This window comes from Pseudoalteromonas sp. SR41-8, from assembly GCF_014163915.1.
Classification (GTDB): Bacteria; Pseudomonadota; Gammaproteobacteria; order Enterobacterales; family Alteromonadaceae; genus Pseudoalteromonas; species Pseudoalteromonas rhizosphaerae.
In genome coordinates, this window is record NZ_JACJEE010000029.1 from 1 (window position 1) to 57671 (window position 57671).

The following is a 57671-nucleotide window of genomic DNA, read 5'->3' on the forward strand; positions in this document are numbered from 1 at the left end:
AGCCAAAAATAACTTACAGCTTAAATTTTTCAATTAGTTTTAATTCAAATTTTTTATAGCTATACTTTTATCAAACGCGTCAGCTAAAGCAAATTTAAATAATTTATCTAGGCTATTTTCTCCTACTCGCCCATGGGCAGATTATAGAATTTGATATCACGACAACAAAATGACTACGCCTTGGGGTATAGTAAAACCATCTGATTTACAGTTAGTACACCGATATAAATGTTCTGCTAAGAAATCAGAGCAAATGTACCAAAACCTCAAAAGACAGACATCTACACAAGATAAGTATTTATTTGAATTACAGAACCAATTACTAGATATTGTTGGTGATATTTCAGAAAAGACAGGAAGTTAATTTTGCTAGAATCCAAAAAATTAGTACCAAAAAAAAATCATCATTTTGTTTGGCGGCGTTATCTAGAAAATTGGCAGGTTGATAATAAATTAGCTTACTTTGCTACTAAAAAACATATTGCAGCAACTGAAACCGCACTTGGAGTACCTAAGCAAGATTTTTTTTATAAATTGGAACATATTGAAAATTATGAAGATCTATATATTAAGATCATTCTTAAGTTTATATCTGATTCTAATTACGAGATAAACCTTCATTACTACAATTAGTTTAAAGCTGCTTTAAAACAATCCGATAGTGTTAATAACTGGAAAATTAACCTTTTAGAGAATTATCATTCTAAAATAGAGGGTGAAATGCTTAAAGTTTTGCCTCAACTAAGTAATGGTGATTTTAATATCCTTGAAAACTCAGATTACTTTAAAGATTTTATGAATTTTCTTGGTCATCAGGCAACTAGGACTAAAGATTTAAAAGATAGTAGTTTTTCTAAGTTAAATTTGTGGCCTAGATTTTCTTTAAATGAGAATTTTAGAGATGAAAAAGATATTGACATTCTATTGAGTGTATTTAGAAAACACTGGTGGTTTTTTAGTTTTGTCTTTGGGCAAAATTACGCTCTTAATCTCTTAACAAATTGTAATATCGATATTCATATCCCATTAATTAACTCTTCAGACATTTCATTTATTACTTCTGATTCACCAGTAGTAAGTCTTAAAAGTATTACTGGTAATGGTAAAGATCTCTATTTTCCAATCTCACCAAAGTTTGGGTATGTAATCTTACGTGATATAAACACTAAATTTTTTAATGAGTTATGTACAACAGAAGATGTAAAATTATTTAACTCATTAATTGTTCAAAATTCACATCAAACTTATTTTGCAGATTCAGAATCTTCTATAAATGAATACAGAAAGTTATTTATGAAAACTCACTAGTGCCATTATATCTTATTGCTAACATTGTAAATAATTGATAAAAAGGACTTTCGCCCTTTCCTTTAATATTACGTACGATAATTTATGGATTATTAACTACGACTCATAAAACTACATTACTTGATAGATTAGATCATTCAATTATTTTCAGCTCAACATTTTCACTATTGAGTTTTTTATCAAAATCATCGGCTAATTTTTCAGTTTCACTAAACACGGTGTTCCAATATTTAATGCGTGTATCCACATCGAGTTCTGTAAAGTCGTTTCTGTCGGGGATTTTTCCGTAAGGTAAGCTGGCGATGAATTTTTTAGAGGGAGTGATCATTACTACGTTATCGTAATTTTCAGCGGCGACTTTACGTTTTAAACTTTTATCAAACCACCCTGCTTTTGGATCTGAATTGAAATGTGGATATAGAATAAGTCCAGGATTGTTAATTTTAAAATCAAAGTGGTAATCAACAATACCACCATCGCGATACATGCCTGCAGGCGCGCCGGCAATATTTTTTATACCTTGCATTACTAGCGGTATTGATCCCGATGCCAGTAAGGCATCTTTTAAATTTGTTTGTGTGAGTGCGATATTTTGAGTTTTAAAATTGTAGCTGTCAGTAATACTTAAATTACTATTCGGTGCGCCAAAAATAAAACGCTCATATTGCCCGCCTAATAATTTACGATTAACGCGATTAAACAGATAACTTTTTGATAAACCCAAAAGCTGTATTAATTTATGTTCACTGGCAATTAACCCGTTAGATTTTGCAACGATAAAATGCGCTTTAAATACCGGGTTATTGATTATTTCTGTAACGCCATGATTACCAAACACATCTTCGAGTAGTGCGCGGGCTTTAGTGGTAATTTCATTAGGAGTGGGTTTATTACTAGAATATCGGGTTTGCGAATACGATTTTGCTAAGCGTTCAATGGCCGCAACGGGATCGTTTTGTGAAAAACATGCAGATCTGAATGCTCCAGCCGATGATCCAATTAAATTGAGTTGCGATGATCGGTTTTTAAAAAACTCACCAAAAATATACTTATCTAAACCAAATAAAGTAAACCATTTAGGGCCACCGGATGCACCTAAAAAGGCATTAAAAAGGTCGGGCTTAAAACCTTGTTCTGTAATTATTTTTGCCGCAGTTTTACCTGCATATATATCAATCATAAAAATACTTAATCATTTTCAACAACCAGCAAGGTGAATACTTATGCAAAAAACCTCGCGACAATAGTCATGTTTAGTGCCAAATACCCTGCTCGGTTTTACCTTGAATGAGCACATTTTTTGCATTAAATTCAGGCTCAATACCTTCAGCTCGTTGCCTATTATAATCGTCTGTGACATTTAAAATAGTCGGGGTGAGCAGTATTATGGCAATTACATTGACAACTGTCATCAAGCCAAGAGCAATATCGGCTAAATCCCATACTTCTTTTAATGTGGCAGACGCCCCCCACATCATCATTGATAGATATAAAAATGTGTAAATGCCGCGCCCTACTTTATTATCGAGCTTAAATAAATGTAGGTTACTTTCGGCGTAAGCGTAATTAGCCACTACCGAGGTAAAGGCAAATAAAGTAATGGCTGCTGCTACAAAGTACACGCCCCCTTGTGCTAAATGTGCGGTCATTGCCGCTTGTGTTAAGCGAATGCCTGCCATCTCACCACTGATATCAATATCAGCCAATAAGATAATCACAGCGGTACAACTACACAACACTATAGTATCAAAAAACACCCCAAGCATTTGAATATACCCTTGCGTTACTGGGTGATTTGGAATGGGTGACGCACTTGCTGATGCATGCGGTACACTGCCTGCGCCAGCCTCGTTTGAATACAAGCCACGTTGAATACCGTTTTTGATTGCCGCACCCATTGCGCCTGCACCGGCTTCTTGCAGCCCAAAAGCAGATAAGAATATATCCTTCAACATAGCAGGTACTTGGGTGAAGTTAATCAAGGTAATAATCACAGCTGCCAGTACAAATACAATGCCCATCACCGGCACTACTCGCTCAGCAAAGCGGGCAATAGCTTTAAAGCCACCGAGTATAATAGAGCCTGCAAGCAGAGTTATGACTATGCCTGAATATAAGGTTGGAATTTCAAAAGCGAAATTAAGCGCATCAGTAATGGTGTTGGTTTGCATCGCGCTAAAAGTAAAGCCATAACCTAAGAACAAACACAACGCAAACGCGATAGCGAGACTACGACTGCCTATTCCTTGTTGAATATAATAAGCGGGGCCACCTCTGAATTCGCCTTGGCTATCGCGTACTTTATACACTTGGCCAAGTACGCTTTCTGCAAAACCGGTCGCCATGCCCAGTATGGCAATCACCCACATCCAAAATATGGCGCCACTGCCACCTAATGATATCGCAACAGCAACACCGGCTAAATTGCCAGTTCCAACCCGCGCACTTAATCCGGTGCACAGTGCTTGAAACGAACTAATGTCGTTTTTATTGCATTTGCTACTGCCTTTGAGAAGGCTGAACATGTGTTTAAATTTTAAAATTTGAATCAGTTTTAAGCGTACTGAAAACCAAATACCTGTAAACAGTAAAATGTAGATCAGTATTTGTCCTTCACCCCAAAGCAGGTTATTTATACTGCCTACGATTAAATCAAACATGTTTGCCCTTGTTATTATTTTTCAACCTGCAATAGAATACATATGCTGAATTTAAGAATATTTAGTTGGCAATACTTTATCTTGCTGATATAAATTAGCAAGTATTGAGTGTATTAAAATATCAATAAGTTATTTACAACACCCTACAATTCCCTTCATGATTGTTTGTCATAGCAATTATTAAATTTAATAGATGAATAGCTTATCGATTCGATACTACACACGAAAAATCCACAGCCACCAGCACCACTATCACCAACTTGTTTTGCCACTTAGTGGCTATATAGAACTTGAAATGAATAATTTCGCGGCGCCTGTTGGTGTTGGTCAATGTGTTGTGATCCCTAAAAATACTCTACATGCGTTTAAATCAGATGAAAATGCACGTTTTATAGTGGCCGATTTATTAGAGCTCCCAAATAACTTAACGACGATGAATGCCCCCTGTTTCAGTATTGACGATAAATTAATGAGCTATCTAAGTTTTACCCAAAAGCAGTTGCAAGGTGTAACTAACATAGATGAAGCAGCGTTATGTTTTAATTTATTTTTGGTGTTACTCAGGCAACAAACTACCAATGCGACTATTGATCCGCGGATAAATAACGTTTTGTTATTAATAAAAAAAGATTTATCGATAGACTATACATTGAATGATATGGCTGCGGTTGCATGTTTAAGTGTTACTCAATTCAAAGCGGTTTTTAAGCAATGTATGCACACCAGCCCGGTTAAACATCACACGCAATTAAGAATGGAACATGCGCGTTCCTTACTTTGTTACTCTGATTTACCTATAGCAGTAATTGGTGAACAGGTTGGTTATAACGACCCATCAGCTTTTAGTCGCGCCTTCACTTGCTACTTCAAACAATCCCCACGAGACTTAAAAAAGCAGCTTTAGCGTCAACAATATCGCCTTTTAAGCACAGTGTTAGATAGTAAAATTGATAAACTACCTTTATCAATTAATTTTTAATTAAATGTTTGCTATGTCTACAATTTTCGGCGTATTAGCTATTTTTTTATGGGGCGCATTAGCATTGTTAGGTAATTTAACTAAAGCATTACCGGCTTTTCAATTACTATTTATGTGCTTCTTTGTGTCGTTCTTATTGCTGTTTATTAAACGGCTTGTTACCAAGCAGCCTTTGTTAACTCTGCCTACACTTGGTAAGGCGCAAACAATTATTGGCATAGTTGGTTTATTTGGTTTTCATTTTTGTTATTTTATGGCACTTAAATATGCACCATTGATCGAAATTAGCCTGATTGTATATTTATGGCCATTGTTATTGGGTGTTTTTGTCGCGCGGTCTGAAAACAAAATAAATGCGATTATAGGCGGGCTGGTTGGTTTTATAGGGATCGTGTTTTTAATTAGTGATGGCAGTGGTTTTACTATCAATAGCCAGTACTTTTTAGGCTACCTATTTGCTGCGAGTTGTGCGCTATTATGGTCGAGTTATTCATTGTTCATGACTCGCTTTGATAATCACGTTGATGATATTGGTTGGCTTTCTCTTTATGTAGCTATTTTGGCCTTATTGGCACATATATATTTTGAACAAACAGTCACACGTTTTTCATTAACGCAGACTGTAGGTATTTTTTTGTTAGGGTTAGGACCTGTCGGTGGCGCATTTTACTTATGGGACATCGCTTTAAAAAGAGGTAATAAAACGTTACTCGCCTCTTTGAGTTTTTTAACACCGCTACTATCTACCGTGTTACTGGTTATGGCTCAACAAATACATTTTTCATGGTCAGTTTTAATTGCATTGGCATTTGTTTTAATTGGCGCAGCGATCAGTAATTATAAATGCAGGCCTCGGGTCGTTAATGCGAGCCATTTATGACTCGCTTATTAATTACAAACTAACAACACATGATACTTATCCAACTCACATACAACTGATAGGAATAAATTCATTAATACCAATTAGTTAGCCACAGCAACAGGGTGGGTATTGTTTGCTGGGTATTGCTCAGTAAAATAGTTATTACCTGCCAATAAACCTAATTTATAATCACGACGTAGATCATTGGTTGAACTACCAAGTAATTTGCTCGAAAGCTTTTGGTTTGCAAAAATTTGTATTATTTCTACATCTTTCGGAGGATTGGCAATAAATGCTAACTCATCCTCATACGCTTGTTCGTGTTGTAATAAGTAATCTAAGGTTTTTGGGCAATATCCTGATGCACAAACAAACGCTTTTAACTTGTTTACCCATGCCGATTGCGCTTGAAAGTCTTGATCAACTGTGCGGATCACCACAATTTTACGTGCACCACGATTGTAGGCTTCGCGCACTGGTAGTGGCGCAGCAAGGCCACCATCTAGGTAAAAGTCTGACTCAGCGTGTACGTCGGTTTTATCTATTTCATTAGCAGCTAATGCATTTAACCATGGCGTGAGTTTTACACCTTGTTTATATAAAAATGGCAGTGCACTTGACGCTTTCAATAGATCTCGCCATTGCTGGCCTTCACCGGTTGGTGATAAAAAATAAGGTTTTCGATCACGGGCATTAGTGGCGGTAATAAGTAACTCTCGTTCACCCAAACTTGCTTTTGCAGTTTTAAAATCAAGTGCTCTGTTAACTTCGGTAGTTTTATCAAAGTACCAGTCTAAGTCGACTATATGTTTACCAACTAAACCACGGCCTAATTGAAAAAATCGTTTGTGACGCGAAAGCCCTCTGATTAAGCGTTTGGCATACCCTTTTTGGCGAGCTAAATAGCTAGTAAGGTTTTGTGAACCTGCTGAAGTACCAATAAATAAATCGAATGGGTCATATTCATGTTCAAGCCATGCATCGAGTACACCTGCGGTGAAGATCCCTCGTTGCCCACCACCTTCCGCGATCAATGCTGTTTTATCGAAAGTATTTGTGATTTTGGGGTCTTGAGGTTTCAAAATATGCCTTCCTTTGTAATTACTTTATTGGTTTATACCTTCATTTTAATGTGTTTAAATCAAACGTTAAAATTGATTATATAAATCGAATTGATTATAAAAACAGAACGCAAGCTTAAATAAGATTAGTGCTGTGTTTTGCACTTTTAAGTAGAGTTCAGAAACTAGTAAACATTGTGTATTAGCTAGTTTCTGTATTGTAACGGGGGTTAAGTGTACCTTAGCTTAATTTTCAGTGGTTATGCTTTTATTGACCGTAAAATCTCCAACGCGTGATGACGGTCGCTACTTTGGTAAAGATCATTGGTAAAAATGAACTCATCGACACCAAGCTCTTTGACTATCATATTTAGCTTATGAGCAATGGTCACTGGACTCCCTACCACAGATAATCCTAAAAAGTTTTCAACCTGAGCCTGCTCTTGCTCATTCCATAATCCAGCCATGCTTTTAACGGGAGCTTTTAGCCATAAAGGATCACCACGTAATAGTGCTAAGATACGCTGTTTTGACGTGGTTGCTAAAAACTGTGCATGTTCATCGCTATCTGCTGCAACTATCGGTAAGCCAAGCATTACATACGGTTTGTCTAACACATCAGAAGGTTGAAATTCACGGCGATATAAAGCGATTGCATCATAAACAAAACGCGGTGCAAAGTGGCCAGCAAACACATAAGGGAGGCCTTTTTTAGCAGCTAGTTGCGCACTGTATAAACTGGAACCAAGTAACCAAATAGGTACATTGGTGTTCTCGCCAGGAATAGCGCGAACAGGGTGACTACCATCGTAAGGGCCTAATAAAGTTTGCAGTTCAGTGACTTCATCGGCAAAGTTTTCAGCGCGTCGTTCATCTCGGCGCAGAGCACGACTGGTTATATGATCGCTACCTGGAGCGCGACCTAAACCTAAATCAATACGCCCAGGGTATAAACTCTCTAACGTGCCGTATTGCTCTGCAACAATCAGTGGCGGGTGATTTGGTAACATAACGCCACCAGCACCTACTCGTATAGTTTTAGTTTGCCCTGCTATGTGGCCAATTAATACAGAGGTTGCCGCGCAGACAATTCCCGGCATATTATGATGTTCAGCCATCCAAAATCGGTTAAAACCGAGTTCATCAGCTTTTTGTGCATAAGCGACACTATTTGCAAGAGTACTTGAGACGGTGGCATCTTCTTTCATTGGGCTAAGCTCAAGTAAAGAAAACGGTATTGCAGATAACCCAGACATGCGTACTCCTCATTGCCTTTAATAAGTGATAAAGATAGTCAAAATAATTTAACCATCATTACATTAATGGGTCTGCTGGGTGGTTAATTCAATCATTGATTTTAACTACTCAATTGATCCTGTCGATTAAGCTAAGTGCAGAGTGATTATTGCATTAAATGCACTTACACTCATTCAATGCAATTACAGTACACTAAATAAACTACACACGTTATTAGCTGTATCAAACATAACAATATGATTTATAAATATTATTTTTATTTTAAATGTTTTGGATCAGGTATGCGTAATTGTTTAACGAGTGGGTGATTTATTTTTTTCATTTCTATTAATACTAATTGAGCAACTTCTCGAGCACCGAGTTCATTGAAATGGGTATTGTCTTCTACGCCCATAGGGTAATTTGGATGCAAGTTAGGTGCTATATGCATAAAACGTAAGCGTGAGTTGATCCCACCAAGCTTTTGAAAATACTGTTGGGTCACTCGTTCCATGTCAATAAAATCGACCTCAGTCTGTTTGGCTACATCTCTTACTATATCAGCGTAAATAGGATGGCTGTCTTTGATCTGACCTTTTTCATCAAAATTACGACGCGTTACCGGAGTCATCAGTAATGGCTGTGCCTGCTTTGCTCTTACTTCAGCAATAAAATTAACTAGGTTTTGCTTATATTGCTCTGGTGTAGTGTAACGGTCCACTTTGTGTTTTGACTGATCGTTATGACCAAATTGAATGATCACAAAATCACCTTTATTAAGTTCATTTATAATCCCTGCCCACAAGCCTTCACTGATAAAGGTGCGTGTACTACGACCATTTTTAGCACGATTTTTAACGTCGATGCTGTCATTAAAAAAGATACTAAAGGGCATTCCCCAACCTGTTTCAGGGTAATCCTTCACTTCTTTAATTGACATGGTTGAATCCCCTGCCATAAAAAGCTGAACTTTAGTAGTTGCTGACATACTTGAAAAACTCATCATGATAAATATTGCTGCAATTAATTTTCCCATTCTACTCGCTCTTTGTCGTTTTTAAAAAATCAGTTTAGCTCGTAATAAAATTATTTTTTGTAGTTTAGTGAAAAATAATTTTATTAAAATGTAGTTCCAGTTATAAACATACCACCAACTGCCACCGGTGGCAAATAACAAGTTAAATCATAGTGCTGAATAAAATTGAACCAGTCCTTAATGTACTTTTACTGCAAAAAAAATGTAAATAAACCATGAAAAATGTAATTTATTAGGTTTGACAATACGCTTTTTTAGATATAGCTTGATTTCTATGCCACCGGTAGCATTTGTATTTAGCTGATATTGCTATCGATTCAAATCATAGTTTTATGACATTTAATCATAGACTTATATTTGACTGGCTAAATAAAGTAATAAAAATAAAAGCTCAAATCAACAGCATAAAAAAGGAACACACAATGAAGACTGCAAATAAGTTCGTTCTCAAGCCACTTAACTGCATTGTTAGTGCCTTACTACTGGGCACAACATCGTATGCAATCGCAGCCGATGAACAGCCACAAACAGATACTAAAGCCCAAAATGACATTGAGTTAATTCAAGTAACTGGATTTAGATCATCATTAAATAAATCGTTAGCAACTAAACGTTTTGAAGTAAATACCACTGAATCTATCGCGGCTGAAGATATTGGTAAATTCCCTGATCTGAATATCGCCGAATCATTACAACGTATTCCTGGGGTAGCTATTTCTCGTGAAGGTGGTGAAGGACGGCAAATTACCTTACGTGGTTTAGGTCCTGCATTTACACGTACTACCTTAAACGGTATGGAAGTACCTGCTAGTACCGATGGCACCGACTCTGGTGGCGGCGTAAATGGTGGCCGTGCATTTGACTTTAATATATTTGCATCCGAACTATTTAATCGTGTTGATATCCAAAAAACGCCCACGGCCGCAACTGAAGAAGGTGGTATAGCCGGGACTGTTGATATGTATTCTGCACGTCCGTTTGACACAACAGGCTTTCATGTTGCAGCGTCTGCGCAAGCCGGTTATAACGACCTCACTGAAGAAGTCGACCCACGGATGGTATTTATGATCAGCAACACATTTGCTGATGATACAATCGGGGCTTTATTCTCTGTCGCAAAATCTGAACGCACCGTGCGCCAAGAAGGCTTTGGTACAGTACGCTGGACCACCCCCGTACTTGATGGTGGCGGTATCTATGCTGACACCTCTAATACTGAAGTTATTGGCACACCCAAAACAGGGGACTGTGAGTTCGAAGGTCAAACAGTCGATGCTGTGAACTGCTTATATACGCCTCGCCTGCCTCGCCCTGATTTTTTCGGTAATGAACAAGACCGTTTAGGCTTTACCGGTTCATTACAATATGCTCCTAACGATGATCTGGTCCTTACACTAGATACATTACATTCAACTCTTGATAATGACCGTACTATGTACAACTTTTTCGAGATGTTTAGAAACACATTCAGCGAAATTACTCCTGAATCGATTACCATTGCTGACAATGGAAAACAGATCCAAGCAGCGACATTTAACGGCGTTAAATCTCGAGTAGAAAGTCGTCAGCAGATTTCAAAAACAAAATTTAAACAATACGTATTCTCAGCTAAATATCACTTATCTGATTACCTTCGATTAGACGCTATGGTGGGCACTGCTGAATCGGATGCTCGCTCTGAACAGTATCGTTATAACATGACCAATAACACACCTCATAGAGTATCGATGGATTTTGGCACCAGCAATAATACCGCTGTGATGAATTACGATTACGATACTCTAGATGCCAACTCCTTTGATTTAGCCGATGGGCGCTTACGTGCAACCGATGTACTACGAGAAAATGACACCGCTAAAATTGATTTATCATACGAGATGGATATGATGAATATCAAAGGCGGTATTGCCTATAACGACAGAACGGTTAGTTACGATGAATCACAAATAAACGGTTTTCCTGATCAAGATTCTGCAGCTGGATTTTCTCAGTTAATGCCCTACGATGATTTTGGCACCGGTTATGACGGTACGTTATCACCCTTTATAGTGGCTGATTTTGATGCAATAAATTCACAGCTTTTAGTTAAAGAGTGGGTGCCACGCAGTGCGCAGAGCTGGAAAGTTGAAGAAGAAACAATGGCTGCCTACATCGAAACAAATTTTGAGTATGAAATTTCAAGTATGCTGCTCAGAACTAATGCAGGTGTTCGCTATGTAAAAACTGAGACCACATCAACAGGTTTTATTCAAACTGATGCGGTATCAATCGACAATAGCTATGACAATATTTTACCAGTGCTAAATTTAGCCCTTGATGCAACCGATGATGTGATTGTAAGGCTGGGTTTATCTAAAACCATGACCCGCCCGAGTTTGAGTTCACTTAATCCTGGTAATCCATCGTTTTCTTATTTAAACGGCACTGTTAGTGCGGGTAACCCATTCTTAGACCCATTTACCTCTACCAATACAGACTTTGGTGTTGAATGGTACTTTGCAGAAGAATCGCTATTAGCAGCAACAGCGTTTTACAAAGACATTGGCTCTTTTATAAAAAGTGATAGTGAAGAAAAACTAGTCGATCCTGCTTATTTACCTTTCATTGATAATGATCCGCAATATGATCCATCAAGTGCACTCGATCCTAGAACTACTCCTTACACACATTTCGTCCCTGTAAATGGTCAAGGAACTGTGATCAAAGGGCTTGAACTTATTTATCAGCAACCTTTTTCATTCCTACCTGGGTTGTTAAAAAATATGGGGTTAGTGTCTAACTATACGTATGTATCTGCAGGTGAAATTACGGGTCTTTCTAAAAATTCTTATAACTTTACCCTGTATTATGAAGAAGAAAACTATGGCGCTCGTGCTTCAGTGAATAAACGCGACAATTACATCACTGATTACACGGGTAACAATGGTAATGCTGAAGAAGCGACATCTGGTCCAACACATTTTGACCTATCAGCCTTTTATAATATTAATGAAAATGTCACCGTAACATTTGAAGCAATTAACCTTACCGACGAGTATGAACGCCTTTATACAACGGGTGATGGCAGTTTAGATTTACCACGTGAATATAATCATACCGGCCGACAGTTCTTTTTAGGAATACGCTACAACTTATAAAACAATGTTTAAACTTTAAATTCCCCTAAAGTAAACAGCTTAATTAACATTTTAATTAAGCTGTTTTTCTATGCGCACAATACAGACAACTCAATGTTAATTGCCTTTCTTAATTGATAATCATAAATTAATCACATACTAACAATAATACCTTATGTTGTAATTATACGACTAAAGTAGCGCATCAGTTATTTATAATTAAAACGAAGTGCAGCCGATGGCTAATAATCAGTTAAACCACAGTGCTTATAAATAATGTTGCACTTAAATGGTATTCGCACGCCATTGAAAATGTAAATTAAAGATGAATGATGTTATGTTTTTCGTTTGACATCACATCAATAACATTATACTTTCCACCTATGCCACCGGTAGCAAAAATAATTAATCAATACTTCGCTACATACTTTCTCGTTGTTTTTCCCATTATGGATTATGAGGTTAGGTGTAATAAGAATCAGAACAAGTACATGACAAACACACTCTTTCAAGTCATGTTAACTTAATAACAATAAGTAGAACGTGGAACCACTATGACAACCAGCACACACAATTTTAAACTTAGTAAGTTAATGACCAATTTAATACTCAGTGGCGCATTGACCAGTGGCTTAGCATATGCAGCGCCTCAAGATGAAGCTGTTGCTGATGATCAACTTGAAGTGATCGAAGTAAAAGGTTTTCGCGGTAGTATCAATGCCGCTTTAATGTCTAAGCGTGAAGCCGTTGGTACACGTGAGACTATCATTGCTGAAGATATTGGTAAATTTCCTGACTTAAATGTTGCTGACTCACTTTCGCGTGTACCTGGTATCTCTATTGAAGAGGATGCAGGTGAAGGTCGTCAAATTACCATTCGTGGTCTAGGTTCTCGTTACGTTAAAACCACAATTAATGGCATGGAGTCCGCATCTGCTGGTGCTGCAACAGACGCTGCGGGTGGTTCTAATACATCTCGTGCATTTGATTTTAACGTATTCGCATCTGAACTGTTTACCCAAATAGATATTAATAAAACCGTTTCTGCTGAACTTGAAGACGGTGGCATCTCAGGCAATGTTAACTTACAAACGGCGCGTCCATTTCAATATGATGGATTTAAAGGCGCTTACAATGTCAATGCTCGTTATAGTGATGTTGATGAGGATGTATCGCCTCGTGCTTCTTTTATGCTAAGTAATAACTGGGATAATAAGTTTGGTGTACTTGCCTCTATTGCATACTCTGATGGCACAGTACAAAGTGAAGGTTCATCAACTGGACGTTGGACTGTAAACAACCCCAGTTTTGTCGAAGATGGTTTACCTGTTGGTCAAGGCGGCTCAAATTATCTTACCGTAGCACCTAAAACATTACTGATGCCTAACGGGAATTACACCAATGAAAATTTAGATGGATTATATTTACCGCGTATTCCTCGCTATTCATTGTATTCAAAACAACAAAAACGTCTTGGTGCAACAATTGCTTTTCAATATGCGCCTACTGATGATCTCTCATTCAACTTAGATGTGTTGCATGCAAGCTTGGATAATGATTCTGAAGAATATCACTACGAAGTATTATTACGAGATCAAAAAAATATCGTTCCTGAAAACATTTATGTAGATAATAATAACACTATAGTCGCTGGTGCATATTCAAACGCCATTATCCGTTCAGAAACACGCAAAGATACATCTGAATCAGCATTTGACCAAGTTAGCTTTACTGGAAATTGGTTTATTAACGATCGTTTTAAAATGAACTTCCTAATTGGCCAGGGTAAATCAGATTTAGACATTCCGAATATGACCACCTTTGCCCTAGATAGTAATCAATCTACCGTGGCCTATAGTTTTGATAGTAATATAGACCCTTTATCATTAATTAATAACCCGGGCGGACAAGCGATTGGTAGCGGTGAGTTAAACACCACTATGCCGTCATTTGCATTTGCTGCAGGTCAGGCACCTGGCGGTAATTATAGTAAAGATGAAATAGCATCGGTGATGACAGATCCAAGTAATTACACCGCTGGTTTAGTGCGTAACCGCTCTCAAACGATTGAAAGTGAAAATAAAACTATTAGAGTTGATTTTACATACGAGATTAACGATGAATACACAGTTAAGTTTGGTGTTGGTCAGCGTAGTTTTGAAACAGAACAACACTATAATTTAAATAACTGGAAAGACATCAATAAAGATACAAATAAAACATCAGGCGCAATAGCAGAAGAGCGTGTTATATCGCTAGATGCAGCCCAAATTGATGGCAGCTTGTTTAATACCACTTTAGATAAACAAGGTGTAAGTTTTGGTAACAACGCTTCAATTCCTGGTTCATCAACGCTTAACAGTAGTACTTGGTTAGCACCTGATTATAATGCCATGTTCAACGCCTTTGCTGGGGCAGACTTTTTTCAAGCCAAAGAAGATTTTAGACGCACTTATTATATTAAAGAAGAAGTTGCTACAGCATTTGTCCAGTTAGATTTCAGAAACTACATATTTGATAAAGAGCTACGTGGTAATGTTGGTGTACGTTATGTTGATAACAAAAACACCAGTCGTATCGTAAATTTAGATCATATTTACAAAGATGGTTTCACTGCGGGACGTGGCGACGGTGCAAACTATGCTGCAGGTTATGGCTGGCGTGAATCAGTAAGTGAAGGTGATGAATGGCTACCGTCTTTTAACCTTGCTTACGATATTACAGAGGACTTAGTCGGTCGCTTTAGTTATTCACACGCAATTACTCGGCCAAAATTATCTGATTTACGCTCTTCAATCAGTATTAATACGCCGAGTATTGATGATCCATCAGCGACAATTAAGATGGGTGCAGGCCCGTCACTCAAGCCTTATAAAGCGAAACAATACGATCTAGGTTTGGAATGGTATTTTGCTGAAGAGTCACTGCTTGCAACATCACTGTTTTATAAAAATATTTCGGGTTTAACAAAAGCAAGTTCTGAGCAGGTTTTATCACAAACCGAACTTGATAGACTTGGTATCGACCTTGGCGACACAGATCCTAGCACTGTAACTTGGCAAGTATCGCAACTTGTCAATACCGATGCTGAAGGCATGTGGGGCGCAGAATTTATTTATCAACAGCCTTTTACCTTCTTACCTGAACCATTTAATGCCTTAGGTTTACAAACTAACTACACCTATATTGATTATACACGTGATATAGAAGACCCATTTTACGGCACGCAACTTAACTTAGTAGAAGAAGAAACATCAAAGAACACATACAATATAACCTTGTACTATCAAGTAGACGATTGGTCGGCTCGTTTTTCTTATAACTACCGAAGTGGCTATAACAAACAATATTTAGACGAATATAAAGATGAATCAACCTTTGTGCGTGGTTATGATGCAAAGGCGAAGCTTAATTTCTCTGCCCGCTACAAGTTAACAGAGAAAATGAGTGTTTCATTTGAAGCCGTTAATTTAACAGATGAAAAACAAGATATGTGGAATGATATTTACACGCCACGCCCTTATGAAAATCTGTCATCAGGTCGCCAGTTTTTAGTGGGTGTAAGGGGCACTTTCTAAACTTAATCAACACATAGCCTCGTTAACTGAGGCTATGTCTGCAATATAATACTCTCCCCAGTGCATAATCGATGATTTTTACTATCGATTATTTTATTAGTCACTAATTTTAAATAACTTTTTCAAAAACAATAAGTCTTTGAAAATTTAAACTTTGTAGTAAAATCACATTGCCACCGGTGGCAATAACTGCTAATGTTAACCTATTATAATAATTCCAATTTCAGCAGCAGGATACAAAATGAATAATCAACGACGGTATTTTCTTAAAGCATTGGCTTCTAGCACGTTGGTAACAGCAACCTTAGTTGGCTGTAAGTCAGCCCCTTTGCTCAATGTTTTTGACGCACCAATTAGCGCTGACGATTGGCAAATGGCTGCACAAATCAAATCAGCGATTGTAGTACCGACCTTCCCTGCTAAACAATTTAATATTAAAGACTTTGGTGCAAAAGAAAATGGCCAACATGATTGCACACAGGCCATTAAAAACGCCATTGAAGCCTGTCACTCACAAGGAGGTGGTCAGGTCTATATTCCAGATGGTACCTACCTCACTGGTGCGATTCATTTATTATCAAACGTTAACTTGCACCTCAGTGATAACGCAATAGTGAGCTTTAGCACTGATCCCACTCATTACTTACCAGAAGTATTTACTCGCTGGGAAGGCTTAGAAATGATGGGCTACTCACCACTTATTTATGCTTATGAGCAAGAAAATATTGCCATCACAGGTAAAGGCACACTGCAAGGAAATGGCGATAACCAAACCTGGTGGCCTTGGAAAGGACCACATAAGGAAGGTCATTGGGATTTAATTAAAGATAGCCAAGGTAAAGTATTGCACCAGCGTGAAGCACGTGATCAGTTGATGGTTGATGCCGAAGTCGGTGTGCCTGTCAGCCAACGTATATACAGTACTGGTGCCTATTTACGCCCTCCTTTTATTCAACCGTATAAATGTAAAAATATTTTAATCGAAGGCGTAACGATTAAAAACTCACCGTTTTGGTTAGTGAACCCGGTTTTATGCCAAAGTGTTACGGTTGATAACGTGAATTTTTCAAGCCATGGCCCTAATTCAGACGGCTGTGATCCAGAAAGTTGTGACCACGTGCACATTAAAAACTGTGTATTTGATACCGGTGATGATTGCATCGCGATCAAATCGGGCCGAAATGCTGATGGTCGCCGTGTTGGGGTAGCATCGCAAAACATTGTTATTGAAAACTGCCATATGAAAGAAGGCCATGGTGGTGTTGTGATCGGCAGTGAGATATCTGGCGGTGTAAATAATGTCTTTGTGCAAAACTGCACCATGGACAGCCCCCACCTAGAGCGTGCTATTCGTATCAAAACTAACTCAGTACGTGGCGGTTTAATCGAACATATTCGCATACGTAATATCGAAGTTGGCACAGTTAAAAATGCTGTTGTGATCAACTTTTTTTATGAAGAAGGCGATGCGGGACAGTTCGACCCAACAGTTCGAGATATTCAAATTGAAAACTTACATTGTAAAAATGTGCTCAGTAAAGCGTTTTATCTTAATGGTTTTGAACGCGCACCAATTAACGATATTCATTTTAAAAACTGCCATTTTGACCAAGTAGGCAGTCAGTCAATCGTAGCTCATGTAAATAATATGAGTTTAGATAATGTCACTTTAAACAAACAGCCACTGACAATGGCGCAATTACAGCAATCATGATAGGAACCGATGTATGAACGCGTTTTCAACATTATTAGGCACCCAAACAATTCTGCCTATAATACAAGCAAATAGTAGTGAAGAAGGTGTCGCTATTGCAACCGCGATGCATAAGGCGGGTATCCAATTAGTGGAAGTTGTGCTGCGCACGCCAGCGTCACTTGACGCATTAATCGCGATTAAAAAAGCACTGCCCGATTTATGTGTAGGTGCAGGCACCATTACCGATCAAGCGTTACTTGCAAAAAGCCTTGCCGCAGGCAGTGATTTTATTGTTACGCCTGCTATATCGCCACGGTTACTCGATGCCCTTAGCCAATCTTCGGTCCCTGTTGTGCCGGGTGTTTCAAACACCGCAGATATTTTACTTGCTAAAGAATATGGCTTTACTGAGCAAAAATTGTTTCCTGCTTCTTTGTGTGGTGGCGAACAGTTTTTAAAAGCAGTCAGCAGCGTATTTGCTGATATTCGCTTTTGCCCAACAGGTGGCATTAATGAACAAAACTTTAAAGACTATTTAGCACTTAATAATGTGATGGCTGTGGGTGGAACTTGGGTTGCACAATCACAATGGGTACAAAGTAAAGACTATGAAAAAATCACGCAAGCCTGCCTTCAGGTACTAAATAACAATTAATTTACATATTGACTGCCACGTGCTGTCAGTGTAATTTACCTTTACATGCCACCGGTGGCAAATAACAAGCAGAACAGTTAAGGAATCTTCTATGTCTGGCAATATTGAACCTTTAGAATTGCACCCAGATCGTTTGTTTTCGAGCGATCCTACCGTTGTTGCAATCGCTAGAAAGTTATACGAATCAATTAAAGACTTACCGATTGTTAGTCCGCACGGTCACACTGATCCTCGTTGGTTTAATGAAAATGAAAACTTTGGCAATGCTACTGAGCTATTTATAAAACCCGATCACTACGTATTTAGAATGCTTTATAGTCAGGGGATCCCAATGACTGATTTAGGCGTGCCAGAGCATGGGCTGCAAGGCGATATGGCACGTTCAAAAGCAGCTGCTCCTGAAAAAGTATGGCAAATCTTTGCTGATAACTATCACCTGTATGCAGGTACGCCAAGTGGCTATTGGTTAGATGCGGTATTTAGTGATGTGTTTGGTTTTACAGAAAAACTTTGCTCTGAAAATGGTCAGCACTATTATCAAAAAATTACAGCTGCGTTAGCAACACCCGAGTTCAAGCCTCATGCACTGATGGACCGCTTTAATATTGAACTAATTGCCACAACAGAGGGTGCACTTGATCAGCTCCCGCACCACCGCGCAATTGCAGGCTCTGCAATGGCAAAACGTGTGATCACCACCTTTAGACCGGATGATGTGGTTGATGCAAGCCGCGAAGATTTTATCGACAACGTAATTAAACTCAGTGAAATCACAGACCAAGATACAACAACTTGGCAAGGTTACTTAGCGGCCATTCAAATTCGCCGAGATTACTTTCGCATTGAAGGTCGTGCAACAGCAACTGATCATGGTCACCCTACTGCACTTACTGCGGATTTATCACTAAGTGAATGTGAAGCATTATTTGCCAAATGCCTTACAGGTCAGGCTTCAGAGCAAGAGCAAGAGTTATTCCGAGGGCAAATGCTCACTGAACTTGCCGGTATGAGTATTAAAGATGGCTTAGTGATGCAAATTCACCCCGGTGCACATCGTAATCATAACCAAGCGGTGTTTGATCAATTTGGCCGTGATAAAGGCTGTGATATCCCAAGCCAAACTGAATACGTTAACGCACTCAAACCACTCTTGAGCAAATACGGAAATCACCCAGATCTTAAAATCATCTTATTTACTTTGGATGAAACAACCTACAGTCGTGAGCTTGCGCCACTAGCTGGTCACTACCCTAGCCTTAAATTAGGCCCTGCGTGGTGGTTTCATGACAGCCCTGCCGGTATGCTTCGTTTTAGACAGCAAACAACAGAAACAGCTGGTTTTTATAACACGGTTGGCTTTAATGATGACACCCGCGCATTTTTATCAATTCCAGCTCGTCATGATGTCGCACGCCGCGTTGATTGTCGCTATTTAGCAGAGCTTGTAGCAAATCATCAAATTAGCGAAAGTACTGCACAGACTCTGGCTTATCAACTAACCTATGGGCTAGTGAAAAAAGCATACAATCTCGATAAATAACAATAATAGAGCCACTTAATTTAAGTGGCTCAACCATTGAGGACAGACAATGACTTTAAAAACATCACTGCTATCAAAACGCGTTATGATAGGAACAGTTCTAAGCTCAAGCCTATTATTGGGTGCCTGCCAAGAACATGCAGATCTTAAAACACCACTGCAAGCGAGTGAAACTAACTCCATTGGTAGCGCATTAGTTGCTAAAGTGGACATTGTTAATCCATCTTCATTTAAACGCCCTGATGAGCCTATCTATCTTAGCTACTACGATTTAGGTCTGAGCCAAGCATCTGCGTTAACAATAAAAACGGCGCAGCAAGTATTACCTAGCCAAGCAGTAGATATTGATTCAGACGGTGAACTTGACGGTATATATTTTATTGTCGATTTAAATGATAAGCCTGTTGAAGTCACTATTACACAGCAGAGTAAACATCCAATCACAGTAGAAACCAAGCGCGTTCAAGCTGATCTTGCCCATAAACAAGGTGGTCAATGGCAGCCTCATTCTCGTCCGCCAAAACACCAAGTTGGCACAGGTAAAAAAGAGTATGTAGGCGGTGAATTTAAAAATGTTGATGAGTTAACACCACCAGATTATTACACCGATCATTCAAATTGGATCCGTTATGAAGGCCCAGGTATTGAGTCGGATAAAGTCGGTTACCGTTTTTATCTAGATTGGCGTAATGGCTTTGATATTTTTGGCAAGTTAACCACTAAACCAGTGTTACATACCGTTGGCCTTGATGGATATGATTCGTATCATGACAAACAAGGCTGGGGAATGGATATACTTAAAGTGGGCAATTCATTAGGCGCTGGCGGCTTTGGTTTAATGGGCTCTAATGATGAATTAGAACATGTATCTGATGTTAGCAAACGTACAGCACGTATCCTTGAAAATGGTGATCTACGTGCCAGTATCCAAATTGAGTATCAAGGCTGGAAAAATAGTTATCAACAACAAAACCTTATCGCTAACATTAGTATGCACGGCGGCTCACGCTTAGCACATGTTTCACTTGCAACAGATAAAGACTTGTCTAATTTAGTCGCCGGTGTTGTTAAGCATCATGATACTGAGCTTATTCAAGGTGATCTGGATGCAATGAGTAATTATGGCTACAGCTATATTGCCAGTTGGGGCAATCAGAGTTTAGATAAATCAGCTTTAGGGATGGCGGTATTTTTTAAAAAAGGTGATGTTATTGATGTACGCCAAGACAAAAATAACTACCTTGCAGTACTAAAACCTAAAGGGCAAAGTACACAGCATGTAGATTACTATTTTGCCTCAGTGTGGCAGCCTGAAAGTGGTATTAACGATAAAGAAAGCTTTATTGAGTACCTGAATCAACAAGCTGAAAGATTGACAATTAAACCTCGTATTACTTTGTATACCACAGTAACAGCAAAACAAACAACGCAGCGACTGAGTGAGGAGTCAGCACTCGAGTGGGCTCGTGCCCTTGCCGATTCAGAGCTAAAAAGAAAAACACTGGGTTACCATGCTGGTGGCTGGGATGTGAACCGTAAACGCAGCCCAAAGTTTGAATACGATATTATTGGCTTACAACCATATGCCTATTATCAATTAGGACTGGCAACGGATGAGCAAACATATAAAAATGTGATTGCCCAAGTTACTGGCAGCTTTATTGATCAACAAGGCAAAATCACCGCCTATAAACAAAGCAATTTTAATATCGATAATATTCCACCTGGTCGCAACCTTATCCAGCTATACCAAGATACCAAGCAACAAAACTACTTAACGGCTGCAAAAGCGTTACGAGCGCAGTTACAGTTACAGCCACGTACATCACAAGGCGCATTTTGGCACAAAAACAAATATCAACATCAAGTGTGGCTTGATGGCGTTTATATGGGTATGCCATTTTTAGCCCAGTATGCCAGCTTATTTGAAACGGGCCACCAGCAACAAGAAACTTTTGCTGAAGTGGTAAATGAATTTAAGCTTACGCGTGAAGCACTTCGCGATCCAAAAACTGGACTGTACTATCACGGATGGGATGAATCAAAACAGCAAGCATGGGCTGATAAACAAACCGGCGTTTCGGCAGAGTTTTGGGGCCGTGGTATGGGGTGGCTCGCTATGGCAGTGGTTGATGTACTCGATTACATCCCAGCAAAAAACACAGAGCAACGCGATACCTTACTCGCCATAGTAAAAGAGTTAGCCACGGATATAGCCAAAGTTCAAAATACTGATACCGGCACATGGTGGCAAGTTTTAGACAAACCAACGGCTTTGGGCAACTACCAAGAATCTACTGCAACAGCAATGTTCGCTTATTTTTATGCCAAAGCGCTTAATAACGGTTATATCGATGCTGATTATCAAGACACGGCGCTTGCAGCTTATCAAGGTTTACTTAACCAATTTACATTAGTCCATAACGATGGCACGGTGAGTATGACAAACCAATGCTATGTTGCAGGACTTGGCTTTGGCCGTGATGGTAGTTTTCACTATTACATGAGCGAACCGATCAGTAAAAATGATCCTAAAGGAAATGGTCCCTTCATTCTAGCAAGCCTTGAAATAGCTAAGCTTCTAGCTGGTAACAACTAAACAGCCTCTGATAAGTTAGCCAGTAAACAAAGTACATTGCACTTTGTTTACTGGCTAAAACTCGCTTTCCCTAAACCATAACAGCACACTTCGTTCATAACGATTTATGATGCGTATAATAAAAACATTTTTTATCTGCTGCTTATTTTGTTCAATAATGGATGGGTCTGCGCAAAATAATAACAACTCACTGAGCTATGCAGTACAAATGGTTAGTTCTGAGATGCTCTGTAACCTTCAGGCGTACACCACCTATTGGCGCGATTAACCGCGATGGGACTACACTACCCATTGCTTAGTGTTACTGTCATTCGTGAAGCTCTATCTGCGTCAACCAGAGCAACGCTATTAGTCTACAGGCGGGATTGTTGATAGCAGCGACAATGACTCGAAGCGAATTAATGTCCAAGCGCTTATAAATATTGATGGGTTAAGTGATTTCACTTCAGCTAGCAAGAGGTGGGGGGACCGTTATGAAACTATCCCACAACGTTAGCGCTGTGCATCACCTATTTCCTATATTGATAACAACGCGTTTGCGACACTTTTCATTAATAGCTCAGTACCACGCTCTCGAGCAGGCCGAAACAGCGCAATACAAAAGTTAGAGGAATTACAAATAACCAGCCAAGTTTATCAATTCAAAGGCGCGCAGCATTCATTTTGGTTATTCCAGCCGTGGTTAACACCAACGACTGCCGTTATTGATGACTTTTTAACAGCACAATTCGCTAACAGTCGTTGAACACTATTGAAGTTATAATCGAAAGCCACGATGACTTAACAGATCTGTTAAAGTCAAAGTGGTTTTTGCTTTATTATTCGCTAAGTGAATTTAAGTACTGCTGTAAAACCTGCTCTTTAGTGGCATTTTTCAATTGCGGCTGATGTTTTTTTAGCCAGTTATCATCCACACCATCTTGATCGGCATCTGTGATTGCTGTAAAGCCTATAAATTGTTTTTCATAAGCATCCCAACTACCTATTAATTCAAACTCGTGGTCTATTAGACCGTTTTTCTTGATGGGCACAGCGTCTATTAATTGTTGATAAACTAAGTTATCAACACTATCAATAAATCGGCCATTGGCATTTTTGCTTGCACCAATGTCTTGTGCTTTGGTGGCAGTATAAAATGCTTGCTCTGCACTAATATAGGCCAACGATTCTTGCACAGCAGATGTAATAATTACTTTATCGCTTAACCAAGGGCTCTTTGTATCACTCTTTGTGCGCTTTGCTTTGACTGCTTTACGGTAGTTTACACCTAAGTAGTTATGCTCACTCAGTTGTGGATTGTTCTCAAGTACATTACCCATAATATACGCCTGATTTTCTTTTATCTCAGGGGAGTACCAAATATCCGCAAACTGCATGATCTTACTTGCTTTGCCTGGCTTATAGTAATTATTGATCAGGTTAAAACGACCATTTTCTGAGCCATACACATTGTTATGTCCCCAGTTAAAAATAATATTATTAATTATTTCAACAAACTCTTCATTTTGTGCGTATGGTGATTTAAGTCTATGCCCGTTGATCCTTGGTGTTCTGCTGGCATGATTAGCGAGTATATTATTAATGAAACTTGCATTTGCTCCGCCCCAAATACCACCATAACCATGATCTCCTTTAGGGTGAATTGAATGGCTTAAACTGTGCGAAATCATTGAGTTTTGTAGTGTGAAATTGCGGTTATTATAAAAACTTGCAGTTTCATCAACCGACCAACTTAATGAACAGTGGTCAATTATCACCGTATCACTATTTCGTACTGACAAAGAGTCATCTGCGTAACCAAATGTACCTAAACGAAAGCGCATATAGCGAATAATCACGTTAGTACTGGACGACACAATCACAGGTGCACCAATAAGGGTAATACCTCCAGGCGAGCTTTGTCCTGCAATGGTGATATTGCCGTGTGAAATTTTAAGTTCGTCTACCAGCTTTATCACTCCTGACACCGCAAAAACAATGGTTCTAGGATGCTTTTGCTCTACCGCATAGCGTAACGTACCCTCAATTGGTTTATCAGCTTGATCTGCTAAGCTTGTGACAATATAAAGCTCACCGCCCTTTCCTCCGGTTGCATATTTTCCGAAACCTTGCGCAGAAGGAAATGCTAAATTAGCATTTATTTGTTCAGCAGATAATTTAGCTGAAATAGAAATAGTAAACACAAAAATCATACACATGTAAGCTATGTGCAGATATTTTGAGTGATTATTTTGCAATAATTGCATAATGGTCCTTTAAAATTGCTTTTACACTTTAGGGTTTAAATAAAAAAATACACATGTTGATGGCTAATAAATTGACAACATTATTAATACAGTGTTAACTTCATGTTATTCCATTTTGCCACCGGTGGCAAGCTGGGATTTAAATCAACGGGAATCGCATAACTTGCACACACAATTAAAAGCCTGAAAAAGGAATAAAAATGAAGAGCATGAGATTAAGCGCGATCGCTGCGGCATTACTGGTAGCAATGCCAATTTATGCACAAACGGCCGATCCTGCACAGCCAAAGGTTGAAAATAATACACAAAAAACCACAACCAATGCTGAACAAGAACCAACCAAATCAGCACAAATTGTTGAAGACGATATAGAAATAATAGCTGTAACGGGTGTTTACCAAGCTGATTTAAAAGCACGCGCTATGGAACGTGACAGCAAAGCGTTTAGCTCTGTGATTGCCACCGATGACATGGGTAACTTTGTTGACCAAAATGTTGCTGAGTCACTGCGTCGGATCCCGGGTGTCACTTTAGAGCGCAGTGAAGGTGAAGGTAAATATATTGCAGTTCGGGGCTTAGGTCCTAAATTCGTTTCGGTAAGTATGAATGGTGCTGAGCTTTCCGGTGCAGGCGATGATCGTAAGATTGGTCTTGATGGCATCACCAGTGATTCTCTGGGTGCCATTGAAGTTTTTAAAACTCTCACACCCGATATGAACCTTAACTCTATTGGTGGCTCAGTTAATGTCAGAGCCATATCAGCTTATGACCGAGGTAAAAACACCTTAAAAATGAAGCTGCAAGATTCATACAGTGAACTCAGAGAAGAACACTCGCCGAAGTTTAGCCTTGATGGCACACAGTTATTTTTAGATGACAAAATCGGTGTTGGTTTTGCGCTTTCTTATGAAGATAGAAAAACTCAAGTAGATGAAGTACGCCATCATAGCACCCGTGAATTAAACTTCTTACAAGGTGGGATTGGTCTAAGTGAAGAGCAACTTAGCAATGCACCAGAAATATTAATTCCGGCACAACTAGAAAATCGCCGAGAAATCGCCGATAGAAAACGCTCCACCGCAACCCTCAATTTTGAATTTAAACCCTCAGAAGACAGTTTTTATTACTTACGTGGTAATTACTCTAATTACACTGATGGGGATATTGCACAACGTGAGTTTTACAACTTTTATAATGGCGATGAGGCCGATGAAGTTATCTATGTGAATGCAGAAACAAAAGAGTTTGCTCTGTCAGATGTGGATGTCTTCAACCAGTACTTTATTCAAGAAGGTGAAACCACTACGACTAATTTCAGTGTTGGTGGTGAAAACTATATCGCTGATTCATGGCGTGTCGATTATGAATTTGCTTACTCTAAAACTGAAGATAAATCAGTCGGGGATCGACGAGCCCAATTTCGTGAACGCGAAAATATCGTCTATGGTAAAGGCAGCAGAGACAACATTATCGCTAAAGTATTGACCCCTGCAGAAGCAGCAGCTCTGGGCGGGTTTGCCCTTAAAGATGACGAAGATGTATTTGCTGGTGAAGCCGATGGTGATATCAGCGATTTATCAAATATGGAATACGATAATCTGTTTATGGAAGACAGTACCCGTACAGATGAAATTACTAGCCTGAAGTTAAACTTACAAAAAGATTTTGATTACCAATACCTTAACTTTATTAAAGTTGGCGGTACTTATAATGAACGAGAGCATTACAATAATAAAGATCGCTGGAGTTATACCGTTAATAGCGCCGATTGCGGTGGCGACCAAACCTGTATGGATGTCGCAACATCAAATATCACTGATTATAATTACGCGGTGCCAGCAGGTGGTTTATTTACCTATCCATTTGTAAGCCAACAGGATGTTGAATACATTGTAAATTCTACAAAAATAACACGCGAAAGTGCCACCGGTGGCGAAGAGTCAATTGACAGTACCAAAGAAGATTACACGCTTACTGAAGACACTTATGCAGCTTTTATCATGGCTGAAATGCCACTTTCTGAGCAACTAACCGTGATCACCGGTGTACGCTATGCGCATACTGAGTTTTCTTCAACTGGTTTTATGTCGCTTGAAAACGATGACTGGGATTTTGGCAATGACAAAATGCTTGATTTAGCAATCCCATTACCTGAATCGTCAATTACCTATAGTGAGTTTTTCCCGAGTATTCATGTTCGCTATGAGCCTAGCGATCAAATTTTGGTACGTACTTCATTATGGACCAGTTACACCCGCCCTTCTTTTAAACAAGCTCGTGGTTTTGCTAAGTTTGATGACGACATAAGCTTATGCGATCCAACAACGAACGAATGTTACAGTTCGCCAGATGGGCAGAGCGCCATTGAACTTCAAGGTTATATTTTAGGACCCGATAACGCAGTACAAGTTGGTAATCCTAATCTAGTAGCCATGACATCTGACAACTTTGATGCATCATTTGGCTGGTATCCATCAAAAGAGTTATTTATGGAAGCAGCAGTATTTTACAAAAATATCGATAACTTCATCGTCGATGTCACCGGTATTCAAATGGGGATAGACGAATTACCACTGACTTTACCAGTTAATCAAGTGTCTGATTTTGCAATTCCACAAGATCTTGTTCTCAATCAGGTCGATATCACTTTAAACGGCGATAAAGCAACTGTTTATGGTATTGAATTGAGTTACAACCAGTTCTTTGAGAATGGTTTATTTTGGCAAAGTAATATGACATTTGTAAAAAGTGAAGCTGAGCTCGATGCCACTATTCGTCAAGATAAAATGCCACTGCCTGGTCAGGCTGACGTTACCGGTAATATTGCCGTGGGCTGGGAAGATGAGTCATTCTCGTTACGCCTAATTAGTAATTACCGCTCTGATATTCTTGAAGAAGTTGGCTCTTGCCCTGTGTCAGCGAATAAAGCCGATAGTCATACTTGCAAAACATGGGCTGATATTTACCAAGACGACATAATGACTTTTGATATAAAAGTAAAATACGACTTTTCAAAAAGCCTCAGCGTGTACTTTGATGCAATTAACCTAACCGACGAATCAGATCTACGTTACTTCACCGGTAATGAGCAATCTGGTGGCGAGATCCTCTACCAGCGTGAAGATTATGGCCGCACATTCCAGTTAGGTATGAATTATAAATTTTATTAACAATCAATGAAGTAATAAAAATCGTTAATTTCACACACAATTAACGCGTAGAAGACACGCTTTCATCCTTGGAGGGATGCATGAATAATACAATAAAAATACCATCATGTTTGCTGATCACCGCGATTTTAGCAGGCTGCGGTGAAGAAAGTTCTATTAATATAAAAGAAGCCCCGTTACCCGCTATCCAAGGGGTGTTTGTTGACAGCCCTGTTGCTGGTTTAACTTATAATAGCCCATCGGTTACTAATGGCGTAACCACAGCTGAAGGACAGTTTGATTACTTTAGGGGGGAAGCCGTCGTGTTTTCCATTGGTGAGCTTACCTTCCCCACGGTTGCCGCAGCAAATGTGCTTACCCCACTTGCTTTATTTTCAACAGATACCGTGTTTCACCCCGCTGTTATAAATAGCTTACGTTTATTGCAGTCACTCGATGTTGATGGCGATCCAAGTAATGGGATCACCATTAGCGCGCAAGCTGCGCAGGCAGCGCAGATGACGCTTAGTGAAGGACAAACAGTTACTGATTATTTTAGTAGCGACGAGTTTGAGGCGAACGTAAATGCATGGCTCGCTGATGCAGGCTCGGCTAACACAGCGTTAGTGCCTACTGATCAGGCCATTGTGCACTTTGTTGATTTTATTTTTAAGCAATACAACAGCACACAACCTTTAGCATTTAATACTGCCGATTTTAGCGGAACATTGTATAACCCGTTAGTACAAGGCAGTGAGGCAAGTATTGCACAGTTGATATTCACGCCCGTTGATGAAGCAAACCTTAGTGGAACATTCAGCCAAGTAGTGGATGGTAACAAAACAGTAACAGGCAATTATTCGTTTTTATTCGGTAACCGTGTACTTGCACTGACCTCAGTTGAGGGCGAGTCTGCTACCACTGAGTATATAATCTCTCGTTCGCATAATACGGTTAATAACACCTACAGTGTTTGTGCCACCAGCGATGCAAGCGCACTGGCAACACTGGTGCTTACTTGTGATAGTAATGATGATGCTAAAAACAATATTTTAGTGTTCTCCGAACAACAAGCTCAAGAAGAGTTAGTTAAACTCAATGATTTAGCACAGCAAGCTGGTTTAGCCTTAATTGAAGAGTTTGATACTGACACTGAAACATTTTTCTCATCGAGCTATAAAAGCTTATCGGATGAGCAAGGCAGCGGCCCGTTATATTTTAAAAGTGGCGGTAGTGCAAAAATTGACGATGTAGCAGGCCACCTAATTCTAGAAGGCGACCGTATTACAATCGGTAATACTCTGCCCGGCAAAGAATCAACAGCGACTGATAGCTCAGGTGTGGGGATTTATAATTTAAGCGAAGGGTTTACCATTAGCTTTGATGTTATTTCTCATAATAGTGCCGGTGGATTATCGCTGTATGTTGATAATAATACTGCCAGTCAAAGTAATTCAGTGCATGGTGGTGCTTCAAAGTTTTATGGTAAAGATATAAACGAAACCAACACCCCTGCAGGTAAAAAGTTCTCTTATACGTACATTCCAGGTGAAGATGTAAATACCGGCCCAGATCTAACTAATATCGATGCCCGTGGTATTTTAAATCCTGAGATTAAAAATTCATATTTCCAAATACGCACTGATTCAGCGGCAATGATTGTCATTGATAACTTAACCATTGAAACAGTTGCTACAGATGTGCCAGATGTTGAACCGCCAGTTGAGCCACCTGTTGAACCACCTGTTCAAGGTGAGATCCCAACAATAGAATTACCAATTATCACTGACTTTACCGCACTTACTGCGGATATTTTCTCTGTTGATCATCAAAAAGTTATTGATGCTAACGGCGATGAAATCCCCATGTTTAGCAAAACAGGCGGCTCAGTCACTGTGATTGATACTGGATTAGAACTCAATGGAGGACGTTTCACATTAGGTAACACCACACCAGGTATTGAAACAGCAGCAACGGATACCACCACCAGTGGAGCACTGGATTTGTCTCGTCCTTATCAAGTGGTGATGGATATTGTCAGTGTAAGTGACCCTGAAGGTGATAATAAATTCCAAATTTATGTGGATAACAACTCATCAAGCAGTTCTAAATCAATCCATGGTAATGACTCACGTTTTTATAATGAATTGATCAACTCGCTTACCCCTGGTCAAACTTTAACAGTACCCGGAAAGCTTGCGACTAAAAATTCATTTTTACAGTTACGTACCGAGACAGGCGGCACTGTGGTTATCAATAACCTCAGAGTTGAGTATGTTAAAGATCCATCTGTATTTAGCTGCACGGATGCACCTGAACTGTATTTTTGTGATGACTTTGCCAATGGCGATTTAAATAATTGGCAAATTTTAGCCAAGCCAGATAACACAGAAGCCCCAATGGGTGAGTTTGATGTACTCGACATTATGGGTAATAACATGATGCGATACACCGCAGGCGGTGCTGGTGGCGAGCTAATTTTAGCCACTGAAGAAGCTATGGCAAACGTACCTGCGACAGGTAACTACTTTGTTGAAGCGAAAATTCGCCCACGTCAGAACTCTACAACGGCCAATAAGCAGATCTTTTTGATGGCACGCTATTTAAATGCCGGTAATTGGTACGCCGGTGGCTTAAATGTGCAAAACTCATCAAGCAGTACGCAAGTGGAAGTTGCCGTTAGTAGCGAAGGATCAATTTCGCGTCCAGTGCAAACAAAATCACCAATCTTACTCGGTGAAAAAGGCGCTACAGAAGATGGCGTTTGGTACACCACTCGATTTGAGATGATTGATGATCAACTTACCGTATACTTAGATGGTGAGAAAATGGGCTCTGCGACTGATACCAGCTATACAGCTCGTGGCTTAATTGGTGTGTTTACGAATAATCGTTCGTTTGAAATTGATGATGTAAAAGTGGGCGACCCTAGCATCAAGCCAATTCAGTTAACCCTTGATTACAAAGAGCCTAATTGGGACACAAGTACCAGTATGGATCCATTGTTGATCAACGTTACAGCAATTAAAAACGACGGTATCACAGCCGACACCTACACGGTCACTTCAAGCAATGAAGCAGTGGTGAGCGTTGCAATCGATGGAAATGCGATCACCCTTACACCGATTGCTGCAGGCGATGCAACGGTCACATTTGTATCGGATTCAGACCCAAGTATTACGCGTACTATTAAAGTCTCTGTTGCAGAAGGCTTTGTTATGCCAACCGCTGACTATGGTGATTTAACAGATAAAGTGATGCCAGCGATTGCTAGCGATAGCCAATTTGTTGATACCCAGTTATCGATTACTTTTGATAACGCCCCTACGTTTGGTAGTTTAGGTGAAATACGTATTTATAAACAAAACGACAACACCCTTGTTGATACCCTCAAAGTTGGTAAAAATGTCGATGTGATTGGTTACACAGGCCAAGATAGATTGCGCTCTGTGTACTACTACCCGCTCACGATTGAAGGCAATACCTTAACCATTAAACCGCATAATAATGTGCTTGAATATGGCCATACTTATCGTGTTGTCATTGGTGATGACGTGGTACTAGGCGCACAACTAAACGGTGCTGATTTTATTGGCCTCGGTGATAATAGCCAATGGACGTTCACCACTAAAGTGACAACGCCGGCAAGCAATCAACTACTGGTTGATGATGACGGTGTAGCTGACTTTAGAACCGTGCAAGGTGCACTTAACTTTGCAATGGCAAGCCTTGCTAAAGATGAGCAAACTATCATTTCAGTCAAAGATGGGATCTACAACGAACTGCTGTTCTTACGTAATAAAAATAACGTAACAATACAAGGGCAAAGCCAAGACAATACCATTATTCAGTACGAAAACTACGAAACACTCAATGGTGGCTCAGGTGGCAGTGCGCCTATAGGTTCTGGCACACCGGGCGGCGGTCGTGGTGTATTCTTAGTTGAAGGTGCGGATATGTTAGTGATCAACAACCTAACATTGAAAAACACCCACTTGCGTAACAATGTTGATTCAAACCAAGCTGAAACTATTTACTTTAATAGTAATGGTCGTTTAGTGGCTAATAATGCCAGCTTTATTAGCGAACAAGATACCCTATTACTTAAAGGTTACACATGGTTTTACAATAGCTTAGTTGCAGGTAATGTTGACTTTATTTGGGGCTACCCGGTCACTGCATTATTTGAAGACAGTGAAATTCGCACCATTGGTGACTCCAAAGATGGAGATCCAACTAAAGACTCATCAGGTGGTTATGTGTTACAAGCCCGCGTACCTGTGCAAACAGATCCTGGCTTTATCTTCTTAAATAACCGCTTTACTCATGGCCCAGGACCAATTGGCAATGATGTGTTAGATAATTCAACCTATATTGCACGCAGTGGTGGCAGTGACACATATTTTGATAATGTTACTCTTATCAATAATAAATTTGATACTCACATTGCAACCTCAGGTTGGGCTGTGCAAGGAGTTAACAGTCAACCTGCACCAAATCCAGAAATTGCAACGGCTACCAGTGGCTGGCGCGAGTATGGCAGCATGGATTTAGCAGGTAATACCCTTGATTTAAGTGCCCGTGTTGGCGGTTACATTATGCAAGACAGCGACGTAGTTAACTTACTTGAGCGTAACGCTATTTTTGCAAGCTTTAATGATGGCCAAGGTTGGACACCTGAACCACTAGCTATCCCAATCTTGCCAGATGAGCCAATTGCAATAACACCGGTGAATAATAGTCTGGGTTTTGCTGGTTATAATTTTAACCTAACCGGTGGCGAAGGTGGAACAGTAGTGACCGTTGATAATGGCACAGCGCTTAAATCGGCTTTAGCACAAGCAAAATCATCAGGTGTTCCAGTGACTATTTATGTCGATGGTGTCATTACTGATGCAAACAGTGGCGGCGATAATTCTTCTATCGAAATTAAAGATATGGATAATATCTCAATCATTGGTGTGGCAGATCGTGGTGAGCTAAGTGGTATCGGCATTGCTATTCGTCGTGCTAATAACATCATTATCCAAAACTTAAAAATCCATGAAGTACTTACCGGCGGTAAAGATGGTATTTCGATTGAAGGTGATGAAAATAAACCTACCGCGAATATCTGGATTGATCATAACGAACTATATTCATCGTTAAATGTTGATCAAGATTATTATGATGGTTTAATCGATTCTAAATCGGGTGCTGAAAACATTACCATTTCATATAACTATATTCACGATAGCTGGAAAACGTCACTCCATGGTCACAGTGATGATGACTCGAGCAGCAACAAGAATCGTCATATTACCTTTCACCATAACCGCTTTGAAAACATCATATCGCGTGTTCCGTTGTTTAGATTTGGTCAAGGTCATCTCTTCAACAACTATTATAACAATATCACCTCTAGCGCGATTAACTCACGAATGGGCGCAGAGCTACATATTGAGAATAACTACTTTGAGCATACTAAAAATCCTGTGGTCTCTTTTTACTCAAAAGTAATTGGTTATTGGAATACCTCGGGTAACTACCTAGGTGAAGGTGTTACTTGGGGTGATGTGGCTGACGGCGATGTGGCTGCAGAGGTTACTGCTACTGGTATGACACCCACCAGCTCATACCAAGCACCTTATGAGTATAAGTTAACACCAGTAATGGATGTTAAAGCGCATGTTATTGCCCATGCCGGTATTGGTAAAACGGATCAAAGCGATTTAGACATCCCTGACATTGCAGCGCCAAGTGAGCCACCTGTGCAAGAGCCGCTTGGGTTACCCTTTACTGAAAATTTTGCTGCAGCGAATACGGACGAGTTTTTTAGTAATAGTTATCGTGACTTATCGGGCTTAGCTGGATCTGGTACGCCGCTGTTCCATCGTGTAACAGGCGCTATTGATGTATCAGCAGGCCAATTAACCATGACAGGGGCACGCATTAGTATAGCGAATACTACCCCTGCGGTTAGTACAACCTCAGCAGATGCAAGCACCACGGGGTTACTTGATTTAAGTAACAGTTATCAAGTGAGCTTTCAAGTCGCGGCTGTAGCAGGCAATACCGCAAAAAGCTTCCAAATATATGTAGATAACAACACCTCTGGTAGCGCTAATTCAATCCACGGTGGTTCATCGAAGTTCTACTCAGTACAGCTTCAAGACTTAGTCCCAGGTCAAACGTACACCGTCGATGGATTGGTAGCCACAGCTACCTCATTCATCACTCTCAGAACGGAAAGTGAAGCAACTATCACATTGGATGAAATAACCATCCAATAGTTGTAATGAGAGCAGCCAAGCGCTGCTTTCACACAATTTGATAGTTACCAATACCCTTGCCCCGCACAGCAAGGGTATTTTTTTATCCATATCATTCCTTTCTCTTTGCGCAACAAAATCTTCAAGTTAATAATTCACAAAGAGATTAACAGGCGCTGCGGTTAAAGAGCGAGGGCATGAAGTTAACGTTATTAAATTGAGTTAGTAATTTTTCAAGTACGACTGCATAGATGCAGGAGGTAGAGCAATGCAGGAGCAATTGCCAAGAACACCCTATCAAAATTCCTGCCTTGTTATCACTGTATTTATCTGTCGCTATAAATGGTCAGTAACTTAATACGATTGATATCAGCCGGGGCTTACAGCGCTCAAAATGTTCCAGATATTAAAAACGGGCGCTATGCATTTTATCCTTTAGGCAGCATATCGGCCGTTTCGTTTAACACCGATATTTCATGCTATTTTATCAAAGGTGCTCCTCAGATTTAATTAACTCATGAATTAAATCAAAAAAGTATTATTGGATTACGGATAGAAGTAAGCGCCCTACTGTCAGTAAGGCGCTTTGAATGTCTGTAACAAAAATATTATGAGGGGGGTTAATCGGTACTATTTAGCGCATCTGTTGGTAGATTCACGCTTCACTAAGTAAGGAGTGACTACGTCATCTAATTTAATTTTTTCACTTTGTGTCGATTGGCTTTTATTGATGAGTTTTTGTACCGCTAAACATGCCATGTTTTGTACAGGTCTTCGAATAGTCGTTAGCGATGGAATGATCCGTGAAGCCAAAATATTATCATCAAAACCTGCTACTGATAGCTGTTCTGGTACTTTGATATTTAAATTACTGGCAACCCGTAATACCCCCGCCGCCATTTCGTCGTTGTTAGCAACAATGGCCGTTGGTCTTGGTTCAGTGCTTAACAACGTCATAGCGCATTCAATACCACTTTCGTAACTATTTTTGCCTTCAATAATACGATTTCCAGGCAGTTGCACATTACATTGTTGCAGTTCGGCTAAAAAGCCGGCTAAGCGTTCAATTGAAGAACGATAAACCTGCGGTCCAGAAATAAAACCAATGTCTTTATGGCCAAGTTCAACCAAGTAGCTGGCCATTTCTTTCATTGCTGCGCGTTCGTCTGAGACCACAATGTTATCAGCATCATCTAAATCTACCGATGCTAAGCGCACATAAGGACAACCTGCTTCACGAATTGCTGCAGCTAACTCTTTGTTTTCAGATACTGGCGGTAAAATAATCACGCCATCAAGTTTAGAGCGAGAGATAAATGACAGGCAATCGTCAATAAATTCAGCACTTTTAGAGTAACTAGGATGAACAACCAATTCATAGCCAAGTTCAGAGCAGACGCTTAATGCACCTCGTTGCACCTGATCAATATACAATGCATCGGGGTTATCATAAATTAAACCTAATAAGTAAGAACGACTTGATGCCAGCCCCCGTGCTTGTTTGTCAGGAGAAAAACCAACTTCGCTGATAATTTTAAGCACTCGCTCCCGCGTCGCTTCACCCACAGCGGGAGAACGGTTGATCACACGTGAAACTGTGCGCTTTGAAACACCGCACAGCTTAGCTACATCATTAATCGTTACTGACATAAAAGTTCCTATTTAGGATGATTGCAAAGTTTAACACTAACCGTAGATCCATAGAAGTAGTTAGTCAGCTCTTGTTATACATTGACTACTTTGATTTAAAAGAAAAATGGAGCTGTAGAGCTCCATCACAGATTTGTTTGATTAAGTTAACCTAAACGCTGACAAATAAATTATCCTAAGTTCAGGTTAGTTACTCGATTAAACCAAATAAACGCGGTAACGTTTCACTGATTGCCGGTACATATGTGACCAACATCAAGACTAAAAACATCACAGCATACAGCGGCATCATTGGCTTAATTATTTTATGTAACGATGTTTTCGCCACCGCACAACTGACAAACAGCACACTCCCAACTGGCGGAGACACCAAGCCAATTGATAAGTTTAATACAATCATAATACCAAATTGAATCGGCGACATACCAAATTGCTCAGCTACCGGTAAAAAGATCGGTGTAAAAATCAATACCGCAGGTGTCATATCAATAAACGCGCCAACCAAAATTAAAATCAGATTGATCAACAACAAGATTAAAATCGGATTATCACTGAGTGTTAAAAAGAACTCACTGACCAGCTGTGGAATATGTGTGTATGACAATAACCACGACATGCCCGATGACGCGGCAATGATCAGCATTACAATAGCCGTTGTTTCACAAGCTTTTAGTAATATAGCGGGCATTTCAGCTATATTGATTTCTTTGTAGATAAATACCGACAGTACTAAAGCATAAATAACGGCAATAGCGCCTGCTTCAGTTGCGGTAAATACACCGCCAATAATGCCGCCAATAACAATAAAAATAAGCAATAAGCTTGGCAAAGCTGCGAGTATTTTTTTCATCACAATGTTAAATGGCAGTCTTGCTGTTACAGGGTAATTGTTGCGAATAGAGTAAATAGCGCAAACAATCATCAACGCCAGCCCCACTAAAATTCCCGGTAAGTAGCCGGCAATAAATAATGCCGCAATCGACACCCCACCACTGGCGATGGCATAGATAATTAAAATATTACTCGGTGGTATTAACATGCCCGTAGTCGCTGCACTTGCGGTAACCGCCGCAGCAAAACTGGCACTGTAACCATGTTTTTTCATTTCTGGCACCATAAAACTACCAATCGCCGATGTGGCTGCAACGGCAGATCCTGATATTGCACCAAATAACATGCACGACATTACATTTACTAGTGCCAAGCCGCCGGGTAAAAAGCCTATCATCGCCATAGCACATTCAATCAGCCGTTTAGCAATGCCGCCTTGACCCATTATCAATCCAGACAAGATAAAAAATGGGATTGCCAATAATGCGAAACTATCAATGCCACCGGCCATTTGCTGGGCTATGGTCGTGGTGGCAGGCGTAAAATCAATGTGCATTAATAGCGCTGCTAATGTTGATAGCGCAATACACAAAGAAATAGGTACATTAATAAACAATAAAGCAAAAAAGCAAATAATTAAAACGATGGCTGTTAAGTCCATTACGCTTCCTCCGTGAATGTTTGCTGTGCATAATTGATCAGGTTTTCAATGCAATTAATCACAATCAACACCCCGCTTAGCGGTAAAACGACATACACATAACCCATGTTGATCTCAAGCGCCGCTGAGGTTTGCTTTAATTCAAAGCTCAACATCATCAATTGGCTGCCACCATAAACTAAAATACTTAATGCTGTGATCAGCACGCAGATTTCGATTAAAAATGAACACTTATACCTAAGTGACGGGATCATTTTTTGATAAAACAGATCAAGTCCTAAATGTGCTTTAGTGCGATACGCGTAAGATGCGCCCAATACCCCAATCCAAATCAGTATAAAACGCGCTAACTCTTCGGTGTATGAGCTCGGTGCACGTAAAATAAACCGTGAAAAAACTTGCCAACAAACAACGGTTACTATCGCTATCATGGCCAAAATAAGTAATCGCTCTATGATGCGATTTAAGTGTGTGTTTAGATGTCGCATTGTTTGCTCCTACATGCTTTTTATTTTTTTAATGTGATCTGCAACCGCTGTATTAGCGAACGAAGCATGAAAATCAGCCACTTTATCTTGAAACGCTTGTTTGTCTGGGTAAGTCACTTGTACGCCTTCTGCGATAACTGCTTTAAGCGCCTCATCAGATGCGTTTTGCCACAGTGAACGTTGGTACTCAACAGAGTCGGCCATCGCTTGGGTTAACCACTGTTGTTGTTCGTTGTTAAGTGAGTTCCAAACTTCTAAGCTTGCTAAAATTACATCTGGAACAAAGGTATGTTCGTCCAGCGAATAATATTTAGCGATTTCGTAATGACGAGATAAGTAATAACTTGGCGGATTATTCTCTGCGCCATCAACTACACCTTGTTGCAGTGCGGCATATAATTCGCCCCATGCAATCGGTGCTGCTGCGCCGCCTAAAGCTTGCACTGTTGCAACTGCTGTAGGGCTATTCAACACGCGAATTTTTTTACCTATTAAATCATCTGGGGTATTAATCGCGCCATTAGTGGTGTAAAAGCTGCGGCTGCCTGCATCGTAATATCCCAAACCTTTAAGCCTTGCAGTGCTTACTTTATTAAGTAGCTCGGTGCCTAAGTCACTTTTAAGTACACGCCAAAAATGTTCACTATCGCGAAACAAATACGGAATGCCAAACACTTTCATCTCAGGTACAAAGCCTTCCAGCGGGCTTGCCGATACTTTAGTGATTGATAAGCTACCTATTTGCAATAGTTCAATGAGTTCACGTTCAGACCCCAACTGACCACCTGGATAGATAACAATTTCCATTGTGCCATTTGAATAAAATGCCAAACGTTCAGCCATATATTCCATTGCTTGATGCACCACATGGCGCGTGTCTAATGTATGTGCCAAAGTTAATCGCACTGTTTTTTTGTCATCAGTGCAACTAGTTAGCAAAAATAACGACAAAACTAGCATTATCTTTATGAGAAGATTTCTATTCATTATTATTTCTTCTTATCGCTATATGATCATTAAAGAGCTGATTATCTCAGCTCGCTCGGTTGATATTTATCCATATCATCATAATCGAGGTTTTCACCAGCCATGCCCCAAATAAAACTGTAGTTTTGTGTGCCAGCACCTGAGTGAATTGACCATGGTGGCGATACCACTGCTTGCTCGTTATGTACCCAAATATGGCGAGTTTCAGTCGGCTCGCCCATAAAGTGACACACCGCTTGCTGCTCTGGCACTTCAAAATAAAAATACACTTCGTTGCGACGATCATGCTGATGAGCTGGCATGGTATTCCAGACGCTGCCTGGTTTTAATTCCGTTAGCCCCATTTGTAGTTGGCATGTTTGTACTACGGTATTGATCAGCATCTGATTAATATCGCGCTCATTGGAGGTTTCAAGCGCACCTAAATGCAATACATTGGCATCATTACGTGTCACTAACTTATTTGGATATTTGTGGTGAGCTGGTGCAGAATTAAGATAAAATTTTGCCGGATTGCCACTGTCATGACTAGTAAACAGCACCTCATTGGTATCTTTACCTAAATACAAGGCATCTTTATAGCCAAGCTGAAAATCTTCTCCATCAGCAGTCACCGTGCCGCTGCCGCCAACATTGATCACACCAAGCTCTCTACCCGTTAAAAAGTTTGCTGCTTTTAAGTTGTCTACCGTTTCTAACCTAAGCGGTGCGCTGGTTGGCACCGCACTGCCCACCATAAAACGCTCGTAGTGAGTGTATAACCAATAAATGGTGTTCTCTTGCATGAGTTTGTCGACCAAAAACTCATCTCTTAACTGTTGGGTGTCATAGCCTTTAACTTCATTTGGACCAACGGCATAACGTGACTCTATTTGTGTGCTCATAACATGCTACCTAAAATTAAAAATTATCGTGCTAACCAGCCACCATCAACCGCGAGAATATGGCCATTGACATAGTCACTGGCTGTTGATGATAAAAATATGGCTGAACCAATTAAGTCTTCTGCTTCACCCCAACGCCCCGCAGGGATACGCTTTTCAATTTCACTATTACGGGCGGCATCATCTTGTAATGCTTGGGTGTTATCGGTTCTAAAATAACCTGGCGCAATAGCATTAACCTGAATATTGTGTTGCGCCCATTCGTTTGCCAGCGCTTTGGTAAGACCCGCTACCGCATGTTTGCTCGCGGTATATGCTGGGACTGTCATACCGCCGCTGTATGACAGCATTGAGGCAATATTAATTATTTTGCCAAACCCTTGTTTGATCATGTTTGGCGCAACCGCTTGGGCCAATAAAAAACTGGCATCAAGGTTTACTTTCATAACATTCTGCCATTGCTCATACGGGTAATCCACCGCAGGGCTGCGAAATATAGTGCCGCCAACATTGACCAAAATATCAATCCCGCCATGTTCAGTTAACGCTTTGTTTGCTAATGCGTTAACTGAGTCTGCATTACTTAAATCAGCAGCATAATCAAAAGCTACACCGCTACGGTCTTTGATCATCTTACACGTTGCTTGGCAGCCATGCTCTTTACTACTACTGCAAATAACCTTTGCACCAGCAGCTGCTAAACCCAGTGCAATTTGTTGACCCAGTCCGCGGCTTGCACCGGTGACGAGTGCTGTTTTTGAAGTTAGATCAAACAAGGTGGCTGTCATTTAAAATTCCTGTATAAAGTATTTATTACGTAATTACTAACTCAATGTAAATTGAATTAACTAAACTTGTTAACACCCATTCTTCGCTACCGGTGGCAGTTTGTCAAATATTATTTGCCACCGGTGGCAAATGTGGCTAAGATGTAAAAATCAATCAGCCCATATAACGTTTATAGGTTCATATTATGCAAGCACTGAATAGAAAAAACTTTAATAAAAACAAATACCCAACAAAAATAATGCAATACGGTGAGGGGAATTTCTTGCGTGCCTTTATCGATTGGCAAATTGATAAACTCAACGAAACGAGTGATCTAAACGCCGGCGTTGCGGTGATCCGCCCTATTGATTATGACGCAATTCCTTTACTTAATGTTCAAGACGGTTTGTATACCACTATTATTCGTGGCTTAAACGAGCAAGGTGAAACAGTTGCCGATCACCGTATTATTAGTTCAATCAATGAAGAAATTCCTGTCTATAAAGATTTTCCGCGTTATATGGCATTAGCTGAGAATCCGGATCTGAAAATTATTTTTTCAAATACCACTGAAGCTGGTATTGAATATATTGATACTGATAAACTCGATAACGCACCCGCTAAAGCATTCCCAGCTAAATTAACGCAGTGGCTGTTCCATCGCTTTAATCACTTTAATGGCTCAGCTGACAGCGGCATGGTGATCATCCCTTGTGAGTTAATTGACTACAACGGCGAAAAACTCAAAGAAATAGTATTTCAATACTGCCAACTTTGGCAATTACCTGAGGCGTTTTCAACCTGGTTGAATGAAGCTAACCACTTTTGCTCAAGCTTAGTTGACCGTATTGTTACAGGCTTCCCCCGTGATGAGCATCAACAACTACAAGAATCGTTAGGTTATTTAGATAACTTTATGGTAACCGCTGAGTACTTTCACTTGTTTGTTATTCAAGGACCGCAGCATCTAGCAGAATTACTATGCTTACAAAACAGCGACCTAAATATAAAAATTGTTGATGATATTTCACCTTACAAACAACAAAAAGTCGGTATTTTAAATGGTGCTCATACGGCCTTAGTGCCACTAGCTTACATGGCGAACATTGATTCTGTGGGCGATGCGCTGGCCGATCCTTTGTTTGAAAAATACCTAACACAATTAATCTTTGCTGAAATTATTCCCACTCTTGATTTACCTGAAGATGAATTAAAGCGCTTTGCCAATGATGTACTGAACCGCTTTAGAAATCCGTATATTTGCCATTTATTACTGGCTATTTCACTCAACAGTATGACTAAATTTAAGACCCGTATTTTGCCGCAGTTGCACACCTATGTGAAAACAAATAACGCCGTACCGAATATGATGGCATTGGCTATTGCAGGGCAAATTTTGATGTATAAAGGCCTACGTAATGAGCAGCAAATTGAATTGAGCGATGCACCACAATGGCTAGAACTATTTAATACCCTGTGGCATGACTTTGATAACAACACCCTATCCTTAAACACGCTTGTTGAACAAGTACTAGGGGCACAATGGCATTGGGAAAGTGATTTAAATGAACTTCCTGAATTAACTGCCACCGTTACATCTCACCTACGTAATATGCTCACTGAAGGTGTAGCTACTACGCTTACTAACCAGTTAGGCCAATAATATGAAACCATTAATTAAACTACACCCAACTGATGATGTTGCCATTGCAATGCGTAATATCACCGCTGGTGAAATATTGCCCGTTGATGGCGAAGAGATCTTAGTCAATGAGAACATTGATAAAGGCCATAAAGTGGCGCTGCGTGATATTAATAAACAAGAGAATGTTATTAAATACGGTGCCCCCATTGGCTTTGCCCTAGAGAATATTCAAAAAGGCGGTTGGGTGCATACCCATTGCGTTAAAACCACCCTCAATGATGAACTGGATTATCAGTATATTCCTGAGTTTATTGAGCAAAGTGAAGCGACCCCTTCGCCTGAAGTAAATATTTATCGTAGACAAAACGGTGAAATTGGCATTCGTAATGAAATCTGGCTGATCCCTACGGTTGGCTGCGTTAATGGCATGATCAATCAAATGATCAAAGAGTTTAAACAACGTAACCCGCAGTTAGAGATAGATGGCATTTATGCGTTTCCTCACCAATTTGGCTGCTCTCAGCTAGGCGATGATTTAGACACAACACGGATACTCCTACAAAACATGGCACTGCACCCTAATGCAGGTGGTGCTTTAGTCGTTGGCTTAGGCTGTGAAAACAACCAATTACCAGCTTTTCGTGATGGTTTAGGTAATTACGATGACAGCCGAATTAAATTTTTGATCACCCAACAAGCTGACGATGAAATTGAAGAAGGCGTGGCTTTACTTGAACAAATATATGCGCAAGTAAAACAAGATAAACGCCAGCCAGGCACATTATCAGAGGTGAAATTTGGCCTTGAATGTGGTGGCAGTGACGGCCTATCGGGGATCACAGCTAACCCCATGTTAGGTTATTTTTCTGATTATCTAATTGCCCAAGGGGGTACCACAGTACTGACCGAAGTACCTGAAATGTTTGGTGCTGAAACTTTGTTGATGTCGCGTTGTAAAGACGAAGAGACCTTTAATAAATTGGTTAGCATGGTGAATAACTTTAAAGGTTATTACAAAGCGCATAATCAACCTATTTATGAAAATCCATCACCGGGCAATAAAAAAGGCGGTATCACCACCTTAGAAGATAAATCACTGGGTTGTACGCAAAAAGCTGGCACCAGCAAAGTACAAGCGGTATTACATTATGGCGAGCGCTTACAAGTGCCAGGGTTAAACCTCTTGGATGCGCCAGGTAACGACCCGATTGCCACCAGCGCGCTCGGTGCTGCAGGTTGTCATATGGTGTTATTTACCACTGGCCGCGGTACGCCTTATGGTGGATTTGTGCCAACGTTAAAAATTGCTACTAATTCAGAACTTGCCAATAAGAAAAAACGCTGGATAGATTTTGACGCTGGCGTTTTAATTAACGATGTCTCAATGGAGCAAGTCCACGGGGAGTTTGTTGAACTGCTAGTCAACATCGTAAACGGCCAACCAACTTGCAATGAAATAAACGACATTCGTGAAGTCGCTATTTGGAAAAAAGGAGTGACGTTATAAATGACACCTAAGTCCATCGCAATTATTGGCGAATGTATGGTTGAGCTTAGCGGCCAACCATTTACTGCTATGCAACAAAATTATGGCGGCGACAGCATGAATACCGCCATTTACTTAAAAAAACTCGCAGGCAATGAAGTAAACGTCAATTACGTCAGTGCCATGGGCACTGATCCACTAAGTCGTGCACTGATTGAAAAATGGCAAGCTCACCATATTAATACTGACAATGTGCTGCTCAGTCATAACAAACAACCGGGTTTGTATATGATTCAAAACGATGTGTCAGGGGAGCGTACTTTTCAGTATTGGCGTAGCGACTCAGCCGCTAAATATTTATTGCAACATACTGATTTTAAAAAAGTACTAACCAGCCTTGCCGAAGTTGATGCTATTTATTTATCGGGGATCTCGCTGGCAATTTTAGCAGAGCAAGATTGCCATACTTTACTCAGCCATTTAGCGTTACTAAAACAGCAAGGGATAAAAATTATTTATGATAGCAACTATCGCCCTGCATTATGGTCAAGCAAAATGCACTGCCACCTTGCCAATAATAAAGCATACGCACTAGCCGATTTAGCATTAGTGACCTTTGACGATGAAGCACAATTATGGGGAGATAGTAATGTTGCGCAATGTACCGAGCGTTTGCACCAACAAGGCGCTCACGAGGTCGTTGTAAAACTCGGCGCAGATGGCTGCCAATACAGTAAAAAACACCTTGATAATTCAATTTCAGTCGAGCTGTTTAATACTGTCGCTGTAGAAAAAGTGATCGACACTACCGCCGCAGGTGACTCATTTAACGCCGGCTTTTTAGCCCAGTGGTTAACAGAGCAACCTATAAAACAATGTGCACAAGCGGGTAATTTACTGGCCGCCCAAGTGATCCAAAAGCGTGGAGCAATTGTCGAGATAGACATTGCTACAATCAAACACACAATAAAGGCTTAGCTATTTTTTCTTGCTCTACATCAAAAACTACTAATACAGTGAGCGCTTTATTTAGCCCGCTAGAATGGTTAAATACTTAAATCGATTAGTTAAGACTCTTTAACGTCTCGACACCGAACCTGAGTGCATACCTAAGTTTACTTATTCTAAAGTAAGTGCTGTGAGACGCTTATTTTGTTTAAGTAAACTTCCTCTCATGGGTATGCACTCTAATTCCCTTACTTGCTGCTAATAATGTGATTAAACCGTTAGCTTGCCATCTGCATCAACACCTTGCTTCCAATACGCTGAGCAGACAATCTTCTCACGCGGTATTGCATATTTATCAATCGCTAAATCTTTAATGGTGCGCACAATAGCAGCTTCTAGCGCCATGAAAATCAATGGTTTTTGCGTATATTGATTCAATAGCACTGAAGCCTGATCAACCACATCTATTTGCGGCTGCATTGTAATTAACCAATTTATAGTGTGTTTGCTGTGTGCTTTGATTGTATCGAGCTCGATAACATCCTGCGCGTCAGCAACATGAATGATCACATCAACATCAGCTGTTGCAGGTAGTTGCTGTAAATACCCGTTAATAGCATTAACTGAGGTTAAATCAGCAATCATCAAATACTGCGACTGACTAAAATCATCAAGCTTTTTAGGGCCAGGGCCTGCAATTGCGAGTTTATCACCAGGCTTTGCTTGTTTAGCCCAATCAGTTGCGATACCACGATGCTGATTGACGACAAAATCAAGCGTAATTGTATGGTTAATAGTATCTATAGCTCTGATTGTATATGAGCGCTTAGGTGCAGGTTCACCTGCTTTGAGGTCAATTTCAACCTCATCTTGTCCAGCATGTGGTAATAGTACTTTTACGTACGCACCTTGTTGATCCGCAGGAAAATCATGAAACTCATCTGAGCCAACAACCAGACGCTTTAAATGCGGGGCTATCGCTGTTGTGCTTATTACGGTTGCACGACGTACTTTTCTACTCATTTTGATCTCCTCAGAAGGTTTATTTACGTGTTTAATTGCACAACGCCCCATTGGTTGATAAAATCAACTATAGCAATTTAATTGACTTTGTCAACCATTATGGATTTATTATGAACTCTTCATTGGCCAATACATTATTTGCTTTAATGCAAAATTATCGCGTTACCATACGAGAAGCTATTAATGCAGGTGAGCTTGGGTTAAACGCAATGCATGTGCGTTGCCTACATATTATTGCAGCGACAACTCACTGCACTGCTAACGATATTGTGAATCAAACCCAGCGCGATAAAGCGCAAATTGCACGCTTAGTTAAAGAACTAATTACATTAAAGCTGATTGACAAAGATGCCAGTGAGCACGATAAGCGTTGCTTTATCTTATCGTTTACCTCTGAAGGTCATGCTCTTTATGACAAACTATTAAACGCCGAACAGCATGTTAATGAGCAAATGTGCAAAAACTTAAACTCTCAACAAATCAATGACTTTTTAGATACTGCTCAAAAAATGATTAAAAATATGCAGTGATCGCAACTTCATTACTTGGCATAAGTTAACTAAAACACATATACTGTACACTTATACAGTATATGTGTTTGGTTAATTATTTATGTTTGTTATTCCTATTTATATCGAAGCGGGCGTATGCGGGTTTGAATCACCTGCCGCTCAGTATAAAGAACTTGGTTTATCACTGGATCAGCTATTGATCAAACACCCCGATGCGACGTTTATTGGTGTGGCATCCGGCTGCTCAATGCAAGAGGTCGGTATTTTTGACGGCGATTTATTATTGGTTGATCGCGCCGAAGAAGCTAAAAATGGTGATGTCATTGTAGCTAACTTAAATGGTTTATTTGTTTGTAAATTATTAGATAAAACTAATGCACGGCTACTCTCTGCATCGGACTTATATCCCCCAGTGCAACTGACTGATAGTGATGAATTTCAATTAGAAGGTGTGGTTACTCGTTCGATTCGATTACATCGCTCTAGTGCAGAGCTGCGCCAATGTATTGCTTAGTGGATGCAGTGGCGTTTTACGCCAGCGCTGAAAAAGTATTTGATCCAGCGATCCGTTCAAAACCTGTTGTAGTATTAACCAATAACGATGGCTGCATTTGTGCGATATGTCCTATCGCGCGGCGCTTAAATATCCCTAAGTTTCAGCCCTACTTTAAAGTTAAACATTTACTGGCCAAACATAAGGTGGTTATTCGCTCATCTAATTATGAGTTGTACGCGGATCTAAGCGATAAAATGATGAATGTGATCAGCCGTTTTTGCGACACCCAACATGTATATTCGATTGATGAAGCATTTTTGCAGTTTAACGGCTTTACCCCACTCATTAATGACTGGCATCAGTATGGCCAGTTAATTCGTCGCACAGTTTGGCGCGAAACAAAACTCCCTGTTGGAGTTGGCTTTGGCCCTACACCAACCCTTGCTAAAGCCGCAAATCATGCTGCTAAAAAGCTCAACGGTTTTAATGGGATTGCAGTGATTGATAGCGAACAAGCACGACAACATATTTTAGCCGCGATGGATGTAGCTGATGTATGGGGCGTTGGCAAACGTTTAGCTAAAAAACTCAAACTACTTAACATTAACAGCGCGCTTGATTTAGCCAAACAAACACCAAAACGTATGAAACGTTTATTTAGCGTAGTGCTTGAGCGTACAGTTAATGAGCTAAATGGCATTGTGTGTTTAAATTGGGATGATGTACGCCAAGATAAGCGTGAAATTTTTTCGACCCGTAGTTTTGGTGAACGTTTAACTGATCCGGTTGCATTAAAAACAGCGTTGATCAATCACAGTATTATTGTCGCTCGCAAACTACGTCAGCAACGCTCCTTAACTAAACGCCTGTTACTATTTGTGGCAAGCTCGCCCCATGAGTCACATTACTATAAAAAATCATTAGTGTATGAGTTACCCGTATCTAGCGCAGATAGCCGTGTATTTGCTAAAGCAATTAGCGAAATATTTACGCAGCTATATCAATACAACGTCCGTTTTTATAAATGTGGTGTGGGTGCACTCGAGCTTAGTTCACAACAGTTTCAACAACCCGACCTATTTGCTCCTAGCCAAGACAACATAAAACTAATGGAGTGTTTAGATTCAATTAATAAGCGATACGGCTACGACACGCTAACTCTGGCAAGTCAGCAACTAAGCCAAGCATGGCATATGAAGCGTGCATTTTTATCGCCTCAGTACACAACGCGTTGGCAGCATTTACCGAAAATAAGTTGTGATTTATAAAAAACTCACATTATCGTTAAATTTAAAGTTGTAGTTCAAACTGACAACGAACATTACTTCTCTCTACACTGTACGCAAGCGTTGTAGGCGAAATAAAACGCAGCGTTTGGCTAGTGTCTAAATTATCTGTCTCGTTTTCACAGCGAGTATGGCGTAGTGACATGGTAATGCTTTGCGTGGTGTATTTATACTTAGTAGTGACCAAACAAAAGTTAGCGACTTTATTCGTTTGTGTGCCATGGTGTAAGTTATTAAAAATAATTTTATCACCGAGCTTAAAGCCAAGATCAGGCTCATTTGCATCAAGCCATGTTAACTGTCCACCAGCACACATTTTAGCCTCACCTGATACCAATTGATAACTACCAACCTTAGTATTGAATAAACTAATAAACTGACTCTTATTACTTGGCAGCTCAGTTTTAGCACTGACAACTGTACTTAAAAAAACCGACACTAAACACAGTAATACTTTACGATAGCGCATTAAATACCTGACATTTATTGATTTATATACTCAGCATAGCATAGCTACGGTGATTAAAATAAAAACCAGCCAGTATACTGAGTCATGGTTGGTTTTTAATATTATGTTACTGCCAATATTTAGCAAATAGTTGCGGATATGCCAACTTTAAAAATTTAGGCTTATCTTTAAAGCGCTTACCTTTGGGTTGATCAAGGCCTGAAGGAGCAAAGGGTAATTCGTCTTCATTACGCTGTTCATATAATAAACCAGCGATCAAGTCATACTCATCTAAGTAAGGATAAGGCTGCTCGTTTAAATGATAAACAGGAGTGCAATCAGCCAAAGAATCAGCATTTTCAAGCGCAGCATTAAAAGCTGCTTCACCACGAGAAATTAACCAACAACGAAATTCTGAGAAACCGTATTCATCATTGCAACCGGCCATTACAAACGCAGCACCGAATAGCTCCCAAGTATAACTTTGGCGCATACAAATGCTAAATTGCTTATCAAATTCAATGAGCTGTGCATCGCTTAAATCTGTAAGTAAACCTTTTAAACGTTCACTGACTGATTCTGGCTCTGCGGTTCTATCTGCAACGGTAACTAATTGCCAGAATTCGCTTAAAGTAAGTGCACTCATGACAAAATCTCTTTCACTCGCCCTACTTGACCATCCTCTAAGCGCACTTTAATACCATGCGGATGATTGGGTGATTTAGTCAAAAGGCGCTCAACAACACCTTGCGTTAATGTGCCGCTACGCTGATCTTGTTTTAAAACGATATTAACTTCGGTGCCAGGGGTGATTTGTGAACGAGTAGGAACTGCCATAATGGATCTCTTTTACTATTTTGTTGGATTATAGCTGTATGTCATCTTGATACCAAACTAAAGCACCGTAATCGTTGTGTTTTCACGCTCTGATAGTTAACCTGAGCTTTGCTTGTGCAATAAACAATCAGTCTGGATTTTGATTATTGATTACATTAGACACATCGATTTTCCTTAAATTTAATCAGCTAAAAACAGAACCTCTTGAGGGGTTAAGTTAATAACAGCCAGCTCTGTTACTATAATACTTTCGACTAACGCTAGCTGTTGCTTTTGTTTTGCCTGCTCAAGTGCAAGAGCATCAATAAAATAACATCTGACTTTAAGTGATGTAGCTGGTTTTTTTAAATCTATATGATGAGTTAACCAACTAAAGTCTGTTAGATGATCTTTGATCTGCTCGCATGCGCCAGTTAAAGTAGCGCGCAATAATTTATCGAGCTGCTTTTGCGTTTTAGTCATTTTTAGTGGTGTGCTCTTGGCTTAAGTCGTTCTCTGGGACTATATCTTGCTGCTGTTTAAATTCTTTGTAACCGTCTTCTTGGCGCTTTATACATTGATGGTATTCTTTATCTGCCATATGACTACATTCGCCTAAGCGAGCAGCTTGAACTTCGTGATAGCGGGCATCAGTACTACAAGCGGTTAAAAACAGAACCGCGAAGGCACTTACAACCCATTTTAGCCTATTGAAAAGCATTAAAAATTCCTTACATTTTAAACTGGAAAAGTAATTCATCCGTGACGATTTTGCTGTATATTGCAAACGTTTTATATCTATAACCGTTAAGGGCTAATTATGATGTTGTCGCAGTTACAAGAGCTGTTCCAGCGTATCGATAAAAGTAAACTATTTCAATCATTTGTTATCGCCGTTATTGTCGTATCAGCGCTCACTGTTGGTGCACACACTTATTCGTTACACCCCACTGTTGAATTTGCTTTACATTGGATGGACGTTGGCATCACGGTGTTTTTCTTAATAGAACTAATTATCCGCTATGTTGCAAGTAAAGGCTTAAAAGCCTTTTTTAGCAAAGGCTGGAATATTTTTGACTTTATAATCGTTATTGGCAGTTTATACCCAGCTGCAGGTTCGACCATTTTTATAGCCCGTTTATTACGAATATTCCGTGTACTACGTTTAGTCTCTATGGTGCCAGAACTGCGTTTGTTGGTTAATTCATTATTAAAAGCCATACCGCAAATGGGCTACATTGCACTATTAATGTTTGTTATTTTCTATATTTATGCCGCAACTGGTAGCATGTTATTTTCTGATATAAACCCAGTCCTATGGGGAGACGTATCAATTTCAATGTTAACTCTGTTCAGAATAGCAACCTTTGAAGATTGGACCGACGTCATGTACGAAACCATGGCTGTCTATAAGTTGAGTTGGATTTACTACCTTACCTTTATATTCTTAACCGCTTTCGTATTTTTAAACATGATGGTAGGCGCTATTTTAGAAGTTATGTCACAGGAACATCGTAATGCCCGGGAAGAGCAAGCCGATGTAGATTCATTGCCGGCAACCCAAGGACAAATCAATGAGCTAAAGGCACAAATAGCAGAACTAAAAACACTGTTAAAACCCAAAAACTAAGTATTGATAAACTAGCACCTAAGAATATAAAAGCTTAGGTGCTACTGCAATTATAACTAAGTTCATCTGTAGCCAGCCGATAAACCAAGCATTTATTCCTAGTGTAAAATCTAAAACTAATAAATTATTGCTTTTAGCTATTTATCAATGGTCTAATAAAAATATGATAAATTTACACCAATTATAATGCATTACTTCAGAAGATACTTTTTATTATCAGATCACGTTAATTCAAATGTTAGAATACCTAACTGGCGTATCAGTGCATTACGCATTATTTTAGCAGCTGGTGTTATTCTATGTTTTGCAGTGCTTTGCGATACTTTAAACGCCGCAATTGAGTTCAACTTAATCCATGTAATTGTGCTTTGCGCGAGCTTTTTTGCCACAATGGCCATCTTACTTCTAGCTAGCCGTAAATGCTTTACTTTATGTGCCCATGCGCTGCTACTCAGTATTGTTGCTGCAACAATCTCAATTAATCTCTTTTTAACAGATATCAACCTTGCAAAAATAGGCTCTATGTATATGTATGCCTGTCCTATCATTGCGTTGATGCTATTAGGTGTGAGAACCGCGCTAAGTTATGCGATTCTAAATATCGTGCCTTTTTATTTTATAATATACAACATTGATATTTCATCTCTTACCTCCATAAATACGCAACTACCAAATTCAGACTGGTATATATCAGGATTATTATTCTTAATCTTTAATATCTGTATTCCGCTTGCGGTTGCACGCACCATAGTTGCAGCTAAACGTTTAAATCAAACCATGGCAGAATCAAATAGTCATCTAGCAGCAAAAAATGAGCTTTATAGAACATTTTTTACTGAATCAAGTATTGCAAAAATAATTATCGATAGTGAAAACACCGTTATAGATTTTAACAGTCAAGCGAAAATGTTATTTGATTTCAAAGCAACAGTTAAAAACAGCACCGTTAAACTCGATAAATTATTACCTAATCTTGTGATTGCAGCTAACCCACAAAAGAACCGAGTATTTAAATATAAAAACACCTATAAAACTGTACATTACCAGCAAGTTACTGACTCTGATTATTGTGTGCTGCGCTTTGATGACTGCACTGAACAACATCAAATAAAACAAAACTTATTAGCAATGGAGCAAGAAAACAAACGTTTACGTTACAGCGATGGTCAAACACACCTTCCCAATAGAGAATGGTTTGAGCTTCAGTGTGAAAGATTTGCAGCAAAGTACCAAGGTGATTTCTATATTGTGGTCACCCAGAGCGCGAATAATGAATATTTAAATCTCAAATACAGTAAAGCTGATGCAAAAGCACATTTAGTATCAGCTTATAAGCGCTTAAAAGACTCTAATGAAGACCTCGTTCTGTGCGCTCATGTAGGTAATAATAAATTAGCATTTATAATAACTACAAGCTCAGCTAACAAAATAGAGCATAAGCTTTTAAACGAAGTTAAACATGCGCTTGATGAACCTTATATAATGCGGGGCAGAAAATACCAACAGTCGTTTTTATTTGGTTTTTCTAACTTTCCAAGACAAGGAAAAAGCAGTGCTACTGTATTGAATAACGCAATAGAGGCATTAAAACTTGCTGATAATCATCGCCCTATTAATGGTTATGATGAAAAACGCTCACAAGCATTTTTAGAAAAACATGAAATATCAATGTTATTAGACGAAGCACTTCATAACGCCGAGTTAGAGTTACACTATCAACCTAAAGTAACACATGACGGCAAGTGCATTGGACTTGAAGCATTAGCACGCTGGAACAGTAAAACTCTTGGTGTTGTATCACCTGCGGTGTTTATTCCTATCGCAGAGGAATACCGGATGATCAGCCGGCTCACAGATCTAATAATTCAAAAGGTCTGTACTCAAATTGCAACGTGGACCAAAGACAAAGTCCCATTAGTGCCAGTAGCAATAAATATATCATTGCTTGATTTTGGCCAAAGCGATTTCATGTCAAAATTAGTAAAATATTTAGCGGACTTTAATGTCAAACCAAGTCAAATTGAATTAGAACTCACCGAAACGTCATTAGAAGCGAACCAAGAATATTCCTTGGCACTGATGCAGAGCCTACAATCATGGGGATTCACAATTTCTGTTGATGACTTTGGCGTGGGCTATTCAAATATTGCCCGCTTAGCCGAATATCCAATAAATAAGCTAAAACTTGATCGCTCGCTAATAAGTCAAGTTACAAGCTCTACAAGGCAAAAGAGCTTAGTAAAAGCAATTCACGTCATGTGTGATGAGCTAGGTATAAAATGCGTATCTGAGGGAGTTGAAACACAACAACAAGTTGAAATTATGGCAAATATGGGGTGTAAAGAATTTCAAGGCTTTTATTTCTCAAAACCATTATCTGCCTCCCACTATAACGAGCACATAAAACAACAAGGTTTGAATTTTAATCCGCAAAAAATACCAACAAGTTAATACCGGAAAAAAATAGAATCGGCTATTAAGCTGACTGGAGTATTCGCATTGAAGACTAATGAGCGGTATTGTCAGCTTGTATTTTATTCTTAGCCACTGTTATTACTACACTTTAAATTTTCCAACTAGATCAGTAAGAACGTGTGATAAGGTTTTTAATTTATCGCCATTATTACTGGTATTGGCAGCAATTTCACTAACATCATCAGCCGCATTTTTGATTTCTATAACATTGCGATTTATATCTTCAGCGACATGCTGCTGCTCTTCTGCAGCGGTTGCTATCTGCGTATTTAAGTCACTAATATTAACAATAGACGCTGTTATTTCCGTAAATTGCAGCTGTGCAGCATGGGATAGTTCAACCGTTTTATTAGTGCTGTCTAAACTGCGTTTCATTTCAGTAGTGACTTGGCCAGACATGCTACGTAATTTGTCTAATTGCGTAGCAATCTCTTCAGTGGATTCAGACGTACGTTTCGACAATGCACGTACTTCATCTGCAACGACAGCAAAACCACGACCATGATCCCCCGCTCTAGCAGCTTCTATTGCAGCATTTAAAGCAAGCAAATTAGTTTGCTCAGCAATGCCTCTTATAACGCCTAAAATTGACATGATATTTTCACTTTCAGTGTCAAGTTGCGATATATCATCCGTTGCTTTACTTATCACTTCGCTCAAAACAACCACGCTTTGAACGGTCTCTGTGATCACTGTTTGACCTATCTCTGATGCCTGTTGCGTTTGCATAGCCAGATCTGCCGCATTAGCACAACTTGAAGCTACTTCGTTGGCTGTCGCAGCCATTTGATTAATTGCAGTTGCCGCCATTTCCAGTGCTTGTTGTTGTTGGGAGGTAGAACGAGTTAATTGCGATGCTTGTGTAGAAGTTTGCTCTGATGTACCGCTTACATCTAATGCACACTCGTTGATTTGTCTTACTAAATCAGCAATCAAGTTTAAAAATAGGTTAAAACTATTGGCAAGCTTTGCCGTCTCATCTTTAGTTTTTATCGTGAGCCGTCGAGTTAGGTCACCACCGCCTTGCGCAATTTCAGCCAGGCCATCACTGACTTCAACTATAGGTGAAGAAATTACTTTTGAGATATAACTTGCGATTAAAATGAATACAATAATTAGCACCGCACTAATAATTAAAATTGTAACGGTCATGGTGTTTGCGGCGCTCATCACCTCTGACTTTTCAACTAAGCCAATAAATTTCCAGCCTAACTTAGCTGAAGTATATATATTGGCAATAAAATCTTTGTTATTGATGACAATTTCAAACTGACCTTGTGTATTTGCAGCTAACTGTTTGTATTTACCATCCGCAATATCTGCCAAACGTTTAAAACGAAAATCTTCATTTTTAACATCAACAAGTATATTTCCCGTATCTTCAATCAACATTAAGTAACCGGTTTCACCCAGCTTAATATTAGCAATAATTTCTGTCAGTCCTTGCAAAGAAACATCCATTCCCTGTACACCGATAATTTGTCCATTATCTTTTATTGCTTTTACGGTAGAGACAATAACCATATCGTCAGCTGCCCAATAATAAGCACTAGTGCGAACCGTTTTACCACTTGCAGATTTACCTGTTAAATACCAAGGTCGAGATCGTGGGTCATAATTAGCATTAACTTCTCCCGCTGGCCACTGAATATAACCACCTTGTTCATTACCCATATAAATATAAGCAAGCCCAGGGTGAGTTTGGCCGAAGTGATCAAACTGTTGAAATGCGGCACGCTCAACACTGCTGCCTTGGAGATGTTTCAGCATCACTGGATTATTTGTGTCAACATGAGCTTTGACATCTTGTTTAGCAGCTAAGACCATTTGATGTGAAGCTAGATAATCAACATTTTTTTCTATTTCAGAAAAAAACATAGCAATACCATTATCTATTTGCCGTGCTTCTCTTTCGCTCATTTGCGCAAAGTTATCAAGCGCTTGGTCTCTTGTTTGCGTGATCACTAGCGCCGCAATAATAAAAAGAGGTAAGGCGATAGCTGAGGCAAAAGATAGTTTTAACTTTTTTGATATATTCATAACAGAAGGCCAAATAAATACTCTCATAAATATAGTAAGCTGTTGAGTATTCAGCAAGAAACTATCAAGCTAATTAAACCGTAACAAAACTAAAGCGAGGTAAGACAACAATAAAAACAATGCTAATGGCGAGTTTAATTACTGCGTTTTCGAGAAAGTTAGCTATATATCAATCAAGGGTCTATAATTCAATGAGTGTTTAGAATTTCATCCTCTTGTCCTCTTGATGTCACCCTATTGCTGAAAATAATTATAGCTGCGACTGATCCAATAGTTCATTCAGAACGTTCGACGGGTAGGAGTTACGCTAAATAACTCAGACTAATGTTTGTAAAGCTTGTTTAGGATGTATCTACTATCTGAGTAATGTATTTTATAACTAATTTTATTTTCAAATGAATTACGCTCGTTATATGGCTAACCCTGCTACTTAACTTCTCTTTCTCTTATCTAATATTTCATCGCTCTTAGAAAGCGAATACACACTGCTAATAAACAGCCTGAATACGCCTAATAGCATCTGCAAACTGGTGTGTTAATACACTAAAATGAAAAGGTTTTTCATGTTTTTCAAAAATAATGATTTGTCTAAACGTTCAATGGACCAAACTGTAATCGCAGTTATAACCATTAATGATAATAATGACGTTGTATACATCAACCATGCTGCCGAGACACTCTGGGGATATAAAGCTGAAGAAGTACTTGGTAAAAATGTTCGTATGTTAGTACCAAAAGTTCATCAAAAAAACCATGATAGTTATGTAAATCGCCACCGTGCAACTAACGAAGATCGGATTGTTGGCTCTGCCGTTGAACTGCAAATAGAGCGTAAAGATGGTTCAACAACCTGGATCAATATAACTTTATCTCAAGTAAAAATGGGCAAAAAGCTTTACTACACAGCGTTTGCCCGCGATTGCAGTAAAGAGCGTGATGAGCGCTCAATGACTGAACAAGTTCTAGAGCAAGCTCACGATGGTGTAATAACTATCGACAGTCAAAACTTGATCATTTTTGCTAATCCCGCGGCTGAGAAAATATGGGGCTATAGCCGTGAGGAAATGATCGGTCAAAATATTAAAATGTTGGTAGCACCAGAGCACCGCAGCAAACACGACAGTTACGTCAATCGTAACCGTGATACCGGGGTTAATCGGCTAATTGGTAAGCCAATAGAATTACCAATTCATACTCGCGAAAAGACTATTCGCTGGGGCTTAATTACTTTAGCTAAAGTCGTTGTCGGCGATGAGATTTTATATACTGCGTTTGTAAAAGATGTCACCGATGAAGTATCGAAACGCGAAGAAGTTGAAATGTTATCGCTAGTGGCTAATGAGACCAGTAACGCCGTTGTTATCACCAATGAACAAGGTGAAATTCTTTATGTAAATAATGGTTTTCAAACAATGACAGGTTACCAACTCGATGAAGTGAAAGGGAAAATACCTGGTAAATTCTTGCAGGGCAATGACACCGATCCCCAAACCATTGCAAATATTCGCAATAAGCTTAGCCAAAAGCAGCCCTTTTATGAAGAGATATTAAATTATAATAAACAAGGCAAACCATATTGGATTGCTATGTCAATTAATCCTGTATTTAACGAACAAGGAAAAGTACATCGTTATGTCTCTGTGCAAGCTGACATTACTGTAACTAAACAATCAGCCAAAGACTCTCTTGATCGATTAGCCCTCATTAATGGGTCGTTAATGGTTGTTGAATTTCAGCCTACAGGTGAGCTCGTGAATATGAATAAACTGTTCCTTGAAAAAGTGGGCAGTAACGAGGCAGCAAAAGTAGCAGCGAATACCATATGGCAACAACTTCAAAAGCAGCAGAGCACAACTATCAATCAAGACGAGCAACTAAGTTTGGTCGTTGAATTTACAGATAAACAACAAGTTCAACGTTCGTTCGATGCACAGGTTTGTGAATTGAAGGATTTTTCTGATCAAGTAACACGTTACGTAGTGTTTGGTGTAGATATTACTGATCGTCAAATTGCACTAAAAGAAACACATCAGGCAATGCAAGAACTCTTAAAAGTGGGTAATCAAATCGGTGACATTGTTGGCAGTATTTCTGGTATTGCAGGACAAACAAACCTACTAGCTTTGAATGCCGCTATTGAAGCTGCTCGTGCTGGTGATGCTGGCCGAGGTTTTGCCGTAGTCGCATCAGAAGTTAGAGAGCTGGCAAGTCGTTCGTCAGGATCAGCTGATCAGATCAGTGATTTAGTAGATGCAACACGGACCCGAATTGACCAATTAGCAGACTCACTTGAACGCATTAATCGTTAATTAACATCGTACTATATTTGCTGGCTATTCACGCGCAACTAAGTGTGTTTAAAAGTAAAAGGGCTGGCACATTGCCAGCCCTCCATATTAACTGTAATAAATGGCAGCTAATAAACTAATGTTTATTATCAACAATAATGCGTAGCATACGACGCAGTGGCTCTGCAGCACCCCATAATAACTGATCGCCAACGGTAAAAGCACTAATATATTTAGGTCCCATTGCTAACTTACGAATACGCCCTACAGGAATACTTAATGTACCAGTTACTTTAACTGGGGTTAAATCCGTAGCAGTGATATCACGCTCATTAGG

41 protein-coding genes (1 of these 41 running past the window's edge) are annotated in these 57671 nt (G+C 39.6%); 21 read left to right on the forward strand and 20 right to left on the reverse strand.

All coding sequences use genetic code 11. The features are described 5' to 3' along the window. Positions 1-366 precede the first annotated feature (366 nt). Positions 367-633, forward strand: a complete 267-nt coding sequence (locus H5162_RS16600) for a hypothetical protein (protein WP_182779010.1) — start codon at positions 367-369, stop codon at positions 631-633. Positions 634-678: 45 nt separating this feature from the next. Beyond that, positions 679-1308: a DUF4238 domain-containing protein gene (locus tag H5162_RS16605; protein ID WP_310736438.1), complete on the forward strand. Its 630-nt coding sequence runs from the start codon at positions 679-681 to the stop codon at positions 1306-1308. Between the two features lie 133 nt (positions 1309-1441). On the opposite strand, the gene H5162_RS16610 is transcribed toward H5162_RS16605, so the two are convergent. Together H5162_RS16610 and H5162_RS16615 are read right to left on the reverse strand one after the other, a co-directional pair. Next, positions 1442-2488, reverse strand: a complete 1047-nt coding sequence (locus H5162_RS16610) for a patatin-like phospholipase family protein (RefSeq protein ID WP_182779012.1) — start codon at positions 2486-2488, stop codon at positions 1442-1444. Between the two features lie 73 nt (positions 2489-2561). Then, positions 2562-3968 carry a sodium:alanine symporter family protein gene (locus H5162_RS16615; RefSeq protein WP_182717275.1) on the reverse strand — a complete coding sequence of 469 codons (1407 nt, stop codon included), beginning with the start codon at positions 3966-3968 and terminating at the stop codon, positions 2562-2564. A 193-nt stretch (positions 3969-4161) separates the two neighbouring features. On the opposite strand from H5162_RS16615, the gene H5162_RS16620 reads away from it, so the two are divergent. Together H5162_RS16620 and H5162_RS16625 are read left to right on the forward strand one after the other, a co-directional pair. Beyond that, the gene (locus tag H5162_RS16620; RefSeq protein WP_145239052.1) at positions 4162-4872 is read left to right on the forward strand and encodes an AraC family transcriptional regulator; all 711 of its coding nucleotides are present in this window, start codon (positions 4162-4164) and stop codon (positions 4870-4872) included. An 88-nt stretch (positions 4873-4960) separates the two neighbouring features. Next, the gene (locus H5162_RS16625) at positions 4961-5827 is read left to right on the forward strand and encodes a DMT family transporter (protein ID WP_182757804.1); all 867 of its coding nucleotides are present in this window, start codon (positions 4961-4963) and stop codon (positions 5825-5827) included. A gap of 83 nt (positions 5828-5910) precedes the next feature. Here the strand turns inward: H5162_RS16625 and H5162_RS16630 are convergent, their stop codons facing one another. From H5162_RS16630 to H5162_RS16640, 3 genes are all read right to left on the reverse strand, one after another. Further along, positions 5911-6891 carry a patatin family protein gene (locus H5162_RS16630; protein ID WP_145239058.1) on the reverse strand — a complete coding sequence of 327 codons (981 nt, stop codon included), beginning with the start codon at positions 6889-6891 and terminating at the stop codon, positions 5911-5913. Positions 6892-7130: 239 nt separating this feature from the next. After that, on the reverse strand, positions 7131-8126 hold the full coding sequence (locus H5162_RS16635; protein ID WP_182759763.1) for an LLM class flavin-dependent oxidoreductase: 996 nt from the start codon (positions 8124-8126) through the stop codon (positions 7131-7133). Positions 8127-8383: 257 nt separating this feature from the next. Beyond that, positions 8384-9142, reverse strand: coding sequence for a rhamnogalacturonan acetylesterase (locus tag H5162_RS16640; RefSeq protein ID WP_182759764.1), 759 nt, complete (start codon positions 9140-9142; stop codon positions 8384-8386). Positions 9143-9564: 422 nt separating this feature from the next. On the opposite strand from H5162_RS16640, the gene H5162_RS16645 reads away from it, so the two are divergent. The 6 genes from H5162_RS16645 (at position 9565) to H5162_RS16670 (ending at position 22326) form a co-directional block, all read left to right on the forward strand. Beyond that, entirely contained in the window at positions 9565-12279 is a 2715-nt protein-coding gene (locus H5162_RS16645; protein ID WP_182779014.1) for a TonB-dependent receptor, read from the forward strand. 533 nt (positions 12280-12812) lie between these two features. Next, positions 12813-15836 carry a TonB-dependent receptor gene (locus H5162_RS16650; protein ID WP_182759766.1) on the forward strand — a complete coding sequence of 1008 codons (3024 nt, stop codon included), beginning with the start codon at positions 12813-12815 and terminating at the stop codon, positions 15834-15836. A 241-nt stretch (positions 15837-16077) separates the two neighbouring features. Beyond that, positions 16078-17550 carry a glycoside hydrolase family 28 protein gene (locus H5162_RS16655; RefSeq protein WP_182779016.1) on the forward strand — a complete coding sequence of 491 codons (1473 nt, stop codon included), beginning with the start codon at positions 16078-16080 and terminating at the stop codon, positions 17548-17550. Positions 17551-17563: 13 nt separating this feature from the next. After that, the gene (eda, locus tag H5162_RS16660; protein WP_182779018.1) at positions 17564-18187 is read left to right on the forward strand and encodes a bifunctional 4-hydroxy-2-oxoglutarate aldolase/2-dehydro-3-deoxy-phosphogluconate aldolase; all 624 of its coding nucleotides are present in this window, start codon (positions 17564-17566) and stop codon (positions 18185-18187) included. 91 nt (positions 18188-18278) lie between these two features. Next, positions 18279-19727, forward strand: a complete 1449-nt coding sequence (uxaC, locus tag H5162_RS16665) for a glucuronate isomerase (protein WP_182779020.1) — start codon at positions 18279-18281, stop codon at positions 19725-19727. Positions 19728-19776: 49 nt separating this feature from the next. Continuing rightward, the gene (locus tag H5162_RS16670; protein ID WP_182779022.1) at positions 19777-22326 is read left to right on the forward strand and encodes a glycoside hydrolase family 88 protein; all 2550 of its coding nucleotides are present in this window, start codon (positions 19777-19779) and stop codon (positions 22324-22326) included. A gap of 818 nt (positions 22327-23144) precedes the next feature. Here the strand turns inward: H5162_RS16670 and H5162_RS16675 are convergent. Further along, complete coding sequence (locus H5162_RS16675) at positions 23145-24572, reverse strand: polysaccharide lyase family 1 protein (protein ID WP_182779024.1); 1428 nt, start codon at positions 24570-24572, stop codon at positions 23145-23147. A 200-nt stretch (positions 24573-24772) separates the two neighbouring features. Between H5162_RS16675 and H5162_RS16680 the strand changes: the two genes are divergently transcribed. Together H5162_RS16680 and H5162_RS16685 are read left to right on the forward strand one after the other, a co-directional pair. Further along, on the forward strand, positions 24773-27742 hold the full coding sequence (locus H5162_RS16680) for a TonB-dependent receptor (RefSeq protein WP_182735175.1): 2970 nt from the start codon (positions 24773-24775) through the stop codon (positions 27740-27742). 80 nt (positions 27743-27822) lie between these two features. Then, complete coding sequence (locus tag H5162_RS16685; RefSeq protein WP_182779026.1) at positions 27823-33993, forward strand: pectinesterase family protein; 6171 nt, start codon at positions 27823-27825, stop codon at positions 33991-33993. A gap of 609 nt (positions 33994-34602) precedes the next feature. On the opposite strand, the gene H5162_RS16690 is transcribed toward H5162_RS16685, so the two are convergent. From H5162_RS16690 to H5162_RS16715, 6 genes are all read right to left on the reverse strand, one after another. Beyond that, positions 34603-35622 (reverse strand): LacI family DNA-binding transcriptional regulator, encoded by a 1020-nt coding sequence (locus tag H5162_RS16690; RefSeq protein ID WP_145239108.1) that lies wholly within the window; start codon positions 35620-35622, stop codon positions 34603-34605. Positions 35623-35812: 190 nt separating this feature from the next. Continuing rightward, the gene (locus H5162_RS16695; protein WP_165742666.1) at positions 35813-37114 is read right to left on the reverse strand and encodes a TRAP transporter large permease; all 1302 of its coding nucleotides are present in this window, start codon (positions 37112-37114) and stop codon (positions 35813-35815) included. After that, a complete protein-coding gene (locus H5162_RS16700) occupies positions 37114-37602 on the reverse strand; it encodes a TRAP transporter small permease (RefSeq protein WP_182735177.1) in 489 nt (162 codons plus the stop codon). The genes H5162_RS16695 and H5162_RS16700 overlap by 1 nt, the downstream gene beginning before the upstream one ends. A gap of 9 nt (positions 37603-37611) precedes the next feature. After that, the gene (locus H5162_RS16705) at positions 37612-38589 is read right to left on the reverse strand and encodes a TRAP transporter substrate-binding protein (RefSeq protein ID WP_257326635.1); all 978 of its coding nucleotides are present in this window, start codon (positions 38587-38589) and stop codon (positions 37612-37614) included. A gap of 41 nt (positions 38590-38630) precedes the next feature. Next, on the reverse strand, positions 38631-39473 hold the full coding sequence (gene kduI, locus H5162_RS16710) for a 5-dehydro-4-deoxy-D-glucuronate isomerase (RefSeq protein ID WP_145239116.1): 843 nt from the start codon (positions 39471-39473) through the stop codon (positions 38631-38633). Positions 39474-39496: 23 nt separating this feature from the next. Further along, positions 39497-40261 (reverse strand): SDR family oxidoreductase, encoded by a 765-nt coding sequence (locus H5162_RS16715; protein WP_182735178.1) that lies wholly within the window; start codon positions 40259-40261, stop codon positions 39497-39499. Between the two features lie 185 nt (positions 40262-40446). Between H5162_RS16715 and H5162_RS16720 the strand changes: the two genes are divergently transcribed. From H5162_RS16720 to H5162_RS16730, 3 genes are read left to right on the forward strand one after another with little or no spacing between them, the layout of a single operon-like run. After that, complete coding sequence (locus tag H5162_RS16720; RefSeq protein ID WP_182779028.1) at positions 40447-41904, forward strand: tagaturonate reductase; 1458 nt, start codon at positions 40447-40449, stop codon at positions 41902-41904. 1 nt (position 41905) lies between these two features. Next, complete coding sequence (locus H5162_RS16725) at positions 41906-43393, forward strand: UxaA family hydrolase (protein WP_182779030.1); 1488 nt, start codon at positions 41906-41908, stop codon at positions 43391-43393. Continuing rightward, positions 43394-44350, forward strand: a complete 957-nt coding sequence (locus H5162_RS16730; protein ID WP_182731228.1) for a sugar kinase — start codon at positions 43394-43396, stop codon at positions 44348-44350. Between the two features lie 240 nt (positions 44351-44590). On the opposite strand, the gene H5162_RS16735 is transcribed toward H5162_RS16730, so the two are convergent. After that, positions 44591-45343 carry a siderophore-interacting protein gene (locus tag H5162_RS16735; RefSeq protein ID WP_182735181.1) on the reverse strand — a complete coding sequence of 251 codons (753 nt, stop codon included), beginning with the start codon at positions 45341-45343 and terminating at the stop codon, positions 44591-44593. Between the two features lie 110 nt (positions 45344-45453). On the opposite strand from H5162_RS16735, the gene H5162_RS16740 reads away from it, so the two are divergent. The 3 genes from H5162_RS16740 (at position 45454) to H5162_RS16750 (ending at position 47619) form a co-directional block, all read left to right on the forward strand. Further along, entirely contained in the window at positions 45454-45873 is a 420-nt protein-coding gene (locus H5162_RS16740; RefSeq protein WP_145239134.1) for a MarR family winged helix-turn-helix transcriptional regulator, read from the forward strand. 82 nt (positions 45874-45955) lie between these two features. After that, entirely contained in the window at positions 45956-46369 is a 414-nt protein-coding gene (locus H5162_RS16745) for a LexA family transcriptional regulator (protein ID WP_145239137.1), read from the forward strand. Next, complete coding sequence (locus H5162_RS16750; RefSeq protein WP_182779032.1) at positions 46357-47619, forward strand: Y-family DNA polymerase; 1263 nt, start codon at positions 46357-46359, stop codon at positions 47617-47619. The genes H5162_RS16745 and H5162_RS16750 overlap by 13 nt, the downstream gene beginning before the upstream one ends. Before the next feature lie 22 nt (positions 47620-47641). Here H5162_RS16750 and H5162_RS16755 read toward each other — a convergent pair whose 3' ends face one another. The 5 genes from H5162_RS16755 to H5162_RS16775 all read right to left on the reverse strand — a co-directional run bounded on the left by H5162_RS16755 (position 47642) and on the right by H5162_RS16775 (position 49622). Next, positions 47642-48106: a hypothetical protein gene (locus H5162_RS16755; protein WP_182779034.1), complete on the reverse strand. Its 465-nt coding sequence runs from the start codon at positions 48104-48106 to the stop codon at positions 47642-47644. Positions 48107-48212: 106 nt separating this feature from the next. Then, a complete protein-coding gene (locus H5162_RS16760; RefSeq protein ID WP_145239146.1) occupies positions 48213-48731 on the reverse strand; it encodes a DUF4240 domain-containing protein in 519 nt (172 codons plus the stop codon). Then, complete coding sequence (locus H5162_RS16765; RefSeq protein WP_145239148.1) at positions 48728-48922, reverse strand: YwbE family protein; 195 nt, start codon at positions 48920-48922, stop codon at positions 48728-48730. Before H5162_RS16765 ends, H5162_RS16760 begins: the two co-directional genes overlap by 4 nt. A gap of 180 nt (positions 48923-49102) precedes the next feature. Next, positions 49103-49384: a hypothetical protein gene (locus H5162_RS16770; protein WP_145239153.1), complete on the reverse strand. Its 282-nt coding sequence runs from the start codon at positions 49382-49384 to the stop codon at positions 49103-49105. Beyond that, positions 49377-49622, reverse strand: a complete 246-nt coding sequence (locus H5162_RS16775) for a hypothetical protein (RefSeq protein WP_145239155.1) — start codon at positions 49620-49622, stop codon at positions 49377-49379. The genes H5162_RS16770 and H5162_RS16775 overlap by 8 nt, the downstream gene beginning before the upstream one ends. Before the next feature lie 102 nt (positions 49623-49724). Here H5162_RS16775 and H5162_RS16780 point away from each other — a divergent pair, with 102 nt between their 5' ends. Further along, positions 49725-50531 (forward strand): ion transporter, encoded by an 807-nt coding sequence (locus H5162_RS16780; protein WP_182779042.1) that lies wholly within the window; start codon positions 49725-49727, stop codon positions 50529-50531. 186 nt (positions 50532-50717) lie between these two features. Next, a complete protein-coding gene (locus H5162_RS16785; protein WP_182779036.1) occupies positions 50718-52982 on the forward strand; it encodes a bifunctional diguanylate cyclase/phosphodiesterase in 2265 nt (754 codons plus the stop codon). Between the two features lie 105 nt (positions 52983-53087). Here H5162_RS16785 and H5162_RS16790 read toward each other — a convergent pair whose 3' ends face one another. Continuing rightward, complete coding sequence (locus H5162_RS16790) at positions 53088-55046, reverse strand: methyl-accepting chemotaxis protein (RefSeq protein WP_182779038.1); 1959 nt, start codon at positions 55044-55046, stop codon at positions 53088-53090. 563 nt (positions 55047-55609) lie between these two features. Between H5162_RS16790 and H5162_RS16795 the strand changes: the two genes are divergently transcribed. Further along, positions 55610-57355 carry a PAS domain S-box protein gene (locus H5162_RS16795; protein ID WP_182731234.1) on the forward strand — a complete coding sequence of 582 codons (1746 nt, stop codon included), beginning with the start codon at positions 55610-55612 and terminating at the stop codon, positions 57353-57355. Between the two features lie 115 nt (positions 57356-57470). Here H5162_RS16795 and asd read toward each other — a convergent pair whose 3' ends face one another. Further along, on the reverse strand, positions 57471-57671 hold the final stretch of the coding sequence (gene asd, locus H5162_RS16800) for an aspartate-semialdehyde dehydrogenase (protein ID WP_182731235.1). The gene runs 942 nt beyond the window's last position; only the last 201 of its 1143 coding nucleotides appear in the window; its start codon lies off the right edge, out of view; it ends in the stop codon at positions 57471-57473.

Excerpts from the sequence above, each read along its gene's own strand:
- H5162_RS16670 (WP_182779022.1), top strand. The coding sequence starts at position 19,777 with ATGACTTTAAAAACATCACTGCTATCAAAACGCGTTATGATAGGAACA.
- H5162_RS16650 (WP_182759766.1), top strand. The coding sequence starts at position 12,813 with ATGACAACCAGCACACACAATTTTAAACTTAGTAAGTTAATGACCAAT.
- H5162_RS16775 (WP_145239155.1), bottom strand. The coding sequence starts at position 49,622 with ATGCTTTTCAATAGGCTAAAATGGGTTGTAAGTGCCTTCGCGGTTCTG.
- kduI (WP_145239116.1), bottom strand. The coding sequence starts at position 39,473 with ATGAGCACACAAATAGAGTCACGTTATGCCGTTGGTCCAAATGAAGTT.
- eda (WP_182779018.1), top strand. The coding sequence starts at position 17,564 with ATGAACGCGTTTTCAACATTATTAGGCACCCAAACAATTCTGCCTATA.
- H5162_RS16715 (WP_182735178.1), bottom strand. The coding sequence starts at position 40,261 with ATGACAGCCACCTTGTTTGATCTAACTTCAAAAACAGCACTCGTCACC.
- H5162_RS16685 (WP_182779026.1), top strand. The coding sequence starts at position 27,823 with ATGAATAATACAATAAAAATACCATCATGTTTGCTGATCACCGCGATT.
- H5162_RS16615 (WP_182717275.1), bottom strand. The coding sequence starts at position 3,968 with ATGTTTGATTTAATCGTAGGCAGTATAAATAACCTGCTTTGGGGTGAA.
- H5162_RS16740 (WP_145239134.1), top strand. The coding sequence starts at position 45,454 with ATGAACTCTTCATTGGCCAATACATTATTTGCTTTAATGCAAAATTAT.
- H5162_RS16730 (WP_182731228.1), top strand. The coding sequence starts at position 43,394 with ATGACACCTAAGTCCATCGCAATTATTGGCGAATGTATGGTTGAGCTT.
- H5162_RS16655 (WP_182779016.1), top strand. The coding sequence starts at position 16,078 with ATGAATAATCAACGACGGTATTTTCTTAAAGCATTGGCTTCTAGCACG.
- H5162_RS16790 (WP_182779038.1), bottom strand. The coding sequence starts at position 55,046 with ATGAATATATCAAAAAAGTTAAAACTATCTTTTGCCTCAGCTATCGCC.
- H5162_RS16640 (WP_182759764.1), bottom strand. The coding sequence starts at position 9,142 with ATGGGAAAATTAATTGCAGCAATATTTATCATGATGAGTTTTTCAAGT.
- H5162_RS16610 (WP_182779012.1), bottom strand. The coding sequence starts at position 2,488 with ATGATTGATATATATGCAGGTAAAACTGCGGCAAAAATAATTACAGAA.
- H5162_RS16635 (WP_182759763.1), bottom strand. The coding sequence starts at position 8,126 with ATGTCTGGGTTATCTGCAATACCGTTTTCTTTACTTGAGCTTAGCCCA.
- H5162_RS16645 (WP_182779014.1), top strand. The coding sequence starts at position 9,565 with ATGAAGACTGCAAATAAGTTCGTTCTCAAGCCACTTAACTGCATTGTT.
- H5162_RS16690 (WP_145239108.1), bottom strand. The coding sequence starts at position 35,622 with ATGTCAGTAACGATTAATGATGTAGCTAAGCTGTGCGGTGTTTCAAAG.
- H5162_RS16795 (WP_182731234.1), top strand. The coding sequence starts at position 55,610 with ATGTTTTTCAAAAATAATGATTTGTCTAAACGTTCAATGGACCAAACT.
- H5162_RS16625 (WP_182757804.1), top strand. The coding sequence starts at position 4,961 with ATGTCTACAATTTTCGGCGTATTAGCTATTTTTTTATGGGGCGCATTA.
- H5162_RS16620 (WP_145239052.1), top strand. The coding sequence starts at position 4,162 with ATGAATAGCTTATCGATTCGATACTACACACGAAAAATCCACAGCCAC.
- H5162_RS16770 (WP_145239153.1), bottom strand. The coding sequence starts at position 49,384 with ATGACTAAAACGCAAAAGCAGCTCGATAAATTATTGCGCGCTACTTTA.
- H5162_RS16680 (WP_182735175.1), top strand. The coding sequence starts at position 24,773 with ATGAAGAGCATGAGATTAAGCGCGATCGCTGCGGCATTACTGGTAGCA.
- H5162_RS16765 (WP_145239148.1), bottom strand. The coding sequence starts at position 48,922 with ATGGCAGTTCCTACTCGTTCACAAATCACCCCTGGCACCGAAGTTAAT.
- H5162_RS16785 (WP_182779036.1), top strand. The coding sequence starts at position 50,718 with ATGCATTACTTCAGAAGATACTTTTTATTATCAGATCACGTTAATTCA.
- H5162_RS16675 (WP_182779024.1), bottom strand. The coding sequence starts at position 24,572 with ATGCAATTATTGCAAAATAATCACTCAAAATATCTGCACATAGCTTAC.
- H5162_RS16720 (WP_182779028.1), top strand. The coding sequence starts at position 40,447 with ATGCAAGCACTGAATAGAAAAAACTTTAATAAAAACAAATACCCAACA.
- H5162_RS16700 (WP_182735177.1), bottom strand. The coding sequence starts at position 37,602 with ATGCGACATCTAAACACACACTTAAATCGCATCATAGAGCGATTACTT.
- H5162_RS16695 (WP_165742666.1), bottom strand. The coding sequence starts at position 37,114 with ATGGACTTAACAGCCATCGTTTTAATTATTTGCTTTTTTGCTTTATTG.
- H5162_RS16780 (WP_182779042.1), top strand. The coding sequence starts at position 49,725 with ATGTTGTCGCAGTTACAAGAGCTGTTCCAGCGTATCGATAAAAGTAAA.
- H5162_RS16755 (WP_182779034.1), bottom strand. The coding sequence starts at position 48,106 with ATGCGCTATCGTAAAGTATTACTGTGTTTAGTGTCGGTTTTTTTAAGT.
- uxaC (WP_182779020.1), top strand. The coding sequence starts at position 18,279 with ATGTCTGGCAATATTGAACCTTTAGAATTGCACCCAGATCGTTTGTTT.
- H5162_RS16745 (WP_145239137.1), top strand. The coding sequence starts at position 45,956 with ATGTTTGTTATTCCTATTTATATCGAAGCGGGCGTATGCGGGTTTGAA.
- H5162_RS16760 (WP_145239146.1), bottom strand. The coding sequence starts at position 48,731 with ATGAGTGCACTTACTTTAAGCGAATTCTGGCAATTAGTTACCGTTGCA.
- H5162_RS16750 (WP_182779032.1), top strand. The coding sequence starts at position 46,357 with ATGTATTGCTTAGTGGATGCAGTGGCGTTTTACGCCAGCGCTGAAAAA.
- H5162_RS16735 (WP_182735181.1), bottom strand. The coding sequence starts at position 45,343 with ATGAGTAGAAAAGTACGTCGTGCAACCGTAATAAGCACAACAGCGATA.
- H5162_RS16705 (WP_257326635.1), bottom strand. The coding sequence starts at position 38,589 with ATGAATAGAAATCTTCTCATAAAGATAATGCTAGTTTTGTCGTTATTT.
- H5162_RS16725 (WP_182779030.1), top strand. The coding sequence starts at position 41,906 with ATGAAACCATTAATTAAACTACACCCAACTGATGATGTTGCCATTGCA.